Here is a 57,671-nt window from a genome sequence, read left to right as displayed (position 1 = left end):
GCCATCACCAGGACCGGCGCGGCGGCCTGCCCGTTGCCGCTGCCCACGGCGGCCTGGGATCTGGCGGGGCACGCGCACCGGCTGGCGCGGATCGTGTCGGTCGCGGGCATCCGCGATGTGGTCGTCTCCTCCCGCTTCCGGGGGCTGGCCAGCCGTTTCGACGGCGCCGTGGGCAATGTGGCCTTCGTCTGCGCCGGCGATCTGTTGGCAGCCGCGCCTGCGTCCGGGCGGCTGCCCCTGGTCGACGCGGCCGAGATGGCCATCGTCCAGTTCACCTCGGGAAGCACCGCCGCTCCCAAGGGGGTCCGGCTTACCCACGCCAACACGCTCGCGGGCWTCGAAGCGATCAGTGAAGGGATCGCCCTCGGCCGGGACGGCGACGGAGGCGGGAGCTGGCTGCCCCTCTTCCACGACATGGGCCTGTTCGCGACCCTGTCCGCGATCCTGCGCAACGTCCCCATGACGGTGTGGTCACCCGCGTCCTTCGTCAAGGACCCGGCGCGATGGCTGCGCCAGTTCCTGGCGTCCGGGGCGACGATCTCCCCCGCTCCCAACTTCGGCTACGACCAGTTGGTCGCGGCCATGCCCCCGCTGGAGGTGGCGGGGCTGGACATGCGGCACTGGCGGGTCGCCTTCAACGGCGCCGAGCCCGTCGCCCTGGCGTCGGTCGAACGGTTCCTGGAACACTTCGCGCCGGCCGGTTTCGCCCCTGAGGCGATGTTCCCGGTGTACGGGATGGCCGAGGCGACGCTGGCAGTCACCTTTCCTCCGCTGGGCCGGCCGCCGGTGTCGGTCTGGGTCGACCGGGACCTGCTGGCCAACGCCGGGCGCGTCTGGCAGGTGCCCCCCGGGCATCCACACGCGCGGGCCGTCGTCGCTGTGGGCCGGCCGGTACGCGGAGTCGACCTGCGGCTCTCCGGCCCCGATGCCGGCAGGCTGCCCGTCGACGACCAACAGGTCGGCGAGATCGAGATTTGCGGGGATCCGGTGACGTCCGGCTATCTGCTGGCGGAGGGGACCGACGACGACACCTTCACCGCGGACGGTTGGCTGCGCACCGGAGACCTGGGCTTCCGACTGGATGGCGACGTGTTCGTCACGGGACGAACAAAGGAAATGATCATCGTTCATGGGGCGAACTTCTACCCCGAGGACGTCGAAGGCATCGCCCGCGACATCCCTGGGGTCTTCAAGCGCCGCTGCGTGGCCGTTGCCGGCCGCACCCATGACAGTGATCGTGACGGCGGCCGAGACGGACGCGGCAAGGGTGCCGACGGAAGCGACGGCGACGGGGCGGAAGTGATCACTCTGCTCGCGGAGACGAGTCTCGACGACCCGGCCGCGCGTGACCGRCTCGCCGGTGACCTGCGCGCCCAGATCACCGGAACACTCGGCCTGTCCGACCTGGCGGTACACCTGGTGCCCCCGAGCACGCTCCCCCGCACATCCAGCGGCAAGTTCCAACGCCTGGCCATCCGCGAACAATCATGGAAGTCTCCGCTCTGACATCGCGGGCCCGCCGCCCAGTTCTCCAGCGCAACAGAGCCCGGTGTAGCAGAGCCCGATGTAGCAGCCCGATGTGCTCYGGCCACGAAGCCCGCACGCCCGTGACCCCCACGCGGGCAGCCCGGGACGGCCCGGCCCTGAAGCCCGCAGCAGCCCGCACGCGAAGTCCGCGAAGGAAGCCGATGCACAGTTACGATGTCTTCCGCCAGTATGAACGTCATCAGTGGCAACTCGCCGACCTGCCGTTCGACGAGATCGATCGTGACCTGGTCGACCCCGACTACGTCACGCTGGCGAAAAGCGCGGTGATGGGCGAGTCGAACTCGATAGCCGCCCAGCACGGCTTTTTCAACGAATTCGTCGATGACTACGACTTCTCCGCGTTCGTGGCGATCTGGGGTTTTCAGGAACTTCAGCACCACTACGCGTTCCGGGCCTGGCTGGAAGCTCTGGACGTCCACATCGACGCGGCTCCGGTCGAAGCGATGCGGGAACCGTACGCGCCCGGCACGACACCGGCCGCCACCCTCGCGACAAATATCATTTCGGAACTGACGGTGAACCACGTCTACCGGGCCGTCTCGGACTGGGTGGCCGAACCGGTGCTGCGGACAATCATGCGGGACGCCAGCCGGGACGAGGCAGCCCACGCCCGCGAGTTCATCTACTTCGCCCRCAGGCGGCTGGCCGCACATCCGCGGGAGCTGCCGTCGGTGCTCGAAACGCTCTATGTGTACACCTCCGACACACGGATCAGGCATCCGGTAAGCGTCTTCAAAAGCGAACTGCCGGAACTGCGCGAGTACGAAACGATAGACACCGGCTTCGAGTTCTTCCTGACCAAGGTCGGCGGTGCCGGCGAACTCGACCRCCTCCAGGTGAAGATCCGCCGGGCCTTCGGCGCCCTGACCGGTCTGGACCTCGCCAGCAACGCGCGTATCCGGCGCGCGCTGGCCGAAGCACTGGTATGACACCGGCCGTATCCGGTCCGGCCGGTCTGGCCAGCGGGACAGATCCGGCCAGAGATCGCGTGACCATCCTTTTCGCGCCGTCAGCAACCCTGTGCTGTGGGGCAAAATATGTTTTGGAGTAAAATTGTCCGTCACCCATGAACAGATCGTCGCTGTTGTCACCGACATCGTGACCGGCGAACTCGGCCTCGCCGCCGACAGCGTGGCCTCGGCCACCGACCTCCGCTCGATCGAGGGGGCTGACTCGGTCAAGGTACTCCGGATGATCTCCAGAATCGAGCGGCATTTCGACATCGAACTGGAGGACGAAGACGTCTTCGGTATCTCCTCCGTCCACGACATCGCGCTGGTGGTGGCGAAGGTCCTCACACCGGATCCGTCATGATGACGATCACAGGCCCGAGAACGGACACCGCCCTCGCCGACACCAACCAGCACTACGACCTCGACCCGGAGATCTTCGGACTCTTCCTCGACCCGTCGCGCAAGTACAGTTGCGGGCTGTACCGGTCCGAGACGGACACCCTGGCGGACGCTCAGATCAATAAGCTGCGCTTCGTCGCCGAGCGCCTGGGGCTGCGAGGCGGCGAGCGGCTGCTCGACGTGGGCTGCGGCTGGGGCTCCCTGCTGCTGTTCATGGCGCGGGAACACGCCTGCCGGGCAACCGGCATCAGCCCGGCGGCCCGCCAGCACGCCTACATCAGCGGCCGGGCCCGTGAACTCGGCGTGGCCGACCAGGTCAGCACCTGGCAGGGGCATTTCGAGGAGATCGACCTGCCTGCCGGCAGCTTCGACGCGGTGACCATGCTCGGATCCATCGTGCACATGCCCGATCTGACCGCCGTGTTCGCGAGGGCCCGGGCGCTGCTGCGTCGCGGTGGCACCCTTTACGTGTCGGAAAGCTGCTTTCGCAACGCGGCCGCGCACGGGGCGTTCCACCGTCGCGCCGGCACCCGGTTCGTCGGCGAAACAATCTTCGGCTGGGGAGACATGCGCCCGCTGTCCGACCTGGTCCGTGGCGCCGAGGACGCCGGATTCTCCATCGTCGGCCTGGACGACCTCACCGCGGACTACCGCCGCACGATCGACGACTGRCTGACGAACGTCCGCTCCGCCACCGACGACATCGAACGGATCCGACCGGGTCTTACCGGCGAACTCGAACGCTACCTGGAGATCGCCAACGCCGGGTGGGGTTACACCACCAAGCACTACGCCCTGACGTGCCGAAAGACACGATGACGGAATCCCGGGCGTGACAAAAATACGATCACAGCGCCTTTCGGCCTTTGTCAGGGGCACTCCGGCCTGCTGGACCAGGGCATATTCCCCGACCTGCGACACTGTCGCCGCTCCGGCCCGGTGGCCGTCTGTCGGGCCAGCAAGAATGTTGGAAAAGCGGTGGGAGGATCGATGACCGTCGTGGACGGAACCCCGGCGGCAGTGCCGTCCGAACAGGATGTGAGCCGGCTCCTGCCGGCCGCCGACATCGAGCATGCGGTCACCTCGTTCATGGCTGCCTCGCCATCGGCACGCCGCTTCGACGTGGAGGGCGACTTCGACTGGAGCAGTGCGGACTGCGGGAGACTGACCGAGGGGCAACGGTCCGCGGTCCGTTTCGTCACTCTGATCGAGGATCACCTTCCCGGCTACTTCGCTCTCTACAACCGGTTCTTCCCCCTCGACGAGGATGTCGACCCGGCGGACTTCGTCCGTAACCGGGAGCTGTACCACTTCACGGTCCGCTGGGCGCAGGAGGAGGACACTCATGCCCGCGCTMTCTTCCGCTATCAGGTGGCCTCCGGGCTCGCCGAACCCGAACGGTTGCGCCTCGAGCTCGCCGAGGAAGGCCGGCGGAGGTTCATCCTGCCCTTCGACAGTCCGGTCTCGCTGTTCACCTACACCCTCGTGCAGGAGAAAGCGACGCAGCTCTACTACCAGCAGCTCCGCGCCGTGATCGACGAGCCGGTTCTCGCGGAGATCCTGAACCGGCTCAGCCGGGACGAGGCCCGTCACTTCTCGTTCATGGCAGACATGGTGGAGCGATATCTGATCCGGTACGGCGACGCCGTCGTGGAACCGATTCGGGACGTGATAGCGAACTTCCGGATGCCGCTGGCGGACACCATCAAGGGATACTGGCGGTGGGCGCTGCGGATCGCGGACACCGCAYGATACGACCATACCGACGCCTACGARCATCTGATCCGGGTCATCAGGCACGCCGTCGACGCACCATCAGACCGGGTGGAGGCGCTGACCCAGTTCATCTCCGCCTGCCGCACCCCGGTGTAAACCCGTTCCACACCACCGCGTGGGCGGACCACCGGCCCGATCGATTCAGCGGCCTTTTCACGCCACCCACCGGACCCTGCGGATCCGCGGCGGAAGATGGAAACGGACGGCACCGACAGCATAGTCGTCCCAGCCGCATTCCATGGCATACCCGTCGGCAGCGGCGGCGCTTTCAAACAGAATCACCACCTCCGTGACGGTCGATCGGTCGTCCCCACCGAAGAGAACCGCCGCGTACAGCGATGGTGGCGATTCCGCCGCGGGCCCGGACGACGGCCGCCGTGCCGGCTGCCGCGACAACTGCCGCGACAGCGGTACGGCCGTCATTTCGACTCCTTCCGGCCACGGTACGGCGTCCGCTGCATCCACGGCATCCACGGCATCCACGGCATCCACGGCATCCACGGCATCCACTGTGCCCACAGCGTCCACGGGGCGGATACGCCTGCCCCGCCTCCGCGAGCATCCGGACCTGGAATCGTCACAGTTTGTCATCGCCAGCCCTTCAGATCGCTGCCTGAGATCACTTCCGGGGATCACTTCCTGTTCGAGGCGGCTGTCATGACGAGCGACGCACGGCTCGACGGCTTCGCTGGACAGCGTCACTGGCGACACCCGCTGGGGCAGGATTCGCCTGTCACGGAACAGTGAACATCAGCGCCGTGGCAGAATGCAGCGCCTGTGTCTGGTAGATCCCAAGTCGATCGTCGGGACGGAAACCGACACGAGAATGGCATCAAACTGGTAGCCGAGAGACCGACGTAGTCCCCCGAACACCTACCGCGCGGCGAACTGGTACAGAAAACTGGTAGCTACCAGACCGGCTACGCGGAAAGGAACGGCCAAATCACACGATGGAAACAGCAACAGCGCAACAAATTCACAACCAGCTCATCCGGATGCTCCGTCGCGGCGGCCGTCCCGCCGAGCTGATCACATACGCTCCGGAGTTCGTCGACCTGGTCTGGCCCGCCGAGGCGGGCATGCCCCGGCAGGCCATCCACGAMCGGGCGCTGCGCGCGCACCGGATGCTCACCGCCGCCGTCGCCGCCATGGAACAGCCGCACAGCGAAGCAATCGGAATCATGCTGTGCCTGTGGCCGGGCACCCTCGGCCTGACCCTTGACCAGCGCCGAGAACGGGCCGCCCGCCTTTTCGGTATCCAGTCCGACACCTTCCGCCGCTCGGCCCATGAGGGGCGCCTCGTTCTCAACCTCTCCCTGGAGATCTACCAGCGGGTCCGGGACCGCCACGATCGGCGGCGGACCCTGCCCACCGCGGACCACGACGGCGCGCTGTGAACCGGCACAGCACGAACCCGGCACGGCATGAACCAGCAGCGACCGAGAAGGTTCCCCGGGCCGTTTCCCGGGCGCCCTGGCCTGGCTTCTGGAACAGCGGTGACCGGACCATGCGTAATCCAGTGAAGAGTAGCGACCACCTACGGATACCAGTGAATTCCGCTGGTTTACGGCGACCAGTAACCATGGAATCTCCCCTGGATACCGCTGTCGCCATATCGCCTGACCGACTGTCGTGACCCAGGGCATTATCGGCGCGAAAAATCCTGGATCCGGGAATGTCACGGCCGTCCCGCCGGGAAGGTGCGCTCGGCCCGCCGGCGGACCGGACCATCGTTACCATGGGGCAATGACCGTGCCCGTGCAGTCAACCAGCAGTCCGCCGTCCGTGGGACGCCGGCCGTCCCCGGCCGTCGACGGGGATTCAGGCCTACCCGAGAACGACAAAGGCAGCCGTATCGACCCGGCATTCKTGACCGCGCTGCGAACGTCGATAACCAGACTTGCGCGCGCACAGCGGGCCGAACGACAACGGGATCCGCAGGCACTTCCGGTCAGTCTGATATCGGCCCTGTCCACACTGCAACGGCTGGGCCCGCTGACTCCGACACAGCTCGCGCATCTGGAAGGCGTACGCAAACCATCGATGACCCGTGCGCTGGCGACTCTCGCCGAACGCGGCCTAGTGATCAGGGAACACGACGAGTACGACGGCCGGCAGTTCATCGTGCGGATCTCCGCCGAAGGCCTTGCCGCGGTCGCCCGCTCACGCGACATCGTCGACGGCTGGTATTTCCGGCGGCTGCGGCAGCTGGACCAGCAGGACCTGACAGACCTCATGCGCGCCGGCGGAGCACTCGTACGACTGGYCAACGAGACGGCCTGACCCGGCAACAGGTTCGAGCGGTGCCAGGCGGATTCGCCTCAGGATGGCTGGTCACGATTATCGGTGGACTGCCGGCGGGTGCTGACCGGCGCCGGCTCCACATCCCGCTCCGGGGGCGGGCGCAGCAGAACGAACGAAAACAGGTAGATTGCCAGATAGCTCAGGACCGCGGCGAACGCAAGCAGATCCAGCGATTCGGCAAAAGCAAGGACAACAAGCAACAGAATACCACTGCCCAGTCCGACGAGAAGACGCGGCGGCACATCGATGGCAAACCGGTCAGGACGTTCTGACATGTCTCACGTTGTTCCTGATAAAAGGCCGTCTCCGGGCATTCCACATGACTGGCCGGGGGCCGGACGGCTGCCGGGTCCGGAGAGCTCGTGAAGCTCCCCACCGGCAACTGTCCCGCCTGCCGCCGCAGGGCCGGCATCCCGGGACCACCGACATGTCGCGGACATTCCCGGCCGGCCCGCTCACGGAACTGCCGTCAACGTGCTCCAAGGAAGTCTGCGCCCCTTTGCCGGATGCGGCGGCGGATGCGGCAACCCGGCCGCGAGCCGGAGCATACCGTGCGCCGGCACCGGCGCGGAATATCCGGGCCGCCGGTCCGACCAGTCGGGGTATCGGCCTGACCCGACCATCGTCACAGCATCTATGTTCACGATTTTACTGCGCTGGAAAGTCTGCAGGATATCGAACGGGCCCGGTACCGGCGGAAACAGCCGGAACGGCCCCGGCCCCTGACCGTCAGAAATTATTCCTTGCTGTCAGAAATTGGTTCTGGACCGTCAGAACACGTCACCGGCTGGGCCGCGGAGGAACCGGCGTCGGCTCCGCGGACGACGGCACCGGCCCGGGCGCCGCGGTGGTGCTGGCCGGCTCGGGCGCGGTGGTCGCCGGGCCCGGCGTCGGCTGCCGCCTCGTAGGAGCGGGCGTCGGGGACGCCGAGGCGGGTCCCGGCACGTCCGGGCCACCGGTCGGACGGCCGCCAACGGCGGTGGCGCCCTGCTCCGCGCCCTGGCCCGCGGGCTGCTCACCGGGCGGCGCGCTCGAGCCCGGCGTGCTGGCGGCCAGCGAGGCCAGGGCGGCCGGGACGGCCGGCGCGGTATCCGGTGACACACCGGCGACCGGGACGACGCCCGCGCCAACGGGCGCTGTCGACACACTCGCTGTCGCACTTGGCGGTGATTCAGGAGCGGTATCGATGATGATGTCACCTGGATCGCCGTTTTGAGCACTTTTCGTGGTCAGATAGCTGGCCGTCCCGCCGAGAACAGCCCCGACGACGAGCATCAGCAGGAAGACCGTCGCAAGCTGCCGCCCGGATCCGCCAGCCGTGAGGGTGGACCGGGTCGTCATGGCCTCTCCTCGTATGGCCGGAGGCCGGGCCTCCCGAATCCCTGGGCGCGAAAGAAGCATGATCCGCTCACCGTCGGCTCTTTCGGTGGTTMGGCCACCAACCATACTGGGCGGCCACAAACACCCGTGGCCAGTGTCCGGTAGAACACACCGGCCCACCTTGCGGTGCGCTGGTTCCGGAGCCGGTACGAATCCCTGTTCACCGAACGGCCCATGGCCGGGCCCGGGCCGTGACACGGCCATGGACGAACCGGCCGGAAGCCCGTCAGCGGAATCCCCGGAACATCACCGGAGATAAATCACACAACTGATATAGACAGTTTGCCCGTATCTGGACGGGCGGCGACGTCCGGTACCGAAAAGCGGCTGGTGCCCGCCGGCGTGGGCGATGGCGACGAATCGACGGGGAGGTCCGCACCGATGCCACGCCGAGGTTTTGCCCTACCATCGGCACGAGCACTCAACAGAAACCAATCGTCGGGGAAAACTCTGGTGAACGAAGTCGCGATCGTCGAGCTTGCCTCCTCATCTCCGGAAGCGGCCGGCGGAGATCTTTTCCGGTGCCTGCCGCAGCAGCCAGGAGGGCAGTTCAGCGATACCGCGCAAAGCCGTTCGCGGCTCGGGAACCAACACCATCGGAATAGTCGGGAGAACCCGGGTGGCACCGATACCGGCCGGATTTCCGGCCCCGGTGACAGTGCGCCGGGCAGCGCGCTGGGCAGCATGACGGGCGGCGCGCTGGGTACTGTGGTCGCGGCCGGCTGGGCCGAGGACACGCTCCGCCCGGACCGGAAGGATGGTTCACCGCGATGAAGACGTCACCACCACACGGTGGCTCATCGCCGGAATCCCAGCTCCACGAGCCTCATGCCACCGGACGGCACCGGCCCCGGGTCCCCCTGCCGCGAGGCGTGGGGCGCGGCCCCGCCGTCCACCCACGGGTACGCCCGCGGATACGCAGCCGGCTGCTGCGCGCCATCGTCACCCGTCCCCGCACGATCCTGCTCGTCACGGTGGTGGTGACGATCCTCGCCGCCATCGTCGGCGTCGGGGCGGTCAGCCGGATGAAGACCGGCGGATTCGACGATCCTGGCTCGGACTCGGTCCGCGGCACGCAGGCCCTCCTGGACAGGTTCGGCTCGGCCGATCCGAACCTGGTCGTCCTGATCGGCTCCACCGCCGGCGTCGAGACGCCGGCGGTTCGGACGAAGGGACAGGACGTCAYCGCCACGCTGCGGCGCGAGCCGGGCCTGCAGGTGGTGGCCTCCTACTGGGAGACGCCCGTGGCCGAGCTGCGCGGCCGCTCCGGCGACGTCGGCCTGATCGTCGCCCATGTCGACGGTGACCAGGACGAAAGCGCCGAGCACACCGGACGGCTGCACGACCTGCTCACCCGGGCGGAAGGCCCCACCGACGGCGTCACCGTCTCCCTCGGCGGGCTCACTCAGATCAACAACGACATCAACACGCAGGTCACCAAGGATCTGGCCAGGGCCGAATCCATCGCCATCCCGGTCACTCTCGCCCTGCTGCTGGTGGTCTTCGGCACCGTGGTCGCGGCGGGCATCCCGCTGATCATCGGTATTCTGTCGATCATCGGGACGCTCGGCGCGCTCGCAATCCTGGCCACCCTCACCGAGGTCTCGGTGTTCGCGGTCAACCTCACCACCGCGCTCGGGCTCGGGCTCGCCATCGACTACTGCCTGCTGTTCATCTCCCGTTACCGCGAGGAACGCAGACGCCACTACGGCACCGTCGCAGCCCTGGACGCGACCATGCGCAGCGCCGGCCGGACGATCGTGTTCAGCGCCGCCACCGTCGCCGCGGCCCTGTGCTGCCTGCTGGTCTTCCCACAGTACTTCCTGCGCTCGTTCGCCTTCGCCGGCGTCGCGGTCGTGGCGATCACCCTGGTTGGGGCGTTGATCATCCTGCCGGCCCTGCTGCTCCTGCTGCGGGGCCGGATCGAACGCTGGCCGCTGCCCTGGCGCCGCCGCTCGACTCGGACCAAGGGCCGGACCAGGAGTCGGGCCAGGAGCCAGACCAGCGGCCTCAGCGCGGTCGGCCGGGTCGCCGCCGTGGCCTGGCGGTACCCCGCCCGCACCGCCATCCCCACCCTCGCCGTCCTGCTCCTGCTCGGCGTCCCCTTCCTGCACGTCACCTTCGGCGTCCCTGACGACCGTGTCCTGCCCACCAGCGCCGAAAGCCGCCAGACCGCCGACCGGCTGCGCGCCGACTTCGCAGCCCCCGCCACCGGCGCCCTCGCCATCATCGCCACCACCTGGGGCACCGGCCCCGCCGCCGCCACCGACACCTCCACCTACGCCAGCCGGCTGTCCGCCATCCCGGGTGTCGACCGCGTCGACAGCGCCGCCGGCTCCTACACCGCCGGCCGCCTGAGTACCCCACCCACCCCGGCCACCGCCGCCCGCTTCGCCAACGGCGCCGCCACCTGGTTCTCCATCCTCAGCCGCACCGAGCCCTACTCCCCCGCCGGTGCCCACCTCGCCCACGCCGTGYGCGCCGCCCCCGTCCCCCAGCACCACCGGGTTCTCGTCACCGGCCAGGCGGCTCAGCTCCTCGACATCACCGGCTCCATCGGCCACCATCTCCCGCTGGYCCTCGCCCTCATCGCCATCATCACCTTCACCGTTCTGTTCCTGCTCACCGGCAGCGTCGTCCTGCCGCTCAAGGCCCTCGTGTTCAACCTGCTCAGCCTCAGCGCCGTCTTCGGCGCCATGGTCTGGATCTTCCAGGACGGCCATCTCGCCGGCCCGCTCGGCATCACCCCCGCACCTCTTCCGGTCGCCATCCCCGTCCTGCTGTTCTGCATCACCTACGGGCTGTCCATGGACTACGCCGTCTTCGTCCTCGCCCGTATCCGCGAACAGCACGACAGCGGCACCACGCTGCGGCAGGCCGTCATCACCGGTCTGTCCCGCAGCGGACGGATCATCAGCGCCGCCGCGCTCATCCTCGCCGTGTCCTTCTTCTCGACCCTGGTCTCCGGGGTGTCGTTCATCAAACTCTTCGGCCTCGGCACCGGGCTCGCCATCCTCCTCGACGCCCTGATCGTCCGCCCCGTCCTYGTCCCGGCGTTCATGCGCCTGGCCGGCGACTGGAACTGGTGGGCGCCCCGCCCCCTGCGCGCCCTGCACAACCGCATCGGCATCCGCGAACAGTGACCCGCTGGTGATCCACACTCGGTGGGACGCCACGCGGCAGTGAGCACGCCCACACGGCTGTGATCGCTGTTGGCGGTAATCCGGCGGGATAATGGACTGTTCTGTCCTATCGGGTAACGAGGCACGATGCCTCGTGGTTGACTTGTCGAGCCGGGCCGATGCCTACCCGTGAGACCCCGCGGACCAGTCGCGATCCACCAGCTCCCCCCCACCTGAGCTGTCGCCGTCGGTCATCAGGGTGTGCCCCGGGCCGGCGACGCCGGCAGGCGGGAACGCCGACAGTCAGTGGGGAGCGTGACGTGGGATCGGGTGGTGACGACAGACCCCGGCTTCACCGACATGCGAACGACCTGCCGGCGCCGCCCGGCTCCGACGGCGGCGGGCCGGCACGCGTGCTGCTCGCGCTGGACACGGCGGGCGTGGGCATCTGGGAGTGGGACGTCGCCACCAACCGGCTGCGCTGGGATCAGCGCACCGCCGACCTGCACGGTGTCGAGCTGGGTTCCTTCGCCGGGACGGCCGAGGCCTTCTTCTCCTGTGTGCACCCGAGCGACCTGCCGTTCCTGCGGGCGCGGATGGACACGGTGCTGGCGACCGGCGAGTCCTTTCTCGAGGAGTTCCGGGTGGTGCGCCCGGACGGTTCACCTGTCTGGCTCCAGGTCCGCGGCGGGATAGTCGGCGACGACGCCGGCCGGGTGGTGCGCGTGGCCGGGATCTGTACCGACACCACCGGGCTGCGCGCCGGCCGCGAGCAGGCTGGACGCGCTCTGCAGCAGGTCAGTGACGGCGTGGTGGTATTCGACAACGACAGCCGGTTCGTGTTCGTCAACACGGTCATGAGCCGACTGCTCGGTTGTGACACCTGTGAGCTGGTGGGCGAACAGTTTCTGGATCTTGAACCGTCGCTCATGGGGCCGGCGTTCGAAAAGCTGTACCTGCAGGCGCTGGACACCCAGCTGCCGGTGGAGTCCGAGGCCGACTACGCGGCCTTCGGCGGGCATTTCGAGGTCCGGCTGTTCCCCTCCCCGGAGGGGATAACYGCGTATTTCCGCAACGTCGACGAGCGCCGCCGCGCGGAGGCACACCGCGCGGCACTGATCACGTCGTTGTCGTCGGCGCTCGGCCGCGCCCGCCAGCTGTTCGACGTGACCGCCGCGCTCGGCCAGGCCCTGACCGTCCCGGATGTCGCGGACGTGATCGTCCGATCGGCCTGGGACGACCTCGGCGCGGACTGCGCCATCATCATGCTGGTCGGCGACGAGGGACGGGTACGGGTGGTCACCCCGACCGTCCAGTCCGAACGGATCAGCCGGCTCCTGGAGCTGATCTCCGCACGGGGAACCGCGGCCACCCCGGACGTCCTGCGCACGGCCCGGGCCCGCTTCGACTCCCGGGCGGAGCACCTGGCCGACTATCCGCACGCCATGTCCCTGCTCGAAGCGGCCGCCGTCGCGTGGATAGCCCACATCCCACTGATCGTCTCCGGGCAGCCGATCGGAGTGATCGTGCTGCTGTGGGAGAGCGATCGGGTCTTCGACGCCGACGAGCGGGCCTTCCTGACCACCCTCGCCGGGCACTGYGCGCACGCCCTCGAACGGGTACGCCTGTACGAGAAACAACTGTCGGTGTCAGAAGCGCTCCAACGGGCGATTCTTCCCCAGCGCCTACCGGAGCTGGCCGGTGTGGAACTGACCGCCCGGTACCTGCCCGCCGGCCGGGACGTCGACGTCGGCGGTGACTGGTACGACGCGCTGGTACTCCCGACCGGCGAGCTCACCCTGATCGTGGGAGACGTCGGCGGCCACGGCCTGCGGGCGGCCACGGTCATGGCCGAACTGCGGCACGCGGCGCGCGCCTACGCGCTGCTCAGCCATCCTCCCGCCATGATCACCAGCCAGCTGTCGTCCAACCTCGCAGCCAGCGAATCGGCGGTCTACGCCACCGCGGTGGTCGCCTGCCTCGACATGGCCGAGAAAACGCTGACCTGGTCGTGCGCGGGCCACCCGCCGCCGCTGCTCCTCGACGGTGACTGCCCGGCCTTCCTGGAGGTTGTCCACGGCCCGATCCTCGGCGCCGTGGACAACCTCGCCTACCGGCAGGACACCGTCACGCTGCCGACCCGAGCCCGCCTGCTGCTCTACAGCGACGGCCTGGTGGAGCGCCGGGACGCCTCCATCACCGACCGGCTCGCCGTCCTGGCAACGGTCGCGGCACAGTCCGACACACTCAGCCTGGACGCTCTCTGCGACCGGCTGCTGACAGAAGTCGCCGGCCCCAGCGGCCGGGAAGACGATCTGTGCCTGCTCGCTGCCGACATTCACGGCCCTGGCAGCCATACCCGGACGCCGACCGGCTGACACCCCGCCTCCGGTCAACCGCCGCCCAACTCCCGCTCGACCGGCTGATGCCCCACCGCCCGGTCAGCCGCGCACCACGCCCCGGGAGGGCGCAGCGGCGGACGGCCGTGCCGTCAGCATGCGACAGGCCATGATGGACACGTGCCGCGCCGTCGACCAGTGCCGTATCGATGCGATGTGTTACATCGATGCGGCAGGTCTCATCGGCATGACGGTGCGTCGGTCGGTGACACGGATCCCGGAGGGAACGGGCCGGGCGCGCCAGCGGTGCCAGCGTGGCCCGGCCGCCGACGCGGCCCGGCCGCTGGCGAAACGGGTGTCGAAACGGGTACGGCGTTGGCGGAGCGTGCGTGTTGACAGCTTTCACAGGTACGCCCCAACAACCGGCCCGGCCGGCGGCGGCGGCAGCAGCGCACGGTACCAGCAGCCGGGCCGGCGCGCTCGCCGCCAGCACCGTCGGCGGTGCCAGCGGCGGTGCCGTCGGCGGCGGACGTGCCCGGCCATGGTCGGTCCTGATCCGGGCAGCGCCGCTCGCCGCGCTGGTCGCGGTGCTGTGGACGGTCTACATCGCCCCGCTTCCCCACTACGACGTCGACGTGTTCCTGCGCGCGGGCGCGGCCGTCGGGGACGGGCGCGGCCCCTACCCGCCTCCCGGATCCGCCGAGGTCTACTCGGGCTTCGCCTACGTGTATCCCTACCTTGTCGCCTTCGCCTTCGTCCCGCTGTCATGGCTGGGCGAGCACGGCGCGACCGTTTTCATCGCGCTGTCGGTGGGCGCGCTGTTCCTCGGCGCCCGGCTGCTCGGCGTCCGCGACCGGCGTACGTACGCGCTGGTGCTGATGTCCTCCTGCGCCATCACCGGCCTGCAGATGGGCACGCTCAACGCTGTTCTGTTCCTCGGCCTCGCCGCACTGTGGCACTTTCGTGACCGTCCGGTCGCCGCGGGTGTGCTTGCGGCCGGTGTCATCTACGCCAAGCTGTTCCTGGCACCGGTGTGGCTGTGGCTGGTACTGACCCGCAGGACGAAGGCGGGCGCGGTGGCGGCTGCCTTCGTCGGGCTGCTGCTGGCCGTCACGGAGCTGACCAGCCCGGTGGGCACCCGCACCTACCTGGGGATGTTGGGGGTGCTTGCCCGCGAGGAGGCACCGCTGGGGCTCAGCCTTACCGGCCTGCTGGTCAACACCGGTCTCGGCATGGACGTGGCCACCTGGGTCGCGCGTGCGGTTGCCGTGGCCGTGCTGGTCGTGGCCGCGCTGGCCGGCGACTGGCCGCGCCCGCGACGCGGCGGGAACGAACGGATGCTCTACGCCGGCACGCTCGCCGCCGCGCTCGTGGCCTCACCCATCGTATGGAGCCACTACCTGCTGCTTCTGCTCGCACCGATCCTGGTCAGCGCCCCGAGGTCACGGATACCCCTGATCGTCTTCACCGTCGCGAGCTGGTTCGTCGTCACCCCTCATCAGACCGGCCCGGTCGGCTTCGTCACCGGCATCGCGATCATCAGCGTACTCACCGCACCCGCTGTCGGGCATGCCGTGAAGACCCGCATCCGCCGCGGCCACATCGACGGTGGGACGGCCGATGGCGGCACGGCCGAGCGCGGGACAGGCGACGGCGGGACGGTGGTCGGTGACGGGGTCGTCGGCGGTGCGGCGGACACGAGCCGGGGCGCCGACGCGGCGGCGGCCGCGGCCCTCCTTCCGTCGGGTCCCRTATCGGGTCCGGTGTCGGCTCCCGTGCCGGGGGTGGTGATCGTCGCTGCCATCACCGCTGTCGCCGTCGCCACGACTGTCGTCGGCGTCGGCTTCGGGGTAGAACTGCTCGCGACCGCTTACGGGAACCCACAGCGGGTGATTGGCGCCTACTGCGCCCTGCTTGGCGTCCTCGCCGTACTGGGCTGGTCACTGCGGCAACGGTCGGGGCCGTCGGCCGCGCTGCGGGCAGGTGGCCACGATCACCGGCCCCGGCCACCCCGACAGCCCGGAACCGCGCGGTCATGACCGGGATCATTCGACCAACGCCGGTTCCCATCGGCGCGAGACACCTCTGGGTGGAGGACGATGCCCACGACGCCACCCCCGGCGCAGCCGGAAAACACAGCGCAACCAGGAAATACGGCACAGCCTGCGGACACACCACCCGGACAACGTCCCGGCCGGTCCCGCGACGCTGCCCGCCGCGACGCTGCCCGCCGCGACGGTGGCGGACCCGGCCGGGACGGCCAGAACAGTGACGCCGAACTGCGGCGGGGGCTACGCCGGATGCGGACGATCGCGACCGGACTGCTGGCCTTCGTGGTGGTCGTCTACGTCGTGTTCTGGCGCTGGGAGTCCGGTGGCGGGCCTGGCTGGGCGGGCTATGTCCGGGCCGCGGCGGAGGCAGGCGCGGTGGGAGCGCTCGCCGACTGGTTCGCGGTGACCGCGCTGTTCCGCCGGCCGCTGGGCCTGCCCATCCCACACACGGCGATCATTCCCAATCGCAAGGACGACCTCGGCCGCAGCCTGGAACGGTTCGTCTCCGAGAACTTCCTGGCCGACACGGTGATCCGGGAGAAGGTCGCGAGCATGGGCGCGGCCGTCCAGATCGGCACCTGGCTCAGCGACCGCGGCCACGCCGAGAGGATCACCGCGGAGGCGTCCAACCGGCTGGTCGAGGCGATCTCGAACATCCGGGACGAGGTGACGCTGGAGGTGATGGAGAAAACCATCCTCGCCAGGGTGATGGACCGTCCCTGGGCGCCGGCCGCGGGCACGGCGCTCGGCCGGATCGCCGCCGGTGGCCTGCACCACCGGCTCGTCGACGTGATCGCCGTCCAGGCGGAGACCTGGCTGCGCAACAACCCCGACACGGTGATGCGGATCGTCGCCGACCAGGCGCCGTCGTGGTCGCCGAGGTTCCTGGACGACGTGATCGCCGCCCGGGCGTACGAGGAGGCGCTGCGGTTCGCCGCCGAGGTCCGCACGGATCCCGACCACCTGCTGCGCAGGGCCCTGGACGACTTCCTCGCCCGGTTCGGCGAGCAGCTGCGCACCGACCCGGACACCGCCGAACGGGTGGAGAAGTTCAAGGAGCGCATCCGTGACCATCCCGAGATCCACCAGGCGGTCGCGGCGATGTGGAACGCCACCAGATCCATCCTGACCGACGTCGCCGGCGATCCCGACAGCGCGCTGCGGACCAGGATCACCGACGAGCTGCAGGCGCTCGGCGGGCGGCTGGTCACCGACCCCCACCTGCGGGCTGGCGTCGACACCGCCGCCACCGAGGCCGTCGCGTGGCTCGTTCGGCGGTATCGCTCCGACATCTCCACGGTGATCTCCGATACGGTCGCGAACTGGGAGCCGACCGAGACCGCGGTCAAGGTCGAACTGCACGTGGGCCGCGACCTGCAGTACATTCGCATCAACGGCACGGTGGTGGGCGCGCTCGCCGGTCTGGTCATCCACCTGTTGACCAACCTGCTGCTGTGACCTCCCCTCCGAGGCCCCGCTGGTCCTGACAACCCCTCCGGCGGCCCCGTCGCCAACCCGCTGCCATTAACTCTCTGTCACTGACTGTGGCGATCGGCCCGCACCTGCCGCTGCCGGCCCACAGTGACCATGACGCACGGTGTCGTCTCCCTGCCACGCCGGGGTGCGCGACGTCTCACCCCTGGTGGGCGTGCCGCCCTTAGCACCGGCGGTCGTGATCGGTGTACTCTGAGACCGTTGGCGGCCACGAGCCGTCCATGACATGTGGTTTTCCAGCCACACGTCAGAGGTCCGTGTGACAGCAGATCGGTGTGCGCTCCGGTAGCGAGAGCACCCGTTCATGCTCTGGTGACGCGGCCCGAAGCGGACACACGACTGCTGCCACACGATCGCCGTGGTTTCCCCCGGCGACCTCGACAACGACGGACGGAAGAACCCTGTCTCAGCACGGTGACACTCAGCCCTCCCCTGCCCGCCGCCGCCCCCGGCCCGCCCGAGGCGCCGCTCATCGCGGCCGCGGCGGCCCCCGTTCGGGTGGCAAGCAGAACGGACCGAACCGATCTGCCGCGCCCGCGCAGCCAGCGCTGCCGACTCGTCAGCCGCGGCCGGCGGCCAGCTCCTTCGCGGACGCGGGCCTGCCCGCCCCCCTCGTCTCCGCCCTCGCCCGGCAGGGGATCAGCGCACCGTTCCCGGTGCAGGCCGCGACCCTGCCCGACGTTCTCGCCGGCGAGAACGTGCTCGGCCGGGCGAGCACCGGCTCCGGCAAGACCCTCGGGTTCGGCCTGCCGATGCTCGCCGAGCTGGCGAAGAACCGCGCGGTCGCCCCGGGGCGCCCCCGCGGCCTGATCCTCGTCCCCACCAGGGAGCTCGCCCAGCAGGTCCACGACGCCCTCGACCCGCTGTCCAGGCCGTTGGGCCTGCGCCTGCGCGCGGTGTACGGCGGGACGTCGATCTCCCGGCAGATCGGTTCGCTGCGGCGCGGTGTGCACATCGTCATCGCCACCCCCGGTCGTCTCACCGACCTGATCGAGCGCGGCGCCTGCTCCCTGGAGGAGATCGCGATCACCGTGTTGGACGAGGCCGACTACATGTGTGACCTCGGCTTCCTGCCGGCCGTGCGGGCGCTGTTGGACGCCACCCCCGCCGGCGGCCAGCGGCTGCTGTTCTCCGCGACCCTCGACCGCGAGGTGGAGGTACTCGTCCGCCAGTACCTGCCCAACCCGGTGCTCGTCGCCATCGACTCGGAGACCGCGCAGGTCTCCACCCTGTCCCGGCACGCGCTTGAGGCCGCCGATCCCGCCGCTCACACCCGGCTGGTGACCGCCCTGGCCGGCGGCTCCGGACGGACCCTGGTGTTCGCCCGCACCCAGCGCGGCGCCGACCGGCTCGCCGAACAGCTCACCCGCTCCGGTGTGCCGGCCCAGCCGCTGCACGGCGGCATGGCGCAGAACGCCCGCAGCCGCGCGCTCGCAGGGTTCGCCGAAGGCGCGCACCGTGTTCTCGTCGCCACAGACGTGGCCGCCCGCGGTATCCACGTCGACGGGGTCGACATCGTCGTGCACGCGGGGCTGCCGAGCGACCCCAAGACCTACCAGCACCGGGGTGGCCGTACCGCACGGGCGGGGGCTCATGGTGCCGACGTGCTCGTCTCGCTCCCCGAGGAGCGCGGRCTGGTGCGCGCGCTGCTGCGAGCCGCCGGCAGCGACGCGCAGCCCGAACCGGCGGACGCCGACGACGAGGTGGTGACGCGCCTCGCCGGGCCGCCCGCCCCCCGGATCCCCCCGCAGCCGCGCAGCACATCGCCCCGCTCGGGCGCCACCCGACAGCCCTCCGGGATCCGGGTGCCGGCGCAGGCGCGCTCGTCGCACGCCGGCCCACGCCGGGGCTCGGACAGGAACCTGGACAGACAGCAGTGGGGGACGCCCGCCGGCCGCGGTGGTTCATCCCATCGCGGCTCCGACCAGTCCCGCCGGGCAGGACGCCGGTCCGGTGGGCCGCAGGGCTCGACGTCCACCACGACATCAACCGAATAAACAGGCCGGCCGGACTACCCGGACAGCGGCACGGGCCGTGGCACCGAACAAGTCGGTGCCACGGCCCGTGCCATGTCATGTCATACGGCCTGACGTGTCGTACGACTACCTGCCTTCGTACCCACCTGCCTGTCTGGTATGGCTTTCGCCTGGTACGACCTGCGTAGAACCACCCGGCCCGGTGTGATGACAGGCCGGTCATCCGAGGCGGACAGCCCCGGACAGGGTTGGAACGGCAGGGCCGGAACAATCCGCCGGACGCGCGCCTCCCGCGCCGTCAGACGGCAGGCGTCGCCACGGGCTCAGGCGCTGCTGGAGATGCTGGCCGCGTCCGACTGCCGCGGTACTCCGAGCCTCAGCCGGGTGGGGTTCGCGACCGAACGCGGGATTCGCCACGGCTCGGCCGCGGCGTCCGAACCGTCGTTGGCGTCCTCTTCGGACGCCCGCTGGCTCGGSCACAGCGACTCCGACTKAACCACTTCATCATGCTCGGCCACTGACAATGCTCCCCTCCCTGGCCGTAACCAACATGTGGAACCGGCCGACCATGGTGACGCGACAGACATGGTGACACACCAGACATGTCGGTATTCCACCGACAGTCGGTTACAAAAGATATCGAACCATTATCCAGGATGATACATGGCTCTTGAGTGAGAATAATCATGCATGGGGCTGCGGCGCGAGCGATACACGCTCTTTACACACCGTGAACCCGCCGTAGATGACCAAACCCGCCGCGGACAGAGTTGAACTACCGAAACGGATGGGAGGACTCACCGATGAGCGAGCCGCTGATCGCGATTCCTCCGGGTAGCTGGACCACCGACGACCTCGACGAGCTGCCGGTCAGCAACCATCGGTACGAACTGACCGGCGGAGCGCTCAGTGTGTCGCCGTCTCCGTCCAACCTGCACCAGGCRCTGCGCGCCCGGCTCTTCGCCGCGCTCGAGGACGTCACGCCGGAGCCGTTCGCGCTGGCGATGGCCGTGGACATCCGGTTCGGCCGGCAGCTCACCCGCGTCCCCGACCTGATGGTGATACGCAGCGACGAGCCCGCCCGGCACTGGTTCTCCCCCGCCGAGGTCGTCGTCGCGATCGAGATCGAGTCACCCGGCAACCATGTCGAGGACCGCACCACCAAACCCGCGCTCTACGCCCGGTTCGGCATCCCGCACTACTGGCGGATCGAGCCGGCGCCACCCCGTGTGACGACCTACCAGCCCGGCCCCGGCGGCGCCTATGTGGCGACCGGCAGCGGGCAGCGGCTCACCGTCACCGAACCGTTCCCGGTCGATCTCGACCTCACCGCGCTGCTCCCCCGCTGGGCACGCTGACCGCACGAGCCAGCGCCACGCCGCCGGCCGGCCAGTCGGCGGGAGGCGGCGCGGACGGATGGCAGGCCGACCGACGTCCTAACCGGGCGGCAGGCGGAAGGTGAGGTCGGCAGCGAGGACGGCGGTGTCCATCTGGGCCTTCTGCAGGTGGCCGGAATAGTCCCAGTTGAYCGCCTGCCAACGGGTGACCTGGTCGAGCACCCAGCGGCCGGACTGGCGGGAGCCGTTGCCGGAGCGGCCGTTGCCCCCGAAGGGCAGGTGTGCCTCGGCGCCGGACGTCGAGTTGTTCACGCTGACCATGCCGGCACCRATCCCCCGGCGGAACCGGAAGACCGTCCGCGGGTCGTTCGTGTAGATCGACGAGGACAGGCCGTAGCCGGGGGCGTTCGCGAGCTGAACCGCCTCGTCGAGATCCCGGTAGGTCGTCACCCCGATGACCGGGCCGAACGTCTCCTCCCGGAACACCTCGTCGTCGGGCCGGACACCGTCGAGGATCACCGGGTGGTAGTACAGCCCGTCATCGGGGTCGCCCACGAAGCCGCGGCGCGGACGGGCCGCGTCCACCCGCCCGACCGCCGAGGAGCCCGCGACCCGGTGGTGGTCGCGGATCAGGCCGAGGGTGTGCTCGAAACCGGCGGCGAACCGCAGGTCGAGCAGGGGCCCGTACAGGACGTCGGTGACCGGGTCGCCGATGCGCGCGTCCTCGACCGCGGCCACCAGCCGGCGCAGGAACTCCCCGTGCACGGACTCGTGCACGATCGCCGTCCCCAGCGAGGTGCACCGCTGCCCGGCGGTGGCGAACCCGGAGAACACCGCGCCGGCGACCGCCGCGTCGAGATCGGCGTCGGGCGCGACGACCATCGGGTTCTTCCCGCCCAGCTCCAGGCAGGGGGTCTGCAGGTGCCGGCCGCACAGCTCGCCGATCATCCGCCCGACCTCGGTCGACCCGGTGAAACCGACCTTGTCGACGAGCCCGGCGTCCAGGGCGCGCTCCAGGCCGGTGAATGTCTCCACGCCCTCGGCCGGCACGAGCCCGACCGCGCCGTGGGGCACCCCGGCGCGCAGGATCAGCTCGGTGAACGCCTGCGCGCACGCGGCCGCGTAGACCGCCGGCTTCCACACGACGGTGTTGCCGCACAGCAGCGCCGGCACGATGTACCAGGACGGCACCGCCACCGGGAAGTTCCCGGCGGTGATCACCACCATGACGCCGACCGGTTCCCGGAAGGTGAACAGCTGCTTGTCGGGCATCTCCGACGGCACGGTCTCGCCGTAGAGGCGCCGGCCCTCCCCGAGGAAGAAGCGGCAGGTGTCGACGACCTCCTGCACCTCGCCGCGGGCCTCGGCCAGCGGCTTGCCGACCTCGCGCGTCACCAGGCGGGCCAGCGCCTCGGCGTTGGCCTCGACGAGGTGCCCAAGGTTCGCGATGACGCTGCCGCGGACCGGCGCGGGCACGTCCGCCCAGCCCGGTGCCGCCGCCCGCGCGGCGGCGCAGGCGTCCAGCAGGTCGGCGGGGCCGGCGAGGCTCACCTCGGCGACCACCTCGTCGAGGTGAGCCGGATTCGTCGAGCGGGTCACGGCCCGGGCCGCCGCCGGCCGCCGGCTGGTGTGCCCGGCCCCGTCACCGATCAGTAGCTCCACCCGGCGTGGCGGGACGGCCGGGCGGGGCGGCGCCTGAGGGATCTTCATGTCGACGACCTCACCATCCAGTCGATCATCTGACGGACCATGCAGTCGATCATCCGGAGCGGCCCGGGCCACCCAACCCCGAATCCGGTCATCCGGTCATCCGGTCATCCGGTCGGGATCCGATCATAGAGTCGGGACGCGGGCGAGGATCCGGTCCAGGGCGGCCACGCCGAGCTCCAGCTCGGCCGCGGAGACGGTCAGCGCCGGCCGGAAACGCAGTGCGCGGGCGCCCGCGGGCAGCACCAGCACGCTCTCCTCGGTGCGCAACCGGCGGACCACGTCGTCCCGGCACCGTGCCGAGGGGAGGTCGATCGCGCACAGCAGCCCGCGCCCACGCGGGTTCGACACCAGCGACGGATACTTCCCGGCGAGCTCGCCCAGGGCTGCGAGCAGGTCACGACCGAGCTCGCCAGCGCGGGCGAACAGTCCGTCGGCCGCCATCACCTCGAGCATGCGCCGGGACCGGACCATGTCGACCAGGCCGCCACCCCAGGTCGAGTTGATCCGCCCTGGCACCCGGAAGACGTTGTCGGCCACCTCGTCCACCCGCCGGCCGRCCATCACCCCGCCGAGCTGCACCTTCTTGCCGAACGCGACGACGTCCGGACGCAGGCCCAGTTGCTGGTAGGCCCAGGCCGAACCGGTCATCCCCACCCCGGTCTGCACCTCGTCGAGGACGAACAACGCGTCGTGGACGTGGCAGAGGCGCTCCATCGCCGCGAGGAACTCGGCCCGCAGGTGGTTGTCGCCGCCCTCGCTCTGGATCGGCTCGGCCAGGAAGCAGGCGATGTCGTGGGGATGGCGGGCGAACGCGGCCTCGGCCTGGGCCAGCGCGGCCGCCTCGGCCTCGGCGAGGTCGGCCAGGCCACGCGCGTCCAGCGGGAACCTGACCACCGGCGAGTCGATGCGGGGCCAGTCGAAGACGGGGAACCGCTCGGTCTTGACCGGGTCGGTGTTGGTCACCGACAGGGTGTATCCGCTGCGGCCGTGGAAGGCGTGCCGCAGGTGCAGCACCCGCCGGCCCAGCGAGGCGGGCCGGCCGGCCTGGGCGTTGTGCCGGCTCTTCCAGTCGAAGGCGCACTTCAGCGCGTTCTCGACGGCGAGCGCCCCGCCTTCGACGAAGAAGAGGTGCGGCAGTTCCGGGTCGCCGAGGACACGGATGAACGTCTCGACGAATCCGGCGTAGGCGGCGGTGGCGATGTCGGAGTTGGCCGGCTTGTTCACCGCCGCGGCGGTGAGCTCGGCGAGGAAGGCGGGGTCGCCGGTCAGCTCCGGCGGGTTGATCCCCAGCGGCGCGGACGCGAAGAAGCTGTAGAGATCCAGGTAGCGCCGGCCGTCCCGGGCGTCCACGAGCCAGCTCCCGCGGCTGCGCTCGAGGTCGAGGACGATACCGAAGCCGTCGGCGATGACGTGGCGGCCGAGCACCTCGAGAACGTCGCGCGGCGCGATCGCCGTGCTTGCCATGCCCGCCATGCCCGCGGTGCCTGTCGGATCGGCGGCGGCGCCCGTGACCGCGCCAGCGGACGCGTCGACGAGCGTGTCGCGCGTGGCTGGGTGGGTGTGCATGGGAGGGGCCGCGCCGGTGACGGCGGCCCGTCCCCGGACGGGCGCGGCCGTCGGCGCCGGTGTGACGGTGGCGCCGGACGTGACGCTGGAGGTGGGGGTGGGGGTGGAGGTGGGGGTGATCGACATCCTGTTTCCCCTTTCCGCGCGGGGCTCCCAAAGGGCGAATAAATCTTTCTGCTGACACCCTTAGATCATTAATCTACTTGATCAAATTCATGAGATCTAGGGAAAATTTTTTGCCCTACGTCGATAACGTCGAATGATCGATATAGGACGCACGGCGCCGGCAGCGGGTCACGGGCATCAGGGAGAATCAGGTGCGCCAGCCGCCGATCCCGCGGGCGGACGGCGTCCGAGGGGAGAAGCGTGCTCCAGCCACTGTCCAGCGACGATCCGCGACAGATCGGGCCATATCGGCTTCAGGGCCGGATCGGCGCCGGTGGCATGGGCACCGTTTACCTGGGGTTCGGCGCGGACGGCCAGCCGGCGGCGGTCAAGGTGCCCTCGCCCGGCCTCGCCGACGACCCGGAGTTCCGCAGCCGCTTCCGCACCGAGGTGGCGGCCGCCCGGCGGGTACGCGGCGGCAGCGTGGCCGCCGTCCTCGACGCCGACCTCGACAGCCCGCGCCCGTGGATGGCGGCCGAATACGTTGAAGGCCGCAGCCTGACCGACGCGGTGGCCGGGCGCGGGCCCTTCACCGGGCACCTGCTCGACGGGCTGGCGGTCGGGCTCGCCGACGCCCTGGTCGCCATCCACGCCGCCGGCGTGATCCACCGCGACCTCAAACCGTCCAACGTCCTGGTCACCTGGGAGGGCCCGAAGGTCATCGACTTCGGGATCGCGCGGGCGGCCGACTCGACCAACCACACCCGCACCGGCACCCTGATCGGCACCATCGTCTGGATGGCCCCCGAGCAGCTGCGGGGCGAACGCGCCGGCCCCGGCGCCGACATCTTCGCCTGGGGCGCCTGCATGGCCTTCGCCGCCACCGGCCGCCAGCCGTTCGCCGGCGAACGACCCGAGGCGGTCGCCGTACAGATCATGACCGCTGAGCCCGACCTGACCGGTGTCCCCGCCCACCTCGCCCCGGTGCTGGCCACGGCGCTCGACAAGGACCCGGCGCGGCGCCCGACCGCCGCGCACCTCGTCGCCCGGCTTGTCGGGCACGACGTCGCCGACGCGGGCGAATCCGTCCGGGCGACCGAGACCGCCCTGGCCCGCTGGTGGTCACTGACGCCCCCGCCCACCTCGGCGCCCGCCGGGCCGCCGGTCGCTTCCGGGCCGCCGGCAGACCCCTACCAGCAGCCGTTCTACCAGCAGTCCTATCCTCAGCAGMCCTACCAACAGCCGCCCTACCAACAGACGGCACCACCGGAGTTCGGGCACACACCGGCCCACCAGCAGCGGTGGGACCAGACACCGGCCAGCCATTACCACGCACCGCCCGGCGCACCCCACAACGGCCCGGGCTACGGTCCCGGCCCGGGCGCCGGCTCGGCGTACGGGCCGGTATCGCCCGGCCCCGCGCGGTCCCGCCGGCGCGGCCGGCTCGCCACCGTGGTGGTGGCGCTGCTGGCCCTGGCCACCCTCGGTGGAGTGGCCACCGCGCTGACCCTGCGCGAGCGGGACCCCAAGCTCAGCGCGCAGAACAGCGTGGTGTCACCGTCGTATCCGCAGGTCACCAGCTCGGCCCGGACGTCGACCGCCCGCCGCAGCCCCACCGCGGGCACGGGCAGCACACGCAGCGCCACCCCCACCCCTCGGGTCTCGCGCACCGGCACGCCGACGGCGGGCTCGACAGCCGGGCAGCTCACCCTTGCCGAGGCCTCGAACATGCTCAACGAGCGCGGTTTCACCGTGACCGACCGCACTGGCTTCGTGCGGGGGCGGAGCCTCAACGTCCTGATCGGCAAGAAGGCGGACTCCCCGACCGTCCCCCAGCAGTTCGGCTTCTTCTTCGTCGGCACCGAGATGATCGGCACGGACTTCACCGACCCGAGCGCCGGTATCCGCGTCGCCACGGCCCGGGACACCACCGTCGTGCTGCGTTACAACCTGTACAAACCCGCGGACAAGATATGTTGCCCGTCCGCTGGAACGGCCGACGTGACGTTCCGCTGGGACGGGACGAAGYTGAACGTGGACCCCTCGACGATCCCCCCGAGCGACCCCGCCGCCAACGGCAGCCGCCGCTGACCCGGAGTCAGGTACGGAACGAGTACGCAAGCGGTTGCCCCAGCGACCGTTTACGTACTCGTTCCCGTGATTCGACGGCGTGTGGCCACGGATCTCCGATCGGTTCTGGGACGGATCCGCGTTGCCCGACCGGTACGCCGCTGCCCTCGGCCGTGCCGACCGGGGCCCCGGCCTGCCCGGCCGGGCTTCCCAGAGCCTCGGAGGGTGACGTCAGGGCCGGCGGTGGACGTCGCGGGCGGACGCCTGGTCGCGGGGGAAGAGGTCTATCCGGGCGACGGCCACGTGCGACGGACGGGTGACCGCCCAGGTGACGGCATCGGCGACGTCGGCGGCGGTGAGGGGGACGGTGCCGGTGTAGACCGCGGCGGCCCGCTCGGCGTCCCCGTCGAAGCGGACGAGGGAGAACTCGGTGTCCACCATGCCCGGGGCGACCTCGATGATCCGCACCGGCTGGCCGAGCAGTTCCAGCCGCAGCGTCTGGACGACCGCCGCCGCGGCGTGCTTGGCCGCGGTGTACCCGCCCCCGCCCGGGTAGACCTGATGGCCGGCGACGCTGGTGATCACGACGATGCGGCCGTCGCCGGAAGCGACCAGCGCGGGGAGGAAGGCCCGCACGGTGCGGGCGACCCCGGCGACGTTGGCCTCCCACATCCACCGCCATCGCTCCTCCTCGGCCTCGGCTTCGGCTGCGGTCGCCGCCACCACCGGAGCCAGCCCGAGCGCGCCGCCGGCGTTGCACACCACGACCTCGCAGGAGGTGACACCGGCCGCAAACGCCTGGACGGACGCGGCGTCGGTGACATCCAGGGGACGGCTGCGGGCCGCCGGCCCGATGTCGGCGGCGACCGCCGCCAGCCGGTCGGCGCGGCGCGCACCGAGCAGAACGTCGAAACCCGCGTCCACCAGCGCCCGCGCACTGGCGGCACCGATCCCGCTGCTGGCCCCGGTGACCACCGCCAGCCCCCGGCGGGCATCGGCGGTGCCGACCGCGGGACGCGCGGCAGCGGAGGATTCGGCAGCGGGAGACGCGGCGGAACCGGAAGGAAAACCGGAGGAGCCGGCGGGACCAGGCACAGGAGCCGTATCGGAAGCGTCAGCGGACACGACCGCCATTGTCGCCTGCCAGGGCCAGGACGTGTCCCCAGGCCGACGCCGCCCTGGGCGGTGACCCGCACCGGACCGCTCCGGATACAGCAGATCCATGCTTGTCACAAGTTCCTGGCGGGTTGCGCCTTGGTCAGCAGGCGGCGCCCGGGGATACCACGGCCAGCCCGGCGGCACGCGCCGCTTCGGCGAGGAGCTTGTCGTAGGTGAGCATGACGTCCAGTGAGTCCCTGAGATCCAGGGCCGTGGCGAGATGGATCGCGTCCAGAGTGCGCAGCCGCGGCGGTGGCACGCCGGCAGCGTCACCGAGCACTGGTGGTGTGATCTCGACAATGTCGACGTCGGCCGCGAGAAACGAGTTCGCGGTGTCGCGCATGGCGGGGTTCACCAGGCCGAGCAGCCGGATCAACTCAACCCCCAGCAACGCCGACGAAACGAGCGTCGGTGGCTCCAGCCGGCTCGACAGCCACTCCCGCAGATCCGACGATTCCTTCTCAGCGACGAAGAGCTTCGCCACGGCCGAGGTGTCGAGATAGACCCGACCTGCCATCAGCCCTCGCCGCGCAGGTCGGCGAGCCATTCGTCGGAACTACGTCCGGTGAGGTTGGGCCCGGGCTCCGGAAGGTGCGCCAAGTCGAACGGACGCCTGGCAGGGCGGATCGCCCCTGCCGCCACCAACTGCTCATAGCGGTCATCGGATGCCGGCACGATACGTGCCACCGTCCGCCCCCGGTCGGTGACCTCGACAGTTTCACCGGCACGGACCAGCGCAAGAACACGCGCGGTCCGCTGGGAGAGCTCACGCATGCCCACCCGCGTGGGCTCATGGCCAGCCGGCGCTGTCATGAACTGGATGTTACTACATGTACAGCGCAGGACTGGCGCCGCACCGCCCGGTAGAGATCGGGCGGGACGTTCGTGCCCGCTACGACGATCGGCGTCCCACGACGGTTCGAGGCTCGGCTCAGTGGTCGGGTTCGGTGAGTTTTCCGGCGTCTACATGCAGGTGGCGGGTGATGTCGACGGTCTCGAGCATCCGCCGGTCGTGGGTGACGAGCACGAGGGTGCCCGGGTAGCCGCGCAACGCCGACTCGAGCTGCTCGATCGCGGGCAGGTCGAGATGGTTGGTCGGCTCGTCGAGGATCAGCAGGTTCACACCGCGTGCCTGCAGGAGCGCGAGCGCGGCCCGGGTCCGCTCCCCCGGCGAGAGCGTGGCCGCGCCCCGGCCGACATGGTCGGCACCCAGAGCGAACTTGGCCAGCAGCGTACGGGCGTCGGCGGTGGACATCTCGGGCAGGAAACGGCCGAGGACGTCGAGCGGGGAATCCGCCCCGGCGAACAGGCCACGAGCCTGGTCGACCTCCCCGACAATCACACCCGAGCCCAGCGTCGCGGCACCGGCCGTCAGCGGGACCCGGCCGAGCAGCGCGGCCAGCAGCGTCGTCTTGCCCGCCCCGTTCGGGCCGGTGAGCACGATCCGGTCGGCCCAGTCGACGTGGAGGTTCACCGGCCCGAGGGTGAAGGGGCCGCGCTGGACGACCGCGTCACGCAGCGTCGCGACGACCGCGCCCGAGCGTGGCGCCGCGCCGATGGTCATCCGCAGCTCCCACTCCTTGCGGGGCTCGGCGACCACCTCCAGACGTTCGATCATCCGTTCGGTCTGGCGGGCCTTCGCGGCCTGTTTCTCCGATGTCTCGCCGCGCAGGTTCCGTCGGATCTTGTCGTTGTCGCCGGCCTTGCGGCGCGCGTTGCGGACGCCTTTGTCCATCCAGGCCCGCTGCGTGCGGGCGCGGGCGGCCAGCGCGTCGCGCCTGGCCGCGTACTGTTCGTAGTCCTCACGGGCGTGGCCGCGGGCGCGGGCGCGTTCCTCCAGGTAGGACTCGTAGCCACCCCGGTAGAAGGCGATCTGGTGCTGGTGCGCGTCGATCTCCAGGATGGACGTGACGGTCCGGCTGAGGAACTCGCGGTCGTGGCTGACGACGACCGTCCCGGCCGGCAGCCCGGCCACGAACGACTCCAACCGTTCCAGCCCGTCGATGTCGAGGTCGTTGGTCGGCTCGTCGAGCAGGAAGACGTCGAACCGGCTGAGCAGCAGGGCGGCGAGCCCGGCCCGGGCGGCCTGACCGCCGGAGAGCCCGGTCATCGGCGCTGTCAGGTCGATCGCGAGCCCCAGGTCGGCGGCGGACGCGTCGGCCCGTTCGGCGAAGTCGGCGCCGCCGAGCGCCAGCCAGCGTTCCAGCGCGTCGGCGTAGGCGTCGGCCGCGCCCGGCTCGTCGTCGGTCAGCGCCCGGGTCGCCGCCTCCATCCGGCTGGTCGCCGCGGCGACGCCGGTCCGCCGGGCGAGGAAGTCCAGCACGATCTCGCCCGGGCGCCGTTGCGGCTCCTGCGCGAGGTAGCCGGCGGACGCGTTCGGCGGCGCCAGCCGGACGGCGCCGGCCGCCGGCGCGTCGAGACCGGCGAGGATCCGCAGCAGACTGGACTTACCGGCCCCGTTCGGCCCGACCAGCCCGACCCGCTCCGCCGGCCCGACGACCAGGTCAAGATCGTCGAACAGGTTCCGGCCACCGCGAGCAGCCGCAACCCCCTTGGCAACAAGCGTCGCGCTCATCCCACCGACCACCTCCCAGGCATCATCCAACCAGCGCCAGGCCGAGATCTTCGATCCATGGACGACGGATCGAGGACCTCGGATGAATCACAGGGCTGAACGGCTGCTCTCCCACGTGGGCACGGCCATCCCGGATACCCGTGGCGCGGCCAAGATCCCGCGCACTCGCAGTAACCACAGTCGAGATCCAGCGAGCGCTGGACACACCGCGCATGCGGAACGACCGGACCACTGGGAGCAGACGGGTCCGTATAGAACCCAAAAGAGCGCCGGGTCACGGTACGTTATTCCCGGATCTCTCCTCACGCTAAAGTGGGGCGGGACGACCCATGCAGAGCGAGCCTGTCGGGGGAGCCGCGATGCCGGTCAACAAAAATCGGGTCACCAAGCGGGCTGCGATTCACGCGTTCACCGGACTGATGGAGCGCCACGAACACATGATCCAGAAGATCGACGGCGACAACGACCACGGCGAGGATCTCTACGTTTCGTTCGTGGAGAACCTGGAACGGACCGGRAACACCGTATGGATACAAGTCAAGGGTGGTCGTTCGTACAGGACCGGATCAGGCTATCATGTTCCAACAGAAAACCACAGGGAATACTGGAGCAGGAGTAACGCCCCGGTTTTCTGCGTGGTCCACGATCCCGAGACGGACGAGCTGTTCTGTACGAACGCGAGCGCACAGCTTCGGAAGTCGAAACGGCCGGGCAGGGAAATCGCCAGCGTCCAGCTGACCAAGGACGAGGTCCTGAACGACCGACAGTCGGTTCGTTCGTTCGTCAGACACGTCAGTATATCGCCGAAGCCCTCTGGCTGGCGGTGTGCTTCGAGGCCAGTGCATGGACACGTAGCCCCTCGCCCCGCCGGCCCGAAGAAGAGCACCGGATCAGCCCCGTCATCTACACCGCCCGCCAGGAAATGGACGTCACCAACAGGAAGTGGCGCGCGAAACCGGGCGTCGACGCCCTGATGGAGGAGCTCAGGAGACTCGGTTACGAGTACTGGGAACAAATATATGATCATCATGCCACCGGTGACCCGAAGGAGCGGACGCCCCGCGGGAGAGAAGACGTCTGGGATGACCTGAAAGGTGTAACGAAGAGCCTCAAGGCCCTTGGCGTTCCGGGGTACTACATAATGGGTAATCGTGGCCGCCTTACCCGCGGCGATGTCGAACGGATTATGGCCGAGGTCTCATGAAGTTCGGCACGGTACGGTGGTGCGCTGTCAGCGAATGGCCAGAAATCCTCATCGTCTGACGTTCTCCAGTGTGGTACGTACCAGGTCGRCTGTAAGCGCGGGCATGTTCGTCTCGGCCACAGCGACCACACCATCCTCCTCGTCCACCAGCGTCATCACTGCCGGTGCCGAAGAGCTGTCGCTCGCAACAGTCACTCTATCATCACCCAGGGTGTTCTCTGTCAACTCGGGGAGACGGCCCGCCAACCGGTTTCGGAGCTGGGTCAGGGCGGCGATGCGTTCGTCGAGTGAGGCGAGACGGCGAGCGGCGACTGCCAGCGCGTCCTCGCACATGGGTGCTGGACGAAAACGGTCTGGTAACGGGCGGTCGAGAAAGCCGAGAAAGGAGCGGGTGTCCCGCACCGTGAACCCGCTCGCGAGCAGTTTGCGGATGTTGTCTATCCGCGTGACATCCGTGCTGTCATAGAGCCGGTAGCCGCTGGGGGCACGCCGTGGGCTGAGCAGTCCCTGCTCCTCGTAGTACCGCAGCGTGCGCGTGGTCGTACCGGCCACGCGGGCCAGTTCACCGATCCGCATGGCTCCCACCTCCACGGGTAACCGTAGCCGGGCGGGTCTACCGCGACAGCCGGACGACGACCTTGCCGGTGTACGCGCCACCCAGCATGTCGGTGAAGGCCCGGGGAGCGTTCTCCAGGCCGTCGACGACGGTCTCGTCGAGGTGGAGGCGTCCCTGCCGGAGCCATTCGGCAACCTCGGCCCGGACCTGGTCCGTCCGGCTCAGATGGTCACTCGTGAGGAATCCCCGCAGCCTGAGCCGCTTGGCGATCGCGAGGACCAGGTTCGACGGCCCGGCCGCGCCGGCACCGCCGTTCTGCGACGCGAGCGCTCCGCACAGCGCGATCCGGCCGTGCGGGTTCATCACCTCGATCGCAGCCTCGAGCTGCGGGCCGCCGGTGTTGTCGAAGTACACGTCGACGCCGCCGGGAGCGGCCTGCCGGAGCCGGTCGGCGAGCTGGCCGTCGTGGTGGTCGAACGCGGCGTCGAAACCGAGTTCCTCGACCAGGTGGGCGGCCTTGGCCGGCGAGCCGGCGCTGCCGACGACCCGGCCGGCACCCTTCAGCCGGGCGATCTGGCCGGCAAGGCCACCCACCGCGCCGGCGGCTCCCGAGACGAAGACGGTGTCCCCGGCGGCCAGCCCGGCAACGTCGACCAGCCCGGCCCACGCCGTCAGGTACGGCGCGAGATGCACGGACAGCGTCGGGAAGACCCGGCTGTCGACCCGGCGGAACCGCGCCGCGTCGGCGACCGCGTACTCTCGCCACCCCATGCCATGGTGAACCAGATCGCCGACGGCGAGATCCGGACTGGCGCTGAGAACGACCTCCCCGACGGCGTCCCCGTCCATCACCGCGCCCACCGCGTACAGCGGAATCGGCACACCGACGTCACTCATCCGTAGCCGCGCTCCCGCGTCCAGGGACAGGAACAGATTGCGCACGAGCACCTGCCCCGGCGACGGCCGCGGGACCGTCGTCTTCACGAGGGCGAAGTCAGCGGGAGTGGGCGTCCCAACGGGACGGGCGGCCAGGTGCACCTGCCAACCGACGCTGTCCCCGGCGAGAGCCGGCGGCTGGTCCGAAGCAACGGATGACGACTGGAATCCGGTCATGCCGCCGGACGCTAAACCCTGACGCGGACGTGAAGGTCAACCCTTTCCGCCAGCTTCCGTCATGTGGCCGCACCCGGGGTAACTCCGGCCACGCCACTCATCCAGCAMGCGCCCGGGCCACAGCGCTGGCGACGCTGACCGGGGCAATACGACTCGGATCGCTGTGACGGCACTGCCCGCAGACCCCGGCGGGGCGTCCAGCGATCGAGGCAAAGACGCGTGCGTCAGTGAGGAACGGACCGAGCGATGCGGAATCCTGTGTCGTCGACCTGGAAGTTCGGATGGCTGCGGCGGCGCACGGACGCCCGGCAGCTCCAGTGCTGGTCGAACCACCCTCCGCCACGCAACACCCGGTACGTGCCGTAAACCTTGATGTCGTACGTGTCCCAGCACCAGTCCCAGACGTTGCCCAGCATGTCGTACAGGCCCCACGGGTTGGGCTGTTTGCCACCCACTTCGTGGATTCGCTCGTCCGAGTTGGCGCGGTACCAGGCGATGTCGTCGAGCAGTCCATACCGTGGGCCTGTCGTGCCGGCACGACAGGCGTGTTCCCACTCGGCCTCGGTCGGCAGCCGGTACCCGTCCGCCGAGGGGTCCCATTCGACATCCTCGCTGCCAGCACGGATGTCGTACGCGGGCGCCAGCCCCTCGTGTTGTGACATCGCATTGCAGAACCGGACAGCGTCCCACCAGGAAACGCCCTCGACGGGCAGCCGGTCCCCCCGGGCAGTACCTGGCCGCCCACCGGTGACCTGTACGTACTGCGCCCGGGTGACCGGAAACGCGGCGAGATGGTATGGCGCGAGCTCGACGGACCACCTCCRCCGCGTTCGCCGGTCCGACAGCGTCACCCGCCCGGCCGGGACAGCGATCATCGCGTCTTCCACGCCCGCCTTCATGGCCATGATCCTAACGAGTCCATCGCAACGACGGACCGTGCCTGCGACAGACAGATGGAGGGCGAAGGTGAGCGCGGCGGGGGCCATCACCCGGCCATCGAGCGAATCATCCATCCAGCCGTTGACAGCGCGACCAGGCGCAGGGCTCGCCGGGGACCGGTGACGATCTCGGAGATCACCGGTGTCCGCCGTCATCGTTGCGCTGACCGCTGCGGCTGATCCGCGGCACGACCTGCTGGACCGGCCCGGTCAAGGCCGACGGGCGACGGCCGACGGCGACGGATCAGCCGCCGGCCGCGGCCACATCTCGGTCACAGCAGCCGTGCCGTTCACGACACCGAAGGGCGGGTCGCTCACCGACGACCGGAAGAAGCACAACAGGATCCACAACGCCCCGCGGGCCGTCGGCGAACGCGCGAACGCCATCCTGAAGCATCTCAAGGCGCTCCAGAAGGCCAGCCTCGGCTCCTGGAAGATCGGCCTCATAGCCAAGGCAGCCCTCGTGCTTATCCACACCGAACACCGCCGTACCACCCAGAGCGCCGGTCAAGTAGCGCGGTTCCCCTCCACAACCAGCCGTACAGGCCATGATCCAGGCGAGTTTGTCGTTGTGTACGCTTTTTGGCCGCAAAAGCGTACACAACGACAAACTCGCGCCGATCTTCTCCGGTGGCCAGCACCCCTCGAAGCGTGCCACCGCTCGCGGGGATACGTATGGTTACCTGACCGGCGCTCCAGACAGCCACCGCAAGGACAACACACTGGAGATCGCTCAGCATCACCGCTCGCTACGCGAAAAGGTTCCGTGCGTGTCTCGTGGATGTTGACTGTCCGGTCGGGCGGCCGGCTCCTCCGGATGCCGACCTTGCGTATATAGATCACTATTTACCGCAGATCACGGGTACAGCGTTCGCGCTACTTCTGGTCGCAGAAGTGCCCGAAACTCGGGTGCATCAGTTAGCTACAGTACGTGACAATGAGGTTGGCCTCCACGTCCAGCGGAACCCGGTTGTCCTGTGCCGTCGTCAGGGGTCGGACCGCGATCGCGCCTGGGCCCCCGGCTACGCCTCCGCGGCAGACACGTACGCCGCTATTTCCCGGACGAATTCGTCAAGGTCGTCAAGGGCATTCAGCCGAGCAACGACGATCTCATCGTTGACGTCGATGTAGTCGTGGACGAGGACGTTCCTGAAGCCGACGGCCTTGCGGAGCGACAGCGCGAGCGCAGGGGCCAGTGCTCCATGGACGCCAAGGAGCCGGACCGCGTCGCCGTTGTCCGCCGGCGGTCCCCAGCCCTGCGTCGCACAGATGTGCTGCGCGACGTCGACGCAGGCCTCGATCGCTGTCACGAAGGTGTACTTCACCCCGCGCAGCCAGATCGGGTCCGCGCGGCGCTCGTCGTTGGCGTCCGACTCGCGGCGGAGCACGGACAGGTCGTCGGTGATCGCGCGGAGCAGGCGTAGCACCCGAGCCTCGTCGACCACCTGCTATGCGCTCCGGTCCAGAAGAGCCGCGGCGAACTCGCGGTGCGCCCGAGTGATCCGCGGAAGTTCGTCGAAGTAGATCTTTCTGGTCATCGCCTCCCAGCGCACCCGCGCGGCCCGGTCGTCCTCGAAGAGCAGCCGCCCGCCGGCTGCGACCCTGCCCGCGAGCTCGAGCGGCGCGTTGTCGAGGACGAGGAGGTCGACGCCGGGTGGCAGGAGTATGTCGAAGGAGTTCGGAGGCCGCGGCCCGCCGAAGTAGGCGGCGATATCGATGTCCGATTCCGCCCGCTGGCACCCAACGGCGCGGCTGCCGTGCAGATAGGCGAACTGGGCGCCTRCCTGACGCAGCACGGCGACAGCGTCACGCGTCGCGATGCCAACGAGCGTCTCGTCCATGCCCCGATCCTCGCAGACACGACAACCGCGCGGCACTCGGCTTCGCCCGCGTCGTCGGTCCGCACCGGGCGGGCGACGGCGTCGTGGCCGATCAGGAGGATGGGCGTCTCGACGATGCTGTGGCTTCGGTCGATGCCGGATACCGCCCTGAATCTACCACAGTACGTCGGTTGGCTCACATCAGCCGAACATCAGTGATGCGGCCGCGGTGGCTCCGAGTTCCCAGCACGCCTCGCGAGCGGCGGCGTCCGCCTCGCCGATCATGGCCAGCGGGTCACGCAACCGCTTCCATCTCAGGCCGGTCGTGATGGTCTCGACGCCGCGGACCGCGCCCGTCGTGTCGGAGTTCCCGTGTACGTACAGCGTGTACGGCCGGCCGATGGTCACCTCAAGGCACGGGTAGTAGATCTGGTCGCAAAAGTAACATCAACAAGGGTAGTCGTCCGTCCTGGCACCCGCCAGCACCGATTCCAGCATCTCCTGCATCGTCGGTTAGGGCGTGTGGTGAACGATCAGGAGAGTCGGCATCGCGACCATGCTACGGCCCCGTCACACACCGCGCCGCCGCCGCGTCGGCGCCAGTCCCGTCGACGGGTGAGACCCGGTCCTCTGTCAGCCGCCGGCGTGGTGGGACTCGACGAGCTGGGCGAGGCCGGCCAGTGCCATCCGCGTGCCCGTCTCGTTGTCGGCGGCGGGGATACCGTCCGGAATCCCCTCATGGACGATCAGGACATCGGTCCCGCCGTCGGCATCGGTGAGCGTCGTCGTCATCACCATCCGGCCGGCGAACGCGGGGTCCGCCGTCTCGAACTCGAGCTCCTCGACCACCCGCTCGCCCGGAACGAGCCAGACGAAACGGCCGTGACAAGTGTCGGTGTTCGACGCCGATTTGCCGGCCTGGTCCGGCGCGTCGTAGGTGAGCGAGATCCGGAACGAGCCGCCCTCGCGAGGGTCGAACTCGTGCACCAGAGCGGTCATCCCGGCCGGCACCCRCCACCGCGCGATCGCGTCCGCGTCCAGAAGCGCCCGATACACCACCGCACGCGGAGCGTTCACATGCCGCGAGACCCGCGTCGAGTACACCCGACCAACCTACCCACACCATCCACCGTCCACCGTCCGGTTCCGGGTCCGGTCCAGTCACCGACCGGCGCCGACAGCGGAAGCATCGGTGACGATGACACCGCCGCGGGCGGCGCCTTAGTACTGAGTCGAAAATTACTCAGGGTGAGGCTCAGTATTAGCGGGTGTCTCGTGTGGCTCTCCAGGTACATATTTGATCATGGATGTGATGGAGAACAGCCTGGCGATACGGCTGGTCCCGGACGATCTGTGGGAGCTGGTCGAACCGCTGTTGCCACGGTTCGACACGCACCGCCAGGGCGGTGGGACCGCGCCGATCGCCGGCTCCCGGCTGCTTGGGGTTCGGCGCGGGCTGCTCACCTATCCGGCGTGGCCGCGGCGGCGATGAGGCGCTGCCAAGTGGCGCGTAGCCACGTTCGGTACTGGTCGATGGTCCAGCCGAGGGTTTCGCGGACCAGCAGATAAGTGTTGGCGTGCGCGAGCACGCCGGCGGTGTCACACAGCCAGTCGAGGTCGACGCCGGCGGGAAGTAGTCCGTCGTCGCGCAGCGCGGTGAAGAAAGAGCGCATCGAGTCTCGGGTCGCCGCGCGTCCGGCGCGGGCCGCGGCGGCGATGACGGGCTCGAGGGGTTCGGCCTGCTGCGCGACGGCGAACACGTCGCCGGCGCGGGCCATGAGCGCGGCGCTGCCGTCAGCGAGCAGGCCGATCCGTTCGTCGACGGTGGGCGCGACGAGCGCGGCCTGGTACCACTCACGGCTCTGCACGTCGAGGTCCTGAGTGTCACCGACGATGGCCACGTCGACGACGCGCCGCAGGAGATCGGCCTTGGTTCCGAAGCGCACGTAGACCGTGCGAGGCGCGACGCGGGCGGCGTCGGCGACCGCGGTGAGAGTGGTGGCCGCGTACCCGTCGCGGACGAACAGCTCGTGGGCGGCGGCCAGGATCCGCTCCTCGGTCTCCGCGACCCGGGCCGCCCGCAGGCCCTTGACATCACTCATCATGCGATGCAGTCTAACTGCAATGCAGTTGGACTGCATTTTTGCATCTGCGCTATACACAACTCGGAGGTCCGCCGTGACGAACACCGTCGCGCCAGAGCTCGACGGGGTGCATCACGTCAAGCTCCCGGTGAGCGACCTGGACCGCTCGCGTACCTGGTACGAGAGCCGTCTGGGCTACGAGATCAGCACCGAGTTCGTCGAGAACGGCGTCCTGATGGGGGTGGTCATGGTGCACCCCAATGGCGGGCCGGCCTTCGGCCTGCGGCTGGACCCGGAGCGAGCCGCCCGCGCGGCGGGCTTCGACTACTTCTCGATCGGTGTGCCGACCAAGGCGGCCCTCGAGGCGCTCGCGCGGCGGCTCACAGCACTGGGCGAAGCCCATGCCGGCGTGCACTTCGCCACGATCGGCTGGATTCTGCCCGGTGCCCATGACCCGGACGGTCACGAAGTCCGCTTCTACACCACCCAGGCGCACACCGACTGGACCGATCCCGAGATCGCCACCGTCGACGACGCGATCGTGACCGCCGCTCGCCGCGAGCAGGAGCACCGGTCCGACCAGGCGTCCGCGTAGTAGCGGCCGTCCCTCTGCTGGCCGCCGCCCGGCTGTCGGCTGAACCCGTACATCCCAAAGCAGGAGCAACCGATGACAACCACCGGGCCGCACCGGGCCCCGGTCGAGGCCGCGATGAACGTCGTCCTCGTCGTCGACGAGCTCGACCGGCTCGACCCGGCCACCGACACCAGCGTCGGGCTCATGCACGCGGCCCAGGACCGCGGCGCCGCCGTGCGGGTCACCACCCCTTCCGAGCTGTCCGTCGTGAAGGGGAAGCCGGGCGCGACCGCTCGGCAGCTGTGCCTCGCTCCGTCCCACCCGGCCGGCGGCTGTGCCTGGACCGTGCCCGATCCGTGGATGTCAGCCGGCCCACCCGAGCATGTCAATCTCGACGATGCCGACGCGATCTTCATGTGGGTCGAGCCGCCGCTCGACGCAGCCTATCTGGCCGCGACGTTCGTGCTCGACCTCGTCCATTCCACGCCGGTGGTCAACGACCCGCGCGGGCTGCGCGCCTGCAGCGAGCATCTGATGCCGCTGCGCTTTCCCGATCTGATTCCACCGACGCTGGTATCCGCCGACATCCGGGCCCTGTACGAGTTCGTCGCTGCGCAGCGGGTGGCCGTACTCAAGCCGGTCGACGGCTACGCGGGGCACGGCGTCTACCGGCTGGGCGTCGGCGACCCGAACCTGGCGTCGCTGCTGGAGACCGCGACCGCCGGCGGCACCCGGCTGGTCGTCGCCCAGCGCTACCTGCCCGAGGTCGATGACGGCAACAAGCGCGTCTTCGTCCTCGACGGCATCCCGGTGAGCGCCGTCTACCGATACCCGGCGGCGGGCGACTTCCGCATCGGCCAGCCCTCCGCGCAGGCCCCGCTCACGACCCGCGACAGGCACATCTGCGCGCGGCTGGCACCGGTTCTGGYCTCGTACGGAGTGCGAGTAGCGGGCCTCGACGTGATCGGCCCGCACCTGATCGAGGTGAACATCACCAGCCCGGGCGCGCTGCGCAAGGCCGACGCGCTGCTCGGCTGGTCGCTGTGCGCGGACGTCCTCGACCTCGCCCTTCACGACGCCGCCCCTCGTGACGCCGCCTTTTCTGACGCCCGTTTCCAGCGGAGGTTCGTATGACCATCGCCCTCGTGTGTGCCGCGGTGCTCGCCGCGCTCGTGTTCGGGCTGGGCGCCAACGTCACCCGGCTGCGCGCGGCGGCCGCCGGCCGCGGCGGGAGCCAGGCGCCCACCGACCCCTCCGACCCGCTGTTCATCGCGATCCGCGCGCACGGCAACGCCGCCGAGTACATCCCCACCCTGATCGTGCTGTCCCTGCTGGTCGGATCGCGAGCACCGGCATGGACGCTCGCCTTCGTGATCGGGGCCACCGCGGCTCGCCTGGCGCATGCCTGGGGCATGCTGGCCGCACGGTCATGGGCCGACGTGACCAGGCGGCGGACGGTCGGAGCGGCTGGAACCTACCTGTTCGGGCTGGCCCTCGCCGGGACCGTGCTGGCCACGCTGTGACGCCGGCGCTCCGGCTCTACCTCGTGGGCCAGTTACCATCTGTCGTCTGCTCGTGGGCGCAGGTCGTCGCCCTGTCCGTCGTGACCGTCCGGCTCGACCCCGCGATGCTCGGCTGGGTGGTGGCGACGCAGTTCCTGCCCAGCCTGCTGCTCGGCCCCTGGTTCGGAGCGGTGGCCGACCGGCGTGACCGGCGTGCGCTGCTCGTCRCCAGCGAAGCCGGCCTCGGCGTGGTCGCCAGCGGGTACGCGGTCGCCGAGTTCACGGGCACGCTGTCGGTGCCAGTGGTGCTCGCCATCGCCTTCGCGTGGGGTGTCCTCAACGCCTTGGACACACCGGCCCGGCAGGCGCTGATCCCCGCCCTGATGCCCGGCGCCGCCGCTCGGACCTCGGCGTCGTCCACCCTCGTGCTGCTCACCGGGATGACCGCCGGGTCCGCCCTCGGCGGATGGCTGGTCACGGTCCGCGGCCCGGGCTGGGTCTTCGGGCTCAACGCCGTTTCCTTCGCCGCCGACGTCGTCGTCCTGCTTGTCCTGGCCCAACTGGTGCCCGCGCCACCCCGGGTGCCCAGAACGCCGGGRCAGATCCGCGAAGGCATGCGCTATGTCGCCGCGACGCCGTCCTTGCGCGCCGCTCTCGGCGCGATGGCCGTCATCGGCACTCTCGCGATCACCTTCCAGGTATCCATCCCGCTGCTGATCACCGGCACCTTCGGCGGCGGCCCCGCGCAGGTCGGGCAGGCATTCACCGCCGTGTCCGCCGGATCCTTGGCCGGCGCGATCTGGGCCGCCGCTCGGCCGCCCCGACGCACCATCGCCGCGCCCGCCGCGGCGGCGCTCGCGGCGAGCCTGGGTGGCGTCGCGGCAGCGCCCCATCCGGTGGTCGCGTTGAGCATGCTCGCGGCGGTCGGAGTCGCCTGGTCGACCTACCTCACCTCGACCATCGGCGCCCTGCAGGGCGCCGATCCCCGTTACCTCGGCCGGGTGATGTCGTTGTTCTCCGTCGTGCTCGTCGGAAGCACGCCGGTGGGCGGGCCCATCACCACCGCCCTCGCCGCCGCGCTCACCCCACGGGCGCCGTTCATCGCCGGCACTGGCGCCGCACTCGCCGGATGCCTCCTGCTGTCGCTGCCGCATCGACCACCGCGGCACCGATCATGGCCACGCCGAGCAGCGCCGCCGGGCACGGCGGCCACGGCCACGGCCCAGCACTCGCAATCCGGTGGCGAAGGGTCAGGCCTCCAGCAGGCTGGCTGCGACGGTGGCTCCAAGGTCCCAGCGTGCCTCACGGGCCGCGGTGTCGATCACGCCGATCACCGGCAGGGGATCTACGTAGGCGCTTCCATTTTCAGGCTGGCGCGATGGTCTCCACGCGACGGATCGCGCCGGTCGTGTCGCTGGTGCCATGGACGTAGAGGGCGTACGGGCAACCAACCGTCGCTTCCAAGATCGAATAGTGGAAGCCGTCGAAGACAATGTGCCGAACCCTGGTCGCGACCCGTCGCTCTCCGCGACCACACGTCTGGCCGGACGGAACGCGCGGCCCATGCGGCAGGGCCCGCCGGTCAGCTACGGCATCAGACTCGCGGCCACCGTGGCCCCCAGCTCCCAGCACGCCTCTCGATCTTTCGCGCCCGGCGTGCCGATCACCGTTACGGGCTCACGTAACCGCTTCCACTTCAGACCGACGGCGATCGTCTCCACGCTGCGGACCGCGCCAGCGGTGTCGGAGTTGCCGTGGACGTACAAGGCGTACGGCCGACCGATAGTTGCTTCCAGGCAAGGGTAATAGGCTTGATCGAAGAAGTGTTTGAGGGCACCGGACATGTAGCCGATGTTCACTGGCGTGCCGAGCAGGTAGCCGTCGGCGGCCAGCACGTCGACGGCCGTGGCGGCAAGCGCTGGGCGGACGACGACGTCCACGCCCTCAATCGCGTCGTCGCGCGCCCCGGCGAGCACGGCCTCCAGCATCGCCTGCATCGTCGGCGACGGCGTGTGGTGGACAACCAGCAACATCGGCATCGCGCCGATCCTACGCGCCGCACTTCAGCCGAGCGGCTGATGATCAGCCCCGCAGAAGGCTCGTGTGCCGGCCAGCCAACGCGAACCCGAACGGCCCACCGACGCGCGGCCCGATCCCGGCCAATCGACAGTGGATTCAGAGGAGACATGACGTGGGGAAGCGTCCTGCTGCGCTGGTACGTCTGATCCGACGCTCGCCACGTGACAGTGATGCACCACGCGGCGACCTTCTTCACTCCCGGGTCGGGTTTCTCGCCGTCACCGTGGCGACCGTTCTGTGGGCGTTCGGAGCCAGCGTCGCCGKCAGGTTGTTCCATGCCGGAGTCACACCCCTCGAACTGGTGGAGGCACGGACCTACATCACCGCCGTGGGCCTCGGCCTGTTCAGTTATGTCTGGCACACCCGCGACGGCGATCGAGCGTCTGTCGGTGGAAACACTCCCCGGTTCGGGCACACCCTCATGTTCGGGCTGGCCGTCGGCACCGCCAATGCCGCCCTGTTCCTGGCTATCGCACGCCTGCCGGTCGCCATGGCCATCGTGCTACAGAACATGGCGCCCGCTCTCGTCGTCCTGTGGTCGTTGCTGACTCATCGCAAACGGCCAGCCGCGACAGTGCCGATCGCGCTGGCCGTGATGATCATCGGGGTGGCGTTCGTCGTCGACCTACCGGCAGCCGGAACCGGCCAGATCAGTCTGACCGGCCTCGCCTACGGCCTGCTTACCGCCGTCGCCGTCGCGTCGTTCTCCATCCTCGGCGAAAGTTCCAGCCGTGCCTACGGTGCCACCGCATCGATGGCCCGAGCCTTCACCGTCTCCACAGTCGCCTGGATGATCATCCAGGCCTCTCAGGGCTGGCCGCGTGTCCTTACCGACACTCGTCATCTGCCCGACGTCCTGCTCGTTGGCATTCTCGGCACCCTCGTGCCTTTCGTCCTGTTCTCCTGGGGGGTCGTCCGAGCAGGCTCCCAGGCAGCCTCCGCGGCCATTGCCCTCGAACCCGCCTTCGGCGCCGTAATCGCATGGCTGTGGCTCGGTCAGTCCCTCAACCTCCGTCAACTCGTCGGCGCGGCCGTTCTCATCGCGGCTGTCCTCCACCTGCAAACCCAAATGCCCCGTCCCGACGTCTCGCCTGCTGCTCAGCCCACCTCGACCAGAGCCGACCCAGGAGTTTTTCAGTACCGTCCGGGCATCGATCCGCGGTGGAAGGCACCGTATTTCGGTCTGACCGCCCACGGCGCTGGCGGGAAGCTCATGGTGCCGAATTTCCCGCTGGTGGAAAAGATCGGGCGGATGCCGACGAAATACCCTGAGTTCCGCGGGTCCGTCGCATCTCGATTGAGCGCAGGGACAGCTCGGGGCTGGTTTTTTCGGCGTGGTCCAGGGCTTCGCCGCAGAGCGGGACGGGGACGTTTCGGACCACCGCGACGGACGCGGTGGCTGTTGCGGCGCCGGTCGGTCCCTGCCAGGCCAGCTCCACCGTTGCCAGTCGGCCGTCGGCTACGACCTCGGTGCGGGAGGCGGTGAGCTCGTGGTCGAGCCAGCCCCAGCCGAAACGCTCGAACAGCTCCCGCTCGGCCACCTGTCCCCACTGGTCGAGCGCGGTGCTCCCCCGGTACCGTCCGCGCAGTTCGGCGGGGGTGTTGGCGCGCCGCACGATCCCGTCGAGGGTCGGGGCGTCGAGGAAGCCCCAGGCCCGCCCGTCCGGGAAGGTGAAACCGGTCGGAGCGAACCGGTGGCCGCCGGTGTGGCTGCACCGCCGGACCCGCACGCCGGGCCAGGCCGACGCCACGTCGAGATGCAGACGGGTGCCGATCCGGCCGCAGCAGCGGTCCCGCTGGCCATGGCCGCACAGCAGGACCTCGACGGGGGCGGGCCGGGCCGACGCCCACTCGCCAGGACCCGGGTCGGGGTCGAGCCCTGGGCCTGCGCCGGGCTCGGAACCATGGCCGGGGCCCGGCCGCACACCGGGGTCACGGCCACGATCGAGGCCACGTCCACGGTTGGGATCGACGCCGAGGCCGCGGCCGAGATCGAGGCTGGGGGCACGGTCGAGGAGGCCGAGGATTCTCTCGGTGAGACGATCCCGGGGGACGACGTGGTCGCTGCCCTGGAAACCGTTGGAGTTCCGGCGGCGCCAGAGTGTCACCCGGACGCCGGGCCGTCCTCCGTCACGATCGGTACCGGCGTCCGTCTCCACCGTGGCCGCGGTCCGGCTGTCGGCGGCCGTGACGGGCTCGTCGGCCGGCGCGACGGCGAGCAGTCGGACCCCCGGTGGCAGGCCGCGCATGACGTCGGCGAAGGTCGGTATGTCGCCGACGTCCCGTGGCCATGGTGGCGGCGTCTCGACGAGCACGAAGGTGTCGCACACCAGGGCGGAGCCGATCGGGTCGACACCCTGCTCCCACGTCCACTCGGAGCAGCGCACCGACAGCGCCGAGGACTCCGTTCCGACACTGGTCACCGTGCGTCCTGTCCTTGCGGCATCTGTGACCTCCGGCAGCGTGAACAGCGGTACGAACGCAGCACGGCCGCGCCGCTGTCGACTCGCCGCCCGTCCTGCTCCGGCGGGTCCGGCAGGTTCGGCGACCATGAGGACGCGTACGGTCGCTCCTGGGCGAAACGGCCACCGGTCACCTGGGCGGCGCTGCCACCTGTCCGGCCACCGTACCCGCCACAGCGCCCCTACCTGCCGCAACGCCCCTACCTGCCGCAACGTCTCTGCTCAGGCTCCCTGTCAGGGGCCGACCGCCTGGGTGGGCACCGGCACACCGGTCGACGGCGTCGGCGTGACCGGCGGCGGTGGCGGTGGCTGCTCGGTGTGAACAGGCGGCGGCTGAACGGACGGCGGCTGAACGGACGGGCCGGTCCGCGGCGGCGACGGCTGTGCCGTAACGCCGGTCGTGGCCACCGCCGTCGGCCGGGTGACGCGGGGCGGGAGCACCTTGGGCACGGGCGGCAGGGAGCGCGACCCGCCGTCGGCGGTGGTCCCGGCGGCGGCCGGCCCCTCGCCGGTGGTCGCGGGCGGCACGTCCGCGGAGGGCGCCGGAGCGGATGGCCAGACGGTCGGGGTGGGTGGCGCGGTGCCGGGAGGTGGCACGGCGGGGGCGAACGGGGTGGTGGGCGGCGGGGCAACAGCGCTGAGCACCGCCGCCTGGTCAGCCGTCCCGGCGCCGCGCCCGCCTCCGACGTCATACAGATACAGGGAGAAGCCGATCAGCGCGGCCCCGAGGATCCCGGCGCTGGTCCCCAGCCACGGTTTCGCCCGTACCCGCGACCACCAGCCGGACGTGCGCCGCCGGCTGCTCATGCGGACCCCTACCTGCTCCGGTTCCCGCTCTCGCGCACGCCGCTCCGGCCGCATGCGGCCGTCGGCTGCCGAGCGGAACACGAAGTCGTGGTCACCGCGTCCGGAATCTGTACGCCGAGAAGGTAGCTGCCCCACACCAGGTACGACGAGTCCGGACCCGTCCGGGTTGCAATCCCACGCGGTACTCCCCTACGGCTCCGAGGAGCGGGATGACATCCTCGTCCCTGTTGTACCTAACTATCCAGAAATATCCGGCTCCATGCGCAAGTTAAGATCATGTAATCGCTCTGTATCCAACATCTTTCGTCTCTCGATCTTTTTGCCGCACACGGCGGCGACCAACAGAACGCAGCCGGCCGGCCGGCCATCCCGGCGACAATCCATGATTATTTCTCTACGCGGCCCAGGAACCAAGCGGCCACGGAGCCGGGCTGTTTTTATGCCGACGACTGTGCCGACAACAAGGACGGCGGCGGGGGAACTATCGCGTCGAGACGGTTTTCAAGACCGATCAGATCATCGAAGAACTCCACGCTGCCAACGGACTTCAGCTCRTCGATGATGGCGGCCTGCCAGTCCTCCGGCCCACCGTCGAGGGCGGCGATCCTGTTGTCCTTCGGCACCTGCGAAAGGCTGAAGATGCAGTAGCAGCGCTCGGCAGCCTGCTCCTGGTCCCGGGAACCGACCGCCTGAATATAGGCGGATCGATCATTGTGCGAGACCCGCAGTGTCACCGGTCGACTGCGTCCCGATCGCAGCGGTACCGGTGCTTTGCGCTGCACCTGACGCTCGTCGCCGTCGACCCACCTGTCTATTCGCTTGGTGACCAGCTCCGGAAACCTGGCCGACGGCTGGCGTACCGCCAGCCAACGAAGCTGGTCAACACGCATGGATGCCTGCGCGACATCCAGAACGCGCTGACCGAGATCGCTGGCGTCGCCGAAGGCGACGAGCTCGCCTTCGGCGACATCCGTACCGTTGAGACCGGYGCTCCGTACGGCCTCGGCAAAAGCCTCCGCCGACCGGCCCTTCGTCACGTTCACACCGGCCATTGCGAGTAGAGCTGCCGCCGCGGCCCGGTCCGTCACCCGGTAACCGTTGCCCATCGGTTCGACAAGAACACGTACGGCGTCGCCGTCACCGTACGTCAGAGGAAGATCCACAAGTAGACCGTCTCCGTACGGCCGGACCACGGTATGGTCGTTGATGGCGTGCAGGACCGCGCCTACCGTCGCCGCACCATCCATGATCCACACCTCCGCTACGGTTCCGTCCAGACGAAGTCCGGTCCGATCTCAATGAAACACTCTCTGGCGAACGCCTCAAGAACCGCGCGGCACGCGCCCGGGGCGACCCTCGGCGCCAGCGGCACCTCGGGGATGTCATCGGGCTCGTAAGCGCTCTCGTCGGCCGACCTCGGTTCCGTCCGATGTTTATGAGTACCATCAAAAGGACGATGCGGAATATTGAGACAAAGCCGTCGCGCTGAGAACGTCTCCCTGCCAGCGCCGGCAAGATACTGCATCCTGGGTTCACTCGGAACCAGCGTATTGATCACTATCCGGAGACGGCATGGCGCCAGCGTGGACAACGTGGTCCGCACCCTGACCGTCCCTTCCTTGCCGGTTGCCCGGATCKGCACCCAGATGATRCCGCCGACCGTCACCGCCTCGGCGACAGGCGAGAGCAAGGTGCTGAGGGCTGCCGTCGTCAACAGTTGTGAGCTCTGCCTGCTCACCAGCATCCACCTGGTCCGGGGCATGACGGAAGCATGTCAGTTTTTGCGTCGAAGTGACACACTTCATACATGAGAGGGCTCCCAGGGACAGGTGAGAACGGAGCTACATCAGTTCGTCGTTGACGTCCTTCCGGACGAGGCTGTGCCGCCGGTCAGCGGCCGCCGGCTAGCGGCCGCCGAAGAGGCCGCCGCCGCGGCCCTGGTTGCCGAACAGGCCGCCGAGCGCTCCGCCGAGGCCGCCGGGTGTGCCGCCGCCGTGCCCGCCGTGCCCGCCACCGTGTCCCGGCGGGCCGTCGCGGTGGCCCTGCAGCTGGTTGCCGGCGAAACCGCCCTCGCCGAGCCCGAAGTGCCCGGCGAGGCCGGCGTTGGCGAGCGCGTTGTACGGCGGCAGCAGCTCGCAGGGCTGGACGATGACGTAGCCGTCCCCGGAGAACTGCATCTGCCAGCTTTCCCCGGTGTTGCCACGCGGCCGCCACACCGAGGACGAGGTGACCGCCGCCTGCATCGACACCTGCAGGCTCGACGACCAGCCGACCACTGCGTCGGCGTCCGCGAAGTAGTAGTTCTGCGGGGTGACGCGCATGACGAGCGGGGCGCCCGACGTCACGACCGCGACCTTGCCGTTGCCGGAGAGCTCCACCTGGTAGTTGCCGACCCCGGCGATCGACACCTGGGAGTCGATGCGGACGACATCCCAGTGCAGGCCGGCGTCGAAGGCGAGGACGTTCTTGCCGTCCACCGACAGCCCGTCTCCGCCGAGATCGAGAATGTRCACGTCCTGCGCCTGGTAGGCGAGGAAGACCGTGCCGCCGCCGGAGACCTTCATCAGGTTCAGGYCCTCGCCGCCCTGGAACAGCGACCGGAACCGGCTGCCCCAGCCCTCCCAGTGGGCGTCGAAGTTGGCCCCGCCCTGGTAGGCGACCATGGCGCCCTTGCGGGCGTAGAACTCCCGCATCCCCTCGGCGCCGAGAGTCGCCTTGAGCATCTTGCCGTTCTGCAGGGTGAAACGCTCCCGGGCCTGCACCTCGGGGTTGCCGAGCAGGCTGCTGCGGATGCCGCCCGCCGGGCCGCCGGGCGGGCCGGGCGGAGCGGGTGGGACGCCCGGCCCCCCTCCCGGATAGCCTCCCGGCGCCCCGCCAGGAGGCGGATACCCGGCCGGGGGGTATCCCGGCGGCTGGCCGCCGGCCGGCGGGTAACCGGGCTGGCCGGGCGGCGGCGGGTAGCCGCCCGGCTGGCCGGGCGGGGGCTGATATCCACCGGGAGCTGCGCCGCCGGGGTAGCCACCCGCGGGCGGACCGCCGAATCCACCGTGGCTCATCATCGAATCCTCTCACCCATGCGTGCCGCGCGGTGGACCGGGCGCCGCGTCACCGGCAACCCGTGTCGCGTGCGGCCGGCACGTCACACGCGATCCCCGTACCAGCCATACCAGCCGCGCCCCGGTCAGCCGCGTACCGAGAAGTTCGGCCGTTCGTCCTCGCTCGGCTGGACCACGACGAAACCCTGGCCGGAGAAGCCGAGCTGGAACGCCTCCCCGGAGCCACGGCCGATCAGCCCGCCGAGCCGGACGGTCCGCCGCGGCTGGACCTGCAGGCCGTCGGTGAAGGCGACGAGCGCGTCGGTGTCGACGAACGTCTGCGCCTCCCGGGTGTCCAGCACGACCGGACTGCCCTTCGCGGTCATCGCGACCCAGCCGTGACCGCGGATGACCACGTTGAACATGCCCATGCCGGAAAGCATGCTGACCCCGCGGACACGTTCGATCCCCCACTGCAGGCTGGCGTCGAAGGCGAGGATGTTCTTGCCGTTGACGGACAGGCCCTCGCCGGCCAGCTGGGCGACGATGACCTCCTTGCCGTAGTCGGCCAGGTAGAGCAGGCCCTGGCCGACCGCGGTCATCAGCGGTACGCCCTCGCCGGTCGCCCACGAGGAGGCGATCCGGCCAAGCTGTGGAGGCTGCGGGTTGAAGTCGACCAGACCCTCATAGGCGATCATGGATCCGGTCCGGGCGAACAGGTCCTGCCCGGGCTGCATGACCACTTTAACGATCTTGGAACCGTGCCTGCTCATCCGGTCCATGATCTGTGTCTGCCCGAAATGATCCATCAACGTTCCGTACACGGCCGCCTCCCTCCCGCTGTCCGCAAGCCTCCGGGTACCTGCCGAAAAAAATCATCGTACGCTTTTCCACCAGACCGTCCGAGAATTTCCGGGGCCGGACGAAGAAACCAGGGCTGCGATGGCGGAAATATCGGTGCGTGTTCTTCGGCCACCCGGCCCCCGGCCGCCAGCGGACGRCCGACCGCGTCAACCGGTATCCGTCGGACATGCCCCTAGACCTCGTACGGCTGGACGACCACGAAATGGCCCTGGAAACCCATGAACTGCAGGGCCAGGGACTCGCCGCTGCTGCCGGAGTAGATCTGCCGGGAGATACGCACCTGGGTCGACACGCTCACCCGCATCCCGGACGTCCAGGCGACCAGGGCGTTCATGTCGGCGAACGTCGGCCCGGCGACGTTCAGCGTCATCGGCGTCCCCTTGGTCATCACCACGATCGTCCCCTGCCCGGACACCTCGAAGTGGAAGAAGCCACCGCCGGGGATACCGGGACTCTCGATACGTCTGACCTCGGTGCGCAGGGAGCTGTCGAACGCCAGGATGTTCCTCGCGTTGATGCACAGCGACTGGCCGTTGAGCTCGACGATGTGCAGGTCGCTGGCGTCCTGGGCGAGAAAGACCTCGCCGCGGCCCTTGCAGGTCATGAGTTTCAGGCCCTGGCCGGTGAGCTTGTTCTCTATCAGCCCGCGCAGGCCGGAGCTTTTGTAGTCGAAGTCGATGTCGCCCTGGTAGGCGACCATCGACCCGCGCAGGGCGAGTACCTCCGGCCCCTGACCGAGGGTGGCCCGGACCAGCTTGCCGTTCTGCTGCGTCCAGCGGCCGGCCGCGGGAACCTCCCGATAGGGGTTCAGGCTGTTCATCGCGCCCGGCACCACCGGCTGGATCTGGGACGGCAGAACCTCGGTCGGCCCGAACCCACCGGGTGCCGGCTGGCCGTATCCGGGCACCTGCTGGGGCGGGACGCCACCGGCGCCCCCGGGCGGGCCGTACCCGGCGGCGGGCTGGGCGTGGCCCGGTGCCGGCTGGGCGTAACCCGGCCCGGCCGCCGCCGGCTGGCCGTAACCCGGCTGGGCCGGCGGTGGTGGCCCGACCGGCTGGGCATGCGCCGGTGGCGGAGCCGGCGGGACGTGCGCCGGCGGCGGGGCCGGCGGGACGTGCGGCGGAGCCAGCACGGGCGCCGGTTTGGCGTAGTTCGCGGCGGGCGCCCCAAATCCGGGGGCGGGCGGGGGTGGGACCGCGGGCGGGGGCGCCGCCTGGGTGCGGGTGGCACCGGCCGGCGGGCCGAACCCGCTGGGCGCTGCCGGCGCGGCCGGCGGCGGTGGCGACGTGTCCTCCACCTCGCCGCCGAAGGAGCTGATCAGCTCGGCGAGCCCGCCGGCGAAGCCCTGCCCGACCGCGGCGACCCGCCAGACACCCTTCCGGTACAGATCGCCGATGATGATGGCGCGCTCACTGGTGAAGTCCGCTCCGGTGAAGGCATAGCGCAGGACCTCGGCACCGCCGACGACGATCCGGAGGTAGCCGGCGGAGAGCTGGGACGCCGAGCCCGCGCCGTCGATCGCCGCGCAGAACGACAGCTTGTGGATGCTCGCCGGCACCTTGTCCAGCGTCACCCGGAACGACTGGGTGTCACCGGCCTGCTCGCCCAGGAGCTGGATCGACCCCTCCGGGGATGCCGGCTGGTTGAAGAAGACGAAGTAGTTCTCGTCGGAGAGCCGGTCGTTCGCGTCCAGGCCGAAGCAGGAGACGTCCCAGGCGAGGCCGGGCGCGGTCAGCGCGATCCCGATGTAGAGGTCGGTGCCCGGGGTGACCGCGGACAGATGGCTCTTCTGTCCTCGGTTGAACTGTTGGACCACCGCGCTCCCCTTCAGCGTTGACCCGTCACGTCGGTCTGCCCCGACACCGGGCGCCCGGGACGGGCGCGGACCCGCACGAAACCGGACTGACCGGGTGCTCGCTTCGCCGGAGGCGTCTAGAAAACTAGCAGCCCGGCCAGGATCTCTTCGATGGCCCACGGCGGTCCGGGCTCTGTCAGCCGGCGGACACCGCGAGCCGCCGACCTGCGCTTCGGGCACCTGGCCGACGCCACGGGCGGCACCGGCATGCGCGTCCCAGGACCATCCGGACGATCCGGACGGCAAGCGGCCCTGCCCAGCGCCACCGGGGTGGCTGCCGGCGTGACCAGGTCGCGGGCTGACGCCCGACGGCGTTCACTGGAGTCATGCGGTATGTCGACGGAGTAACGACAAAGAAGAAGATCTCCGTGATCGGGCTGGGGACCTGGCAGTTCGGTTCCCGGGAGTGGGGCTACGGCGCGGCCTACGCCGGCAGCGAGGCACCGGCGATCGTCYGGCGTGCGCTCGAGCTCGGGGTGACTCTCTTCGACACGGCCGAGCTGTACGGCTTCGGGCGCAGCGAGCGGATTCTCGGCTCCGCGCTGAAGGACGCCGGCGCGCTCGAGACGTCCTTCATCGCCACGAAGCTGTTCCCGGTGCTGCCGGTCGCGCCGGTCGTCGAGCAGCGCGCGGTGGCCAGCGCCAACCGGCTCGGCGTCCGGCAGATCGATCTCTACCAGGTACACCAGCCCCACCCCGTGCTGCGCGACACCAGCACCATGCGTGGCATGGCGGCGCTGCAACGGGTCGGTCTCGTCGACGCGGTCGGCGTCAGCAACTACTCGCTGGAGCGCTGGCAGGCGGCCGAGGAGGCGCTCGGCGCCCCGGTGCTGTCCAACCAGGTGCAGTTCAGCCTGCTGCACCCGCAGCCCGAGCGGGAGCTGGTGCCCCACGCGGTGAAGAACGACCGACTGATCATCGCCTACAGCCCGCTCGCGATGGGCGTGCTCTCCGGCCGCTACACCCGGGAACGCCGCCCGACGTCGTTGGCGCGTACGTCGCATCCGCTGTTCCTGCCGGAGAATCTGGACGCGGCACGGCCGGTGCTCAACGTCCTGCGTGACGTCGCCGCGGCGCACGACGCGAGCCCGGCGCAGATCGCGCTGGCCTGGGTGGTCCGGCATCCGAACGTGGTGGCGATCCCCGGGGCCTCCAGCGTCGCCCAGCTGGAGAGCAACGTCGCCGCCGCCGACATCGAGCTGACCGACGAGGAGTACGGCGCGCTGAAGAACGCCTCCGACACGTTCACGCCGACCGGTGGTGGGCGGGCCCGGGTCACCGCCATCCTGCGCGGCGGGCTGCGCCGGCGCTGACCGCCGGCCGCTACCGCGTCGCGTCCGTCCCGGTCGCCTCGGCTGGGACGGACGCGGCAGCCGCGGCGCGTGGCCGGTCGGGATTCCGGCCGGACGCGGTCTCCGCCAGCCGTGATCCTGCTGGCCGGGTGTGGCCCCGACCGGGCGGCTGGCCTGATCGGTTGGCTTGGTTGGTTGGCTTGGTTGGTTGGCTTGGTTGGTTGGCTTGGTTGGTTGGCCTGGTCGGCTGGCGCCGTGGTCAGTCGGGGCTCGGGGCGGACACGACGTGGAACGGCGGGCATACCGCCGAGGAGTGGTGCGCGGCAGCTTCCAGCGCGAGCTGTACGCGATCCTCCGGGCTGAGATGGCCGCTGCCGTGCAGGGAGCCCAGGGCGAACTCCTCACCGCAACCGACCGCGTCGTAGAGGTCGATGCTGCGTCCGATCTGGAAGTCGGAGTCGATGCGGTACAGCCGGCCACGGATACCGGCCAGGAACACCCCGCCGGCCTCGGATCCCGACTCGGTGCGCGTGTAGCCGCCCTCGCGCAGACAGTCACGCACCGCGGAGATGAAGTCGGTGGCCATGAACCGGTCGACGTCCCATGTCTGGGGGGCGGGTGGGATCAGGCTGTACCTCAGGAGCTGCCCCATCCGGAACGACGACGTGAAACCCATGATGAACTCGCCGTTACGGAACACCTTGGTGTCAGCGCGGACGGTGATGGAGTAGCCGGCCACTCCGGCACTGTCACCACCGATGATCACCCTGCCGTCATGCTCAAGACCGACGATGCAGGTCACAAGAGGGCATCGTATCGCCTGGATGCAGGGTTATGTCCGACAAGTACGCATGGACCGGGGTCACCTCCACGACTCGATCCAGTCGGTCACAGTACGCCACAAAATGACAGGTCGCGATACCGGCAATACAATCAGTTGCCGTCACAGCTGGTTCTCGTCACAGCCTGTTCTCATCGCAGCCTGTTCTCATCGCGGCTCGTGCTACGGCAACGGACCGGACTGGACGGCGGGGACAGCGCCAACGCGGTGCGCCCCGGTGTAGACGTTCATGGAGTCACCGCGGACGAAGCCGATCAGCGTCATCCCGGCGTCCGCGGCCAGCTCGACCGCCAGCGACGACGGCGCCGACACCGCGACCAGCGCCGGAATCCCGGCCAGCAGGGCCTTCTGGGTCAGCTCGAACGACGCCCGGCCGCTGACCACCAGCATCCGCCCGCGCAACGGCAGCGCGCCCTCGCGCGCCGCATGGCCGACCACCTTGTCCACCGCGTTGTGCCGGCCGACGTCCTCCCGGACCACGAGCAGGTTCCCGGCGGCGTCGGCGATCCCGGCGGCGTGCAGCCCACCGGTGCTGGCGAAGACCTTCTGCGCGGCGCGCAGCCGCTCCGGCAGCGCCAGTACCACCTGCGGGCGCAGCACCAGCGGGTCGTCGTCGACGGTGAACCGGCCACGCAGCCGTACCCCTTCGATGCTGGCCTTCCCGCACAGCCCGCAGGAGCTGCTGGTGTAGAAGGCCCGTTGCAGGCTGGCGTCGGGCGGGGGAACCGTCGGGGCGAGGGTGATGTCCAGGACGTTGTAGGTCTGGTTGTAGGTCTGGACGCTGTACGTCTGGYTGTACGTCTGGTGGTGGGTCTRCCCGCCTGCCTCGTTGGTGCCGGCGCAGTAGCGTATGCCCAGCACGTCCGAGCCGGCGCCGATGATCCCTTCGCCGACGAGGAAGCCGAAGGCGAGGTCGACGTCGTGCCCGGGCGTCCRCATGGTGACGACGAACGACCGTCCCGCCACGCGCAGTTCCAACGGCTCCTCACCGGCAATGCTGTCGGGGCGTGCCGTCCGCCCGCCGTCGGCGCGGATCCGCAGCACCTGCCGACGTACCGTCACCCGTCCCACGGCGTCCACACTGCCGTACCCGGCCGGCGGCGGCCAGTGCGCCCCAACGGCGGTACGACCCGTCCGCCATGTTGGGGTAAGGCTGTATGACGCGGGACGGTCGCGGGTCGCGCCAATCCTCGTGTGAGAGCGTAGGAGCGCCCGGCGACGATGTCCGGTATCGGTTGGGACGCGCGGCGCCGGCGCCGCGACGACGGGCATCACGGACACGGCACACGTAGCCACAGGCACAGCAGACATGACAGGCATGTATGACAGGCATAACCGATATGAGGAGTGGGCGGGGCACGTGGGCATGAAACGGATGATGGCGCGGCTCGGGGTGGGCAACGCCGACGTCGAAACGGTCCTGGACCGCCCCGAGGTCCTGCCCGGCGGTCTGGTCACCGGGACCGTGACCATCAAGGGCGGCAAGGTCGACCAGGAGGTCAACGAGATACGGGTCGCGCTCGAGGCCACCGTCGAGGTCGAGACCGACGACTCCACCTGGTACGAGAACGTCGGCTTCGGCACCCGCAGCATCGGCGGAAAGTTCACCATCGCCGCCAACCAGGAGACCAGCGGACGCTTCGAGCTGCCGGTCCCCTGGCAGACCCCCATCACCGACGTGGGTGGCTGGCACCTGCGCGGTATGAAGATCGGCGTGAAGACCACGGTGGACATTCCGGGCGCGATCGACCCCGGCGACCTCGACCCGGTGAGCGTGCACCCGCTGCCCGTCCAGGAGGCGATCCTCGCCGCGCTCGGCGACCTCGGCTTCCGGTTCCACTCCGCGGACGTGGAGAAGGGCCGGCTGGCCGGCTCCGACCTGCCCTTCTACCAGGAGATCGAGCTGCACCCGGGCGGGGAGTACGCCCGTCGCATCAAGGAACTGGAAGTGACCTTCCTGGTCGACGCCGCCGGCGTGGACGTGGTGCTGGAGGCCGACCGGCGCGGCGGGCTGCTGCGCGCCGGCGGGGACGCGCTCAGCCGGCTGCGGGTCGGCCACCACGACACCGACCGGCATCACCTCGCCGGTCTGCTGCACGAGCAGCTCCAGCATCTCGGCGCCCGCCGCGGCTGGTTCTAGGGTCTCCGGGACGTCTGCGCGGTGGCGTTCCCCTCGAGTACGCGGTGACGTCCCCGGTGCGCCGCCGGGAACCCGCCCGGGTGCGGCGAAGCGCGCGGCTCCCGACCCGGACGCGGTTCGCGTTCCGTGAGGTACCGGCGGCCGATGCCGCCGATGCTGCCGCTGCCGAACCGTCCGCCCGCTGGTACGCCGCCGGCAGCGCCTGGTGCCGCGGGCGGGCCCGCCGGCATCCGGTGTTCACCGCGATGCTGGCGGCGGCCGTCGTCGTCCGGCTGGCGGCGGTCGTCGGCTACGCACCCGCCCTGTGGTTCAACGACAGCTTCGAATACCTCGGGGTGGCGCTGCGGCCGGAGCCATACGTGGTGCGGCCGTCGGGCTACAGCTTCTTCCTGATGCTGCTGGAACCGTTCCACAGCTTCCGGCTCGTCGTCGTCGTCCAGCACCTGCTGGGCCTGGCCGTCGCCGTCATGATCTACGTGCTGCTGCGCCGGCACGGGACACCCGACTGGCTGGCCGCTCTCGCCACCGGCCCGCAGCTCTTCGACGGATACCAGATCCAGATCGAGCACATGGTGATGGCCGAGACGCTGTTCACCGTCCTGGCGGTGGCGGCCGTGGTGGCCCTGCTGTGGTGGCGCCGGCCGACCACGGTCGCAGCCCTGGTCGCGGGCGGGCTGCTGGCGGGGGCATCCCTGACCCGCACGGTCGGCCTGCCGCTGGCGGTGGTGGCGGGCGGCTGGCTGCTGGCCCGCCGCCCGGGCTGGCGGCCGCTGCTCGCCTTCTGCCTGGCGCTGCTGATCCCCCTGGGCTGCTACGGCGCCTGGTTCCAGGCGGTGCACGGGCGGGCCGGCATCGTCGGCAGCGACGGGGTCTTCCTCTATTCCCGGACGACGTCGTTCGTGGACTGTGCCCGCACGCACCCGCCGGCCGACCTGGCGGTCCTCTGCCCGTGGGAACCGCCTGAGGCGCGCCAGCCACCGTCGAACTACATCTGGCACGCCGGCACACCGTTGGACGGCATTCCCGGCGAGGCTCCCAGCCCGGCGGGCCAGGTTTTCAGCCCGGCGAAGGAATCGCTGGCCGGCAGGTTCGCCCGCCGGGCCATCGTGACACAGCCGCTGGACTACGCCGGTATCGTGATAAGGGATTTCTCCCGGACGTTCGGGCCGCGGCTGACCGACTACCCCAATGCAGGCATGGTGCGTCCCTTCCTGTTCCACGTCCCACCCGACCCGGTCCCCGACCGGACGTACATTCCCGGCGGCAGCGCTTCCGAGGACGTCCACACCTACGAACACGGCGACGGCACGCACCGCCTGCGCCAGCCGTTCGCCAGCTGGCTGGAGGGCTACCAGCTTCGGGTGGCCATCCCCGGGCCGGTGCTGGGCCTGCTGCTGCTCGGCGCCGTCCTGGGCACCGGGCTGGCGGGCCGGTATCGTCCGCACCTGCGCGCGCCGCTGGTCCTGACCACCGCCGTGGCGGTGACGCTGCTGGTCGTGCCGCCGGCAACGGCGGGTTTCGACCACCGTTACGTCCTGCCCGCGCTCGCCTTCCTGCCAGTCGCGGCGACGTTGGGCTGCCGGGTACTCGCCACCGGGGTCACCCGGCTGACGGCAGGGCGGGCCCGTGCCATTAGTTGATCTTTCTCGGGTGGCCGCGGTGCTGCCCACCTACACGTTGGGCGCGGAACTCGGCAGCGGCGGGCACGGTCTGGTCCTCGCCGGGCACCACCAGGGCCTCGGCCGGGACGTGGCCATCAAGATCCTGTCCGCGACGGCGGACCCCGACCTGCCCACCACCTTCGCCACCGAGGCGCGGCTGCTGGCCGGGCTCGACCATCCGCACATTGTCCGGATCTACGACTATGTCGAGCGCGACGGCCTGTGCCTGCTCATCATGGAACTGCTCGCCGGGGGGACGCTGTCCCGCCGGCGCCGCACGCTGTCCGCCGAGGACGCCTGCGCGGTGGGGCTGGCCATCGCCGAGGCGCTGGAGTGCGCCCACGCCAGGAGCGTGCTGCACCGCGACATCAAGCCCGACAACGTGCTGTTCTCGGGCAACGGCCTGCTGAAGGTCACCGACTTCAGCATCGCGAAGATCTTCGATGCCACGACGGTCGCCACCAACACGATCGTCGGTACGCCGAGATACATGGCCCCCGAACAGCTGGGCGGCGGACGCCTGAGCCCGGCCACCGACCTGTACGCACTCGCGATCATCCTCTACGAGATGCTCGCCGGCGCCCCGCCGTTCGGCCCGGACCTGTCCCTGCTGGCGCTGATCCGTCAGAAGGCCGACCGTCCCACACCGCCGCCCGCCGGCGTCCCCGAGCCCGTGGCCGCGACCCTCATGCGCGCTCTCGAGCGTGATCCGGCGCTACGGCATCCCAGCGCCCGGGCCTTCGCCCTCGACCTCGCCCGCGCCGCCGCCCTCGCGTACGGCCCACGCTGGACCAGCCGCTGCGAGATCGGCCTGCACGTCGCCGACGACGTCCGGGAGGCCGCGCGATACCCGGCCGGAGCGGGCGGGGCATCCGGGCTCGCCAGCAACCGGGCCGCCGCCGCGCCACCGGGCCAACCAACACCGGCGGGCCGACCGACGCCACCGGGCCAACCAACGCCGGCAGGCCGACCGACGCCACC

51 protein-coding genes and 3 pseudogenes (1 of these 54 running past the window's edge) are annotated in these 57,671 nt (G+C 69.9%); 28 read left to right on the top strand and 26 right to left on the bottom strand.

The features are described from left to right. From BL254_RS05180 to BL254_RS05160, 5 genes are all read left to right on the top strand, one after another. Positions 1 to 1,506, top strand: partial view of an AMP-binding protein gene (locus BL254_RS05180; protein WP_076842677.1) — the 3' portion only. 219 nt of this gene lie to the left of the window's left edge; 1,506 of the gene's 1,725 nt are visible here — the last part of the coding sequence; its start codon lies beyond the left edge, outside the window; it ends in the stop codon at positions 1,504 to 1,506. Positions 1,507 to 1,688: 182 nt separating this feature from the next. Beyond that, complete coding sequence (locus BL254_RS05175) at positions 1,689 to 2,477, top strand: ferritin-like domain-containing protein (protein ID WP_076842676.1); 789 nt, start codon at positions 1,689 to 1,691, stop codon at positions 2,475 to 2,477. 124 nt (positions 2,478 to 2,601) lie between these two features. Next, complete coding sequence (locus BL254_RS05170; protein ID WP_047222229.1) at positions 2,602 to 2,862, top strand: acyl carrier protein; 261 nt, start codon at positions 2,602 to 2,604, stop codon at positions 2,860 to 2,862. Beyond that, positions 2,859 to 3,719, top strand: a complete 861-nt coding sequence (locus tag BL254_RS05165) for a cyclopropane-fatty-acyl-phospholipid synthase family protein (protein WP_076842675.1) — start codon at positions 2,859 to 2,861, stop codon at positions 3,717 to 3,719. The genes BL254_RS05170 and BL254_RS05165 overlap by 4 nt, the downstream gene beginning before the upstream one ends. A 171-nt stretch (positions 3,720 to 3,890) precedes the next feature. Next, positions 3,891 to 4,772 carry an acyl-ACP desaturase gene (locus BL254_RS05160; RefSeq protein ID WP_076842674.1) on the top strand — a complete coding sequence of 294 codons (882 nt, stop codon included), beginning with the start codon at positions 3,891 to 3,893 and terminating at the stop codon, positions 4,770 to 4,772. A gap of 57 nt (positions 4,773 to 4,829) precedes the next feature. Here BL254_RS05160 and BL254_RS26830 read toward each other — a convergent pair whose 3' ends face one another. Beyond that, the gene (locus BL254_RS26830) at positions 4,830 to 5,099 is read right to left on the bottom strand and encodes a hypothetical protein (protein WP_047222226.1); all 270 of its coding nucleotides are present in this window, start codon (positions 5,097 to 5,099) and stop codon (positions 4,830 to 4,832) included. 527 nt (positions 5,100 to 5,626) lie between these two features. On the opposite strand from BL254_RS26830, the gene BL254_RS05150 reads away from it, so the two are divergent. Both BL254_RS05150 and BL254_RS05145 read left to right on the top strand, forming a co-directional pair. Next, complete coding sequence (locus tag BL254_RS05150; protein ID WP_175648292.1) at positions 5,627 to 6,073, top strand: hypothetical protein; 447 nt, start codon at positions 5,627 to 5,629, stop codon at positions 6,071 to 6,073. 361 nt (positions 6,074 to 6,434) lie between these two features. Next, complete coding sequence (locus tag BL254_RS05145; protein ID WP_175648291.1) at positions 6,435 to 6,959, top strand: MarR family winged helix-turn-helix transcriptional regulator; 525 nt, start codon at positions 6,435 to 6,437, stop codon at positions 6,957 to 6,959. Between the two features lie 38 nt (positions 6,960 to 6,997). Here BL254_RS05145 and BL254_RS05140 read toward each other — a convergent pair whose 3' ends face one another. Together BL254_RS05140 and BL254_RS05135 are read right to left on the bottom strand one after the other, a co-directional pair. Next, positions 6,998 to 7,255 (bottom strand): hypothetical protein, encoded by a 258-nt coding sequence (locus BL254_RS05140; protein ID WP_047222224.1) that lies wholly within the window; start codon positions 7,253 to 7,255, stop codon positions 6,998 to 7,000. Positions 7,256 to 7,760: 505 nt separating this feature from the next. Beyond that, positions 7,761 to 8,321: a hypothetical protein gene (locus BL254_RS05135; protein WP_047222223.1), complete on the bottom strand. Its 561-nt coding sequence runs from the start codon at positions 8,319 to 8,321 to the stop codon at positions 7,761 to 7,763. A gap of 492 nt (positions 8,322 to 8,813) precedes the next feature. Here BL254_RS05135 and BL254_RS25715 point away from each other — a divergent pair, with 492 nt between their 5' ends. The 7 genes from BL254_RS25715 to BL254_RS05095 all read left to right on the top strand — a co-directional run bounded on the left by BL254_RS25715 (position 8,814) and on the right by BL254_RS05095 (position 20,700). Further along, positions 8,814 to 9,134 carry a hypothetical protein gene (locus tag BL254_RS25715; protein WP_139342187.1) on the top strand — a complete coding sequence of 107 codons (321 nt, stop codon included), beginning with the start codon at positions 8,814 to 8,816 and terminating at the stop codon, positions 9,132 to 9,134. After that, positions 9,131 to 11,503, top strand: a complete 2,373-nt coding sequence (locus tag BL254_RS05130; RefSeq protein WP_076842671.1) for an MMPL family transporter — start codon at positions 9,131 to 9,133, stop codon at positions 11,501 to 11,503. The genes BL254_RS25715 and BL254_RS05130 overlap by 4 nt, the downstream gene beginning before the upstream one ends. Positions 11,504 to 11,802: 299 nt before the next feature. Next, a complete protein-coding gene (locus BL254_RS24790) occupies positions 11,803 to 13,860 on the top strand; it encodes a SpoIIE family protein phosphatase (RefSeq protein ID WP_052914427.1) in 2,058 nt (685 codons plus the stop codon). A gap of 353 nt (positions 13,861 to 14,213) precedes the next feature. Beyond that, positions 14,214 to 15,860, top strand: a complete 1,647-nt coding sequence (locus BL254_RS05110) for a glycosyltransferase family 87 protein (RefSeq protein WP_254857824.1) — start codon at positions 14,214 to 14,216, stop codon at positions 15,858 to 15,860. 261 nt (positions 15,861 to 16,121) lie between these two features. Continuing rightward, the gene (locus BL254_RS05105; protein ID WP_047222222.1) at positions 16,122 to 17,330 is read left to right on the top strand and encodes a DUF445 domain-containing protein; all 1,209 of its coding nucleotides are present in this window, start codon (positions 16,122 to 16,124) and stop codon (positions 17,328 to 17,330) included. Between the two features lie 584 nt (positions 17,331 to 17,914). Then, the gene (locus BL254_RS05100; protein ID WP_175648294.1) at positions 17,915 to 19,363 is read left to right on the top strand and encodes a DEAD/DEAH box helicase; all 1,449 of its coding nucleotides are present in this window, start codon (positions 17,915 to 17,917) and stop codon (positions 19,361 to 19,363) included. Between the two features lie 782 nt (positions 19,364 to 20,145). Beyond that, on the top strand, positions 20,146 to 20,700 hold the full coding sequence (locus tag BL254_RS05095) for a Uma2 family endonuclease (protein ID WP_047222221.1): 555 nt from the start codon (positions 20,146 to 20,148) through the stop codon (positions 20,698 to 20,700). Positions 20,701 to 20,778: 78 nt separating this feature from the next. Here the strand turns inward: BL254_RS05095 and BL254_RS05090 are convergent, their stop codons facing one another. Together BL254_RS05090 and lat are read right to left on the bottom strand one after the other, a co-directional pair. After that, complete coding sequence (locus BL254_RS05090) at positions 20,779 to 22,389, bottom strand: aldehyde dehydrogenase family protein (protein ID WP_083730852.1); 1,611 nt, start codon at positions 22,387 to 22,389, stop codon at positions 20,779 to 20,781. Positions 22,390 to 22,512: 123 nt separating this feature from the next. Then, complete coding sequence (gene lat / locus BL254_RS05085; protein ID WP_076842695.1) at positions 22,513 to 23,862, bottom strand: L-lysine 6-transaminase; 1,350 nt, start codon at positions 23,860 to 23,862, stop codon at positions 22,513 to 22,515. 459 nt (positions 23,863 to 24,321) lie between these two features. Between lat and BL254_RS05080 the strand changes: the two genes are divergently transcribed. After that, on the top strand, positions 24,322 to 26,151 hold the full coding sequence (locus BL254_RS05080; protein ID WP_076842668.1) for a protein kinase domain-containing protein: 1,830 nt from the start codon (positions 24,322 to 24,324) through the stop codon (positions 26,149 to 26,151). A gap of 210 nt (positions 26,152 to 26,361) precedes the next feature. Here BL254_RS05080 and BL254_RS05075 read toward each other — a convergent pair whose 3' ends face one another. The 4 genes from BL254_RS05075 to BL254_RS05060 all read right to left on the bottom strand — a co-directional run bounded on the left by BL254_RS05075 (position 26,362) and on the right by BL254_RS05060 (position 29,863). Then, positions 26,362 to 27,111, bottom strand: a complete 750-nt coding sequence (locus BL254_RS05075; RefSeq protein ID WP_076842694.1) for an SDR family NAD(P)-dependent oxidoreductase — start codon at positions 27,109 to 27,111, stop codon at positions 26,362 to 26,364. Between the two features lie 277 nt (positions 27,112 to 27,388). After that, entirely contained in the window at positions 27,389 to 27,805 is a 417-nt protein-coding gene (locus BL254_RS05070; RefSeq protein WP_047222220.1) for a type II toxin-antitoxin system VapC family toxin, read from the bottom strand. Beyond that, a complete protein-coding gene (locus BL254_RS05065; protein WP_052914424.1) occupies positions 27,805 to 28,101 on the bottom strand; it encodes a type II toxin-antitoxin system Phd/YefM family antitoxin in 297 nt (98 codons plus the stop codon). The genes BL254_RS05070 and BL254_RS05065 overlap by 1 nt, the downstream gene beginning before the upstream one ends. Positions 28,102 to 28,219: 118 nt before the next feature. After that, positions 28,220 to 29,863: an ABC-F family ATP-binding cassette domain-containing protein gene (locus BL254_RS05060; RefSeq protein ID WP_076842693.1), complete on the bottom strand. Its 1,644-nt coding sequence runs from the start codon at positions 29,861 to 29,863 to the stop codon at positions 28,220 to 28,222. Positions 29,864 to 30,192: 329 nt separating this feature from the next. Between BL254_RS05060 and BL254_RS29250 the strand changes: the two genes are divergently transcribed. Further along, on the top strand, positions 30,193 to 30,837 hold the full coding sequence (locus BL254_RS29250) for a DUF4365 domain-containing protein (RefSeq protein ID WP_083730849.1): 645 nt from the start codon (positions 30,193 to 30,195) through the stop codon (positions 30,835 to 30,837). Continuing rightward, positions 30,786 to 31,067 (top strand): hypothetical protein, encoded by a 282-nt coding sequence (locus BL254_RS25710; protein ID WP_047222218.1) that lies wholly within the window; start codon positions 30,786 to 30,788, stop codon positions 31,065 to 31,067. The genes BL254_RS29250 and BL254_RS25710 overlap by 52 nt, the downstream gene beginning before the upstream one ends. Before the next feature lie 48 nt (positions 31,068 to 31,115). On the opposite strand, the gene BL254_RS05050 is transcribed toward BL254_RS25710, so the two are convergent. The 3 genes from BL254_RS05050 to BL254_RS05040 form a co-directional block, all read right to left on the bottom strand. Then, a complete protein-coding gene (locus BL254_RS05050; protein ID WP_083730848.1) occupies positions 31,116 to 31,643 on the bottom strand; it encodes a MerR family transcriptional regulator in 528 nt (175 codons plus the stop codon). 37 nt (positions 31,644 to 31,680) lie between these two features. Beyond that, positions 31,681 to 32,736: an NADP-dependent oxidoreductase gene (locus BL254_RS05045; RefSeq protein ID WP_175648290.1), complete on the bottom strand. Its 1,056-nt coding sequence runs from the start codon at positions 32,734 to 32,736 to the stop codon at positions 31,681 to 31,683. A 224-nt stretch (positions 32,737 to 32,960) separates the two neighbouring features. After that, positions 32,961 to 33,635: an SUMF1/EgtB/PvdO family nonheme iron enzyme gene (locus BL254_RS05040; RefSeq protein WP_076842666.1), complete on the bottom strand. Its 675-nt coding sequence runs from the start codon at positions 33,633 to 33,635 to the stop codon at positions 32,961 to 32,963. A gap of 271 nt (positions 33,636 to 33,906) precedes the next feature. Between BL254_RS05040 and BL254_RS28165 the strand changes: the two are divergent. Beyond that, positions 33,907 to 34,170: pseudogene (locus tag BL254_RS28165) on the top strand (IS5/IS1182 family transposase); the annotation flags it as partial. A 526-nt stretch (positions 34,171 to 34,696) separates the two neighbouring features. On the opposite strand, the gene BL254_RS05030 reads toward BL254_RS28165, so the two are convergent. The 4 genes from BL254_RS05030 to BL254_RS05015 form a co-directional block, all read right to left on the bottom strand. Beyond that, positions 34,697 to 35,119, bottom strand: coding sequence for a type VII toxin-antitoxin system HepT family RNase toxin (locus BL254_RS05030; RefSeq protein WP_047222215.1), 423 nt, complete (start codon positions 35,117 to 35,119; stop codon positions 34,697 to 34,699). Positions 35,120 to 35,122: 3 nt separating this feature from the next. Continuing rightward, a complete protein-coding gene (locus BL254_RS05025; RefSeq protein ID WP_076842665.1) occupies positions 35,123 to 35,515 on the bottom strand; it encodes a nucleotidyltransferase domain-containing protein in 393 nt (130 codons plus the stop codon). Positions 35,516 to 35,695: 180 nt separating this feature from the next. Continuing rightward, entirely contained in the window at positions 35,696 to 35,902 is a 207-nt protein-coding gene (locus BL254_RS05020) for a flavodoxin (RefSeq protein WP_235433371.1), read from the bottom strand. A 225-nt stretch (positions 35,903 to 36,127) separates the two neighbouring features. Then, a complete protein-coding gene (locus BL254_RS05015) occupies positions 36,128 to 36,598 on the bottom strand; it encodes an SRPBCC family protein (protein WP_076842664.1) in 471 nt (156 codons plus the stop codon). Between the two features lie 208 nt (positions 36,599 to 36,806). Between BL254_RS05015 and BL254_RS29245 the strand changes: the two are divergent. Then, a pseudogene (locus BL254_RS29245) lies at positions 36,807 to 36,914 on the top strand (IS5/IS1182 family transposase); the annotation flags it as partial. A gap of 40 nt (positions 36,915 to 36,954) precedes the next feature. On the opposite strand, the gene BL254_RS05005 reads toward BL254_RS29245, so the two are convergent. After that, the gene (locus BL254_RS05005) at positions 36,955 to 37,596 is read right to left on the bottom strand and encodes a TetR/AcrR family transcriptional regulator (protein WP_047222266.1); all 642 of its coding nucleotides are present in this window, start codon (positions 37,594 to 37,596) and stop codon (positions 36,955 to 36,957) included. A 76-nt stretch (positions 37,597 to 37,672) separates the two neighbouring features. Here BL254_RS05005 and BL254_RS05000 point away from each other — a divergent pair, with 76 nt between their 5' ends. From BL254_RS05000 to BL254_RS04985, 4 genes are all read left to right on the top strand, one after another. Continuing rightward, entirely contained in the window at positions 37,673 to 38,173 is a 501-nt protein-coding gene (locus BL254_RS05000) for a VOC family protein (RefSeq protein ID WP_047222210.1), read from the top strand. A 72-nt stretch (positions 38,174 to 38,245) separates the two neighbouring features. Then, complete coding sequence (gshB, locus tag BL254_RS04995) at positions 38,246 to 39,286, top strand: glutathione synthase (RefSeq protein ID WP_076842663.1); 1,041 nt, start codon at positions 38,246 to 38,248, stop codon at positions 39,284 to 39,286. Further along, entirely contained in the window at positions 39,283 to 39,675 is a 393-nt protein-coding gene (locus BL254_RS04990) for an MAPEG family protein (RefSeq protein WP_076842662.1), read from the top strand. Before gshB ends, BL254_RS04990 begins: the two co-directional genes overlap by 4 nt. Beyond that, positions 39,672 to 41,339 carry an MFS transporter gene (locus BL254_RS04985; protein ID WP_175648289.1) on the top strand — a complete coding sequence of 556 codons (1,668 nt, stop codon included), beginning with the start codon at positions 39,672 to 39,674 and terminating at the stop codon, positions 41,337 to 41,339. Before BL254_RS04990 ends, BL254_RS04985 begins: the two co-directional genes overlap by 4 nt. Here BL254_RS04985 and BL254_RS04975 read toward each other — a convergent pair. Further along, positions 41,241 to 41,693 (bottom strand): flavodoxin family protein, encoded by a 453-nt coding sequence (locus tag BL254_RS04975; RefSeq protein ID WP_371390000.1) that lies wholly within the window; start codon positions 41,691 to 41,693, stop codon positions 41,241 to 41,243. The genes BL254_RS04985 and BL254_RS04975 overlap by 99 nt on opposite strands. Positions 41,694 to 41,755: 62 nt before the next feature. Between BL254_RS04975 and BL254_RS29240 the strand changes: the two are divergent. Next, positions 41,756 to 42,775 (top strand): annotated as a pseudogene (locus tag BL254_RS29240) (DMT family transporter); the annotation flags it as partial. A gap of 169 nt (positions 42,776 to 42,944) precedes the next feature. Here the strand turns inward: BL254_RS29240 and BL254_RS28160 are convergent. From BL254_RS28160 to BL254_RS04935, 6 genes are all read right to left on the bottom strand, one after another. Continuing rightward, on the bottom strand, positions 42,945 to 44,156 hold the full coding sequence (locus BL254_RS28160; protein WP_235433368.1) for a sucrase ferredoxin: 1,212 nt from the start codon (positions 44,154 to 44,156) through the stop codon (positions 42,945 to 42,947). A 273-nt stretch (positions 44,157 to 44,429) separates the two neighbouring features. Continuing rightward, positions 44,430 to 45,002 (bottom strand): hypothetical protein, encoded by a 573-nt coding sequence (locus BL254_RS04960; protein WP_076842660.1) that lies wholly within the window; start codon positions 45,000 to 45,002, stop codon positions 44,430 to 44,432. Positions 45,003 to 45,439: 437 nt separating this feature from the next. Beyond that, on the bottom strand, positions 45,440 to 46,249 hold the full coding sequence (locus tag BL254_RS04955; protein WP_139342184.1) for a DUF1828 domain-containing protein: 810 nt from the start codon (positions 46,247 to 46,249) through the stop codon (positions 45,440 to 45,442). 657 nt (positions 46,250 to 46,906) lie between these two features. Next, entirely contained in the window at positions 46,907 to 48,061 is a 1,155-nt protein-coding gene (locus BL254_RS04945) for an AIM24 family protein (protein WP_076842657.1), read from the bottom strand. 122 nt (positions 48,062 to 48,183) lie between these two features. Further along, on the bottom strand, positions 48,184 to 48,861 hold the full coding sequence (locus tag BL254_RS04940) for an AIM24 family protein (RefSeq protein ID WP_013874185.1): 678 nt from the start codon (positions 48,859 to 48,861) through the stop codon (positions 48,184 to 48,186). A 212-nt stretch (positions 48,862 to 49,073) separates the two neighbouring features. After that, the gene (locus tag BL254_RS04935) at positions 49,074 to 50,717 is read right to left on the bottom strand and encodes a TerD family protein (protein ID WP_076842656.1); all 1,644 of its coding nucleotides are present in this window, start codon (positions 50,715 to 50,717) and stop codon (positions 49,074 to 49,076) included. A 365-nt stretch (positions 50,718 to 51,082) separates the two neighbouring features. Here BL254_RS04935 and BL254_RS04930 point away from each other — a divergent pair, with 365 nt between their 5' ends. Further along, the gene (locus tag BL254_RS04930) at positions 51,083 to 52,069 is read left to right on the top strand and encodes an aldo/keto reductase (RefSeq protein WP_076842655.1); all 987 of its coding nucleotides are present in this window, start codon (positions 51,083 to 51,085) and stop codon (positions 52,067 to 52,069) included. Between the two features lie 238 nt (positions 52,070 to 52,307). On the opposite strand, the gene BL254_RS04925 is transcribed toward BL254_RS04930, so the two are convergent. After that, positions 52,308 to 52,850 carry a hypothetical protein gene (locus tag BL254_RS04925; protein WP_047225268.1) on the bottom strand — a complete coding sequence of 181 codons (543 nt, stop codon included), beginning with the start codon at positions 52,848 to 52,850 and terminating at the stop codon, positions 52,308 to 52,310. Between the two features lie 201 nt (positions 52,851 to 53,051). Beyond that, on the bottom strand, positions 53,052 to 53,960 hold the full coding sequence (gene fdhD / locus BL254_RS04920) for a formate dehydrogenase accessory sulfurtransferase FdhD (RefSeq protein WP_076842654.1): 909 nt from the start codon (positions 53,958 to 53,960) through the stop codon (positions 53,052 to 53,054). Positions 53,961 to 54,249: 289 nt separating this feature from the next. Here fdhD and BL254_RS04915 point away from each other — a divergent pair, with 289 nt between their 5' ends. The 3 genes from BL254_RS04915 to BL254_RS04905 all read left to right on the top strand — a co-directional run. After that, positions 54,250 to 55,029, top strand: a complete 780-nt coding sequence (locus BL254_RS04915; protein WP_047225267.1) for a sporulation protein — start codon at positions 54,250 to 54,252, stop codon at positions 55,027 to 55,029. A gap of 44 nt (positions 55,030 to 55,073) precedes the next feature. Next, positions 55,074 to 56,669, top strand: coding sequence for a hypothetical protein (locus tag BL254_RS04910; RefSeq protein ID WP_076842653.1), 1,596 nt, complete (start codon positions 55,074 to 55,076; stop codon positions 56,667 to 56,669). Further along, positions 56,656 to 57,671, top strand: a 1,016-nt coding sequence (locus tag BL254_RS04905) for a serine/threonine-protein kinase (RefSeq protein WP_254857814.1), incomplete at its 3' end; no start/stop codon positions are given. The genes BL254_RS04910 and BL254_RS04905, both read left to right, overlap by 14 nt.

This window comes from Protofrankia sp. BMG5.30 (assembly GCF_001983005.1).
GTDB lineage: Bacteria > Actinomycetota > Actinomycetes > Frankiales > Frankiaceae > Protofrankia > Protofrankia coriariae.
The sequence above is the reverse complement of the archived record's forward strand: the minus strand, read 5'-3'. Positions and strand labels throughout refer to the sequence as shown.

What these genes read in the sequence shown, in the direction of transcription:
- BL254_RS05070 (WP_047222220.1), bottom strand. Translation starts at nt 27,805, where the DNA reads ATGGCAGGTCGGGTCTATCTCGACACCTCGGCCGTGGCGAAGCTCTTC.
- BL254_RS05135 (WP_047222223.1), bottom strand. Translation starts at nt 8,321, where the DNA reads ATGACGACCCGGTCCACCCTCACGGCTGGCGGATCCGGGCGGCAGCTT.
- BL254_RS05045 (WP_175648290.1), bottom strand. Translation starts at nt 32,736, where the DNA reads ATGACCGGATTCCAGTCGTCATCCGTTGCTTCGGACCAGCCGCCGGCT.
- BL254_RS05060 (WP_076842693.1), bottom strand. Translation starts at nt 29,863, where the DNA reads ATGAGCGCGACGCTTGTTGCCAAGGGGGTTGCGGCTGCTCGCGGTGGC.
- BL254_RS25710 (WP_047222218.1), top strand. Translation starts at nt 30,786, where the DNA reads ATGGACGTCACCAACAGGAAGTGGCGCGCGAAACCGGGCGTCGACGCC.
- BL254_RS05105 (WP_047222222.1), top strand. Translation starts at nt 16,122, where the DNA reads ATGCGGACGATCGCGACCGGACTGCTGGCCTTCGTGGTGGTCGTCTAC.
- BL254_RS04990 (WP_076842662.1), top strand. Translation starts at nt 39,283, where the DNA reads ATGACCATCGCCCTCGTGTGTGCCGCGGTGCTCGCCGCGCTCGTGTTC.
- BL254_RS04975 (WP_371390000.1), bottom strand. Translation starts at nt 41,693, where the DNA reads ATGCCGATGTTGCTGGTTGTCCACCACACGCCGTCGCCGACGATGCAG.
- BL254_RS05140 (WP_047222224.1), bottom strand. Translation starts at nt 7,255, where the DNA reads ATGTCAGAACGTCCTGACCGGTTTGCCATCGATGTGCCGCCGCGTCTT.
- BL254_RS04960 (WP_076842660.1), bottom strand. Translation starts at nt 45,002, where the DNA reads ATGAGCAGCCGGCGGCGCACGTCCGGCTGGTGGTCGCGGGTACGGGCG.
- BL254_RS05005 (WP_047222266.1), bottom strand. Translation starts at nt 37,596, where the DNA reads ATGAGTGATGTCAAGGGCCTGCGGGCGGCCCGGGTCGCGGAGACCGAG.
- BL254_RS05065 (WP_052914424.1), bottom strand. Translation starts at nt 28,101, where the DNA reads ATGACAGCGCCGGCTGGCCATGAGCCCACGCGGGTGGGCATGCGTGAG.
- BL254_RS26830 (WP_047222226.1), bottom strand. Translation starts at nt 5,099, where the DNA reads ATGACGGCCGTACCGCTGTCGCGGCAGTTGTCGCGGCAGCCGGCACGG.